This window comes from Lonsdalea quercina subsp. quercina (assembly GCF_000688695.1).
Lineage (GTDB): Bacteria > Pseudomonadota > Gammaproteobacteria > Enterobacterales > Enterobacteriaceae > Lonsdalea > Lonsdalea quercina_D.
In genome coordinates this window covers 57672-106154 of sequence record NZ_JIBQ01000008.1, presented here as the reverse complement: position 1 = coordinate 106154, position 48483 = coordinate 57672, and the positions used below count along the sequence as shown (strand labels likewise).

The window sequence follows — 48483 nt, the reverse complement described above, 5'->3', positions numbered from 1 at the left end:
CCAAAAGCCAAAAGCCAAAAGCCAAAAGCCAAAAGCCAAAAGCCAAAAGCCAAAAGCCAAAAGCCAAAAGCCAAAAGCCAAAAGCCAAAAGCCAAAAGCCCTATGGCGCAGCGGGCGAACTTTCTATGGGCGAACGCACCTCACGTTCGATAATAATAGCGGTTCGTTCAGTTACTTCAGGCGAGAAGCTGATATACCGCTGAGGGTGTGATGGCGGGCACCACACGCGCTGTAACGGCCACGTTGAGTGGCCGTTTTCACGAGGCTATTTCGATTTTGGACGGATTGGCCTTAGTGACCCGCGCCAGTTTCAATCGGCAGGTCGTCTCGGCCGCCCCATTCGCCCCAGGAGCCGTCGTACAGTTTGACTTGAGGGGCATTCAGCACATACAGCGCTAACACAATCACGGCTGCCGTCACGCCGGAGCCGCAGCTTGCGACGAGGGGACGTTGGATATCAATCCCCTTCTGTTTGAACACGGCGGCCAGCTCCTCCGGCGTTTTCAGCGCGCCGTTTGCCACCAGCTCATTCCACGGCACGTTAAAACTGCCGGGAATATGCCCGCGGCGCAGTCCCGGACGGGGCTCATCGACATCGCCAGCAAAGCGCGGTGCTGGACGAGCATCGACAATCTGCGCGGAATGATCATGGGTGATCGCCAGCACGACCTCGGCCTGACAGATCACGCTGGCATCTAGCCGAGTGGTAAATGTCCGGGTTGGATGGGCGATGTTTCCCTGCTCTAACGGCAGTTGCTGCTGTTTCCATCCGGCCAGGCCGCCAGCCAAGATTGAAACCTTGGTCACGCCGAACGTTCTTAGCATCCACCAGGCGCGAGGCGCTGAAAACAAGTTGCCCTCATCGTATATGACGCAGTGTTGGCTTTCGCTGACGCCCAGATCTCCCATCGCCTGAGCGAAGGATGTGCTGTCCGGCATCATATGCGGCAGAGGCGAAGTCGCATCCGACAGCGTTTCGATATCGAAAAAAGCCGCCCCTGGCAGGTGTGCGGCCTCATATTCGGCCTGGATATCCCGCGTGGTATCGCCAGGCGGAAGCATCCGCGCATCAAGCAGTGTGATATCAGCGTCGTTGAGATGCGAATTGAGCCAGGTGGCGGTGACAAAGATGTCGGAGCCGGAAACAGACATGAGACCTCCCGTGCGGGCTGTCGATGCAGCCCGAGATAAGATGAGGATTGAATTGTCAGCGATTTTTCAGCATCGGACAAGCGCAAACCTGTTGCTAACGCCGGTTTCGGCGCGCTCTGTTTCAGGAATGCGAACGTTACCGGAGCACACTAATGAAACAGATGAAACGCGGTGGTTTGTTTGCTATCCGCTCCGCAGGTCGGGCAGAGAGTGAGTGTCAGACAAGGATTCAGCGTTATAATGATAGGAAAAGGACGATAAGATAACGTTATTTTAAAAAAATGTTATTTGACCGTAGGCAAGATGGAGGCGCAACCCTATAATCTGCGCCACTTTACGGTGCCGGGATCATCATTTTAACCGGCAGTTATCAGACAGTTATCAAATGAGGTCACTATGACGGTAGAACGTACTTTTTCTATCATTAAGCCCAATGCGGTTGCCAAGAATGTCATTGGCGCTATCTACAACCGCTTTGAAAGCGCAGGCTTCAAAATTGTTGCTGCCAAAATGCTTCATCTGACTCGCGAACAGGCCGAAGGCTTTTATGCTGAGCACAAGGGCAAACCTTTCTTTGACGGTCTGGTGACATTCATGACTTCCGGTCCCATTGTGGTTCAGGTTTTGGAAGGTGAAAATGCCGTGCAGCGACACCGTGACCTGATGGGGGCGACGAATCCTGAGAATGCGCTGGCGGGCACGCTGCGCGCTGACTACGCAGACAGCCTGACTGAAAATGCGGTGCATGGTTCGGACTCTCCGGCGTCCGCCGAACGTGAAATCGCCTATTTCTTCAGTGCGGATGAGGTGCACGCACGCACCCGCTAAGCAAAGACAAAGAATTAAAAGCGGAGTGGCGCTGGCACCTCCGTATTAAACTTTGTACAATGCCGCGCCCCGGAGCGAGCAGGCGCTCGGCCGGGGCGTTTCTTTATCCTTTATCACTTCTTTCGAGCCATAACGTGTAACAACGAGGCCATGAGTCAATATGTCTGAGCAAACCGTATCCCCGATCGCCACCGAGTCTGACGCTATCGCCGTTAAGCCGACGGGCACTGAAAAAATCAACCTGCTGGATCTTAACCGTCAGCAAATGCGCGCCTTTTTTGCCTCAATGGGAGAAAAGCCGTTCCGTGCCGATCAGGTCATGAAGTGGATCTATCACTACTGCTGTGATGATTTCAACGAGATGACCGACATCAACAAGGTGTTACGCACCAAATTGCAGGAGATCGCTGAAATTCGCGCCCCGGTTGTGGTGGATGAGCAGCGTTCCTCCGATGGTACGATCAAGTGGGCTATCCTGGTCGACGGCCAGCGCGTGGAAACGGTCTATATCCCGGAAGAAGAACGCGCGACGTTGTGCGTATCTTCTCAGGTCGGTTGTGCGTTGGAATGCAAGTTTTGCTCGACGGCGCAGCAAGGGTTCAACCGTAACCTGCGGGTTTCTGAAATCATCGGTCAGGTATGGCGCGCGGCGAAAATTATCGGCGCGGCCAAAGTCACCGGGCAGCGTCCTATCACTAACGTCGTGATGATGGGCATGGGCGAACCGTTGCTGAACCTGACCAACGTGGTGCCGGCGATGGAAATCATGCTGGACGATTTCGGTTTCGGTCTGTCAAAACGTCGCGTGACGCTGTCGACTTCCGGCGTCGTGCCCGCGCTGGATAAGCTGGGCGACATGATCGACGTCGCATTGGCGATCTCGCTGCACGCGCCGAACGATGAAATCCGTAACGAAATCATGCCGATTAACAAAAAATATAATATTGAGACCTTTTTGTCGGCAGTGCGGCGTTACCTGGATAAATCCAATGCCAATCAGGGACGTGTCACCATCGAATACGTCATGTTGGATCACATCAACGACGGAACGGAACACGCGCATGAGTTGGCGGAATGCCTGAAAAATACGCCGTGTAAGATCAACCTGATCCCGTGGAACCCGTTCCCCGGCGCGCCATATGGTCGCAGTTCCAACAGCCGCGTTGACCGCTTCTCCAAGGTACTGATGGAATATGGTTTCACCACCATTGTTCGTAAAACGCGTGGTGACGACATCGACGCGGCCTGTGGGCAGTTGGCCGGGGAAGTCGTTGACCGTACCAAGCGGACGATGAAGAAAAAAATGGTCAAGGATTCGATAGCCGTTAAAAGTGTATGATCGTGGTCAGCCCGAGAGGGGCGGACTGATGATAAATACATTTCAGAGGCTTATCATACTATGCTGAGGTAACGGCGGGCTCGTGTGCTGAGGCCGCCTGCCTTCGGCGAAAGACAATGGCTAAGGATAGTCAGAGATGAATGCACGTCGGCAGGGAAGGTGGCGGCGCGGTTTGGCCGTGGTATGCATGATGATAAGCGGGTGCGTGAACACCGCGGAAACCGTCTCACTCTCGCCCCAGGCGCAGACGCGTTTGCAACTGGGGTTGGCGTACCTTGAGCGCGGGCAGTTAGACGTCGCCCACAGCAACCTGCTCAGCGCCTTGAAGGCGTCCCCAAATGACTATCGCACTCAGCTGGGGATGGCGCTGTACGAACAGCAGATCGGCGAAAATGCGGCGGCTGTAAAACGTTATCACCAGTTGTTGCGACAGAGCCCCTCGAACGGGAACGTATTGAATAATTACGGTGCGTTTCTGTGTGGTTTAGGGCAGTATGTAACGGCGCAACAACAGTTTAGCCGCGCAGCGCAGCTCGCGGATTATCCGCAGGTTGCCGATGCTCTGGAAAATGCCGGTTATTGTTTTTTAGACGCCGGACAGCCTGATGAGGCGAAGCAACGGCTTAGTCGGGCCCTGAATTATGATCCGCGCAAAGGCCAACGCTTACTCGCGGAAGCTGAGCATCGTATGCATGCCGGCCATCCGGAACAAACGCGGATGCTCTTGAATATTTATCAGCCGAAATTTCCGGCGAGTGCCGAAAGTTTATGGCTACAGATTCGTTTCGCCGCGCTGGCGGGGGATACCGATGACGCGATGCGTTACGGTGCGATGCTGGCGCGAAGTTTTCCACAATCTAAACAGTACCAGCAGTTCTTAGCTAATGAATACTGAAGCCAATCAAGATAAAACAGCATCACCCATAGCCACTCCTGGGGAACGACTGCGTCAGGCGCGTGAAAGCTTGGGGTTGTCGCAGCAAGTCGTCGCAGAAAGGTTGTGCCTGAAAGTCTCCACTGTTCGTGAGATTGAAGAAGACAACACGCCTGCCGGCCTTGCTCCGACATTCCTGCGTGGATATATCCGTTCTTATGCCAAGCTGGTGCACCTGCCCGAAGACGAGCTGCTGCCGATGCTGGAAAAACACGTGGTGCCGAGCCGTACCTCTAACGTTTCCCCTATGCAGCACCTCGCGCTGGGCAAAAGCCGCAAGAAGCGCGACGGCTGGCTGATGACCTTCACCTGGTTGATTTTGCTAGGCGTTTTGGGGTTGACGGTCGCTTGGTGGTGGCAAAATCATCAGGCGCAGCAGCAGGAAATCAATTCCATGGTCGATCATGCGAACGCTACGCAGACTTCGCAGGATGGACAGCCGCTGGATTTGGGCAATGGCGAACCGGACCCGGTCGTCCCGGACGATAGCGCCACCAGTGGCGCCGCTACCGAAGTGACGCCGCCTGCCGACGCCTCTTCGGCAACCACCTCTACGCCGACGACGAATTCGCCTGCGCCGGTCGCTCCCGTCACGCCAGCTCCTGCGCCGACGGCGTCTCCGACTCAACCTTCTCCAGCGCCATCCTCCGCGGCTCCGACTGTTGAGACTCCGGCGCCTTCCGTGCCTGCATCGAATGTATTAGCGATGTCGTTCTCTGCGGACTGCTGGCTGGAAGTGGTGGACAGTACCGGCAAAAAACTGTTCAGCGGTATGCAACGCAACGGCGGTTCGCTGAATCTGAGCGGACAACCTCCTTATCGACTCAAAATCGGCGCCCCTGCTGCTGTACAGATTCAGTATCAGGGCAAACCGGTTGATTTGAGTCAGTACGTCAGAAGCAATCAGGTTGCACGTTTAACGCTGGCCGGCCAGTAATTTTCCGGCCGGTAGCGGCATTTTGGAGGTGAAGTTGTGAATAACCCCGCACCCATAACCCGTCGCAAATCAAAGCGCATTTACGTTGGTAAGGTGCCCGTCGGTGACGGCGCGCCGATAGCGGTGCAGTCGATGACGAACACCCGCACAACGAATGTTGAAGCGACGGTGAATCAAATCAAAGCGTTGGAACGTGTAGGCGTCGATATCGTTCGCGTCTCCGTCCCCACGATGGATGCCGCTGAGGCATTCAAGCTGATCAAGCAACAGGTGAATGTGCCGCTGGTTGCGGATATCCATTTTGACTATCGCATCGCGTTGAAAGTCGCCGAATACGGCGTGGATTGCCTGCGCATTAACCCCGGCAACATCGGCAACGAAGAGCGTATCCGCGCTGTCGTTGACTGCGCGCGGGACAACAACATCCCGATCCGTATCGGCGTCAACGCCGGCTCATTGGAAAAGGATCTGCAGGAAAAGTACGGCGAGCCTACGCCTGAAGCGCTGCTCGAATCCGCCATGCGCCACGTCGATATTCTGGACAGACTCAACTTCGACCAGTTCAAAGTCAGTGTGAAGGCGTCGGACGTCTTCCTGGCTGTTCAGTCCTACCGTCTGCTGGCGTCCCGCATCGATCAGCCGCTGCATCTTGGTATCACGGAAGCGGGCGGCGCGCGGAGCGGGGCGGTAAAATCCGCCATCGGTCTGGGGCTGCTGCTCTCCGAAGGGATTGGCGACACGCTGCGTATCTCGCTGGCGGCCGACCCGGTGGAAGAAGTGAAAGTCGGTTTCGATATTCTGAAGTCACTGCGCATTCGTGCGCGCGGCATCAACTTTATCGCCTGCCCGACCTGCTCGCGTCAGGAGTTCGACGTGATTGGCACCGTTAACGCGTTGGAGCAGCGACTGGAAGATATCATTACGCCGATGGACGTATCGATTATCGGTTGTGTGGTCAACGGACCGGGCGAAGCGCTGGTGTCGACGCTGGGCGTGACCGGCGGCAACAAGAAAAGCGGCTTTTATGAAGACGGCGTTCGCCAGCGTGAACGTTTTGACAATGAACAGATGATCGACCAACTAGAGTCCAAAATCCGCGCCAAAGCGGCGATGCTGAACGAAAGTAACCGCATCACCATCAACGTGGTCGATAAGTAACGGCGGCGGCATCGCATGAGATGCCGCCCTGTCGACAGCTTCCCAACCCGACGGCGACGGCCGCGCATTGATGCCGCAGTGCCGCTCCCTCTATAATCGGGCCTATTTTCGAGAAAACGGATTAGAGAACTGACGTGGCAAAAAATATCCAAGCCATCCGAGGCATGAACGACTACCTGCCAGCCGATACGGCTTTATGGCACCGCATTGAAGCCAGCCTGAAACAGATCCTTGCCAGCTATGGCTATGGCGAAATTCGTACGCCTATCGTTGAGCAGACCTCTCTGTTCAAGCGCGCTATCGGTGAAGTGACCGACGTCGTAGAAAAAGAGATGTACACGTTTGAGGACCGCAACGGCGACAGCCTGACGCTGCGTCCCGAGAACACCGCGAGCTGCGTCCGCGCAGGCATCGAGCACGGTATCCTCTATAACCAGGAACAGCGCCTGTGGTATACGGGCCCGATGTTCCGTCACGAACGTCCACAGAAAGGTCGCTACCGTCAGTTCCACCAGCTCGGTTGTGAAGTCTTCGGCCTGAAAGGCCCGGATATCGATGCCGAAATGATCATGATGACGGCGCGCTGGTGGCGCGAACTCGGCATCGCCGAACACGTCTCGCTGGAACTGAACTCTATCGGTTCGCTGGAAGCGCGCGCGCGTTACCGCGAGGCGCTGATTGCGTTTCTGGAACAGCATCAGGATGTCTTGGACGAAGACTGCAAACGTCGTATGTACACCAACCCGTTGCGCGTTCTGGATTCCAAAAATCGCGATGTGCAGACGCTGTTGAACGACGCGCCGGTCCTGACCGATTACCTCGACGATGAGTCGCGCGAGCATTTTGACGGCCTGTGTGAACTTTTAACGCAGGCAAGCATCCCATATAAGGTTAATCCGCGCTTGGTCCGTGGGCTGGATTATTACAACCGCACCGTCTTCGAATGGGTGACGACCAGCCTCGGTTCACAGGGTACTGTGTGCGGCGGTGGACGCTACGACGGCATGGTGGAACAGCTGGGCGGTTCTAGTACGCCTGCGGTCGGTTTCGCAATGGGCTTAGAGCGTCTGGTGCTGCTGGTTCAAACGGTCAATCCGGAGTTTAAAGCGCTGCCGGGCGTGGACGTTTACGTCATTTCTTCCGGCGCGGGAACCCAAAGCGCGGCTATGCTGCTGGCGGAATCGCTGCGTGATGAGATGCCCGGATTGAAGCTGATGACCAACTTTGGCGGCGGCAATTTTAAAAAGCAGTTTGCCCGTGCGGATAAAAGCGGGGCGCGAGTCGCTCTGGTGCTGGGCGAAAATGAAGTCGCGGCAGGACAGGCAGTAGTAAAAAACCTGTCCAGCGGCGAACAAGAAACTCTGGCGCAGGCTGACGTTGCAGCCCGGCTGACGACGCTACTGGATTGAGGAGAAAGACACCGTGGAAGTCTATACTACAGAAAATGAACAGGTTGATGCGCTGCGACGTTTCCTGAGAGAAAACGGTAAAGCGTTGGCTGTCGGTGTAGTCCTGGGGATCGGGGCGCTGGTCGGCTGGCGTTTCTGGCAAAGCCATCAGGACAATAGCGCGATGGAGACATCGTCGGCCTATCAGCAGGCCAGCGAAACGCTGACGGCAGGTAAGGGCACCACGGCGGTGGAAGCGTTTGCTGCCGGCAACAAAAACAACTACGGCGCGCTTGCTTCTATGGAGCTGGCGGCTCACTACGCTGAACTGAAAGATTTCGCTAAAGCAGAGCAGCAGCTGACTCAGGCGCTGTCTCAGAGCAACAACGCCGATCTGCAAACGCTGATCAACCTGCGCCTGGCGCGGGTCCAGCTTGAACAGAAAAAAGCGGATGACGCGCTGAAAACGCTGGATGCCATCAAGACGGAAGGCTGGGCCGCGATGGTTGCAGACGTTCGCGGCGACGTGCTGGTCAGCAAAGGTGATAACCAGGGCGCGCGCAGTGCGTACGAAAAAGGCATTGAGTCTCAGCCTCCTCAGGGGCTGCAGGCCCTGTTACGAATGAAACTGAACAACCTGTCCAGCTAAGAGGAATTCCATGCAATTGCGTAAAACACTTTTGGTAGGACTGGTTTCAACCGCCCTGCTGAGCGGCTGTTCGCTATTCGACCGTGAAGAGGACGTCGTTAAAATGTCCCCTCTGCCGCAGGTAGAGAATCAGTTCACGCCGACGAAAGTCTGGAGTCGTTCAATCGGTAGCGGTATCGGTGATTTCTATTCCAATTTGCGTCCGGCCTGGCAGGACAGCCGTGTGTATGCGGCCGACCGTCGCGGTACGGTTAAAGCGCTGGACTTGAGCAACGGCGAAGAAAAATGGAAGACGGACCTGTCTGAGAAGACGGGCCTGTTGTCGGCGAATCGTCCGGCGCTGCTGTCCGGCGGCGTCTCGGTTGCCGGTAATCACGTCTACGTCGGCAGCGAAAGAGCGAAGATGTTCGCGTTAAATGCCGATGACGGTTCACAGGTCTGGGAAACGCCGGTCGCAGGCGAAGTCACTTCCCATCCGGTTGTCAGCGATGGTGTAGTGCTGGTGCACACCAGCAATGGTATGCTGCAGGCGCTGAACGAATCTGACGGTGCCGTTAAGTGGACGGCAAACTTGGATATGCCGTCATTGTCGGTACGCGGTGAGTCTGCTCCTGCGACTGCCTTTGGCGCAGCCATCGTTGGCGGCGACAACGGGCGAGTGAGCGCCGTGCTGATCAATCAGGGCCAACTGATTTGGCAGCAGCGCATTTCCCAGCCGAGCGGCGCCACCGAAATCGATCGTCTGAACGACGTCGATACCACGCCGGTGATCGTTGGCGAAGTGGTCTATGCGCTGGGTTACCACGGTAACCTGACGGCGCTGGACCTGCGCTCCGGTCAGATTTTGTGGAAACGCGAGCTGGGCTCGGTGAATGACTTTATCGTTGACGGCGACCGCATCTATCTGGTCGATCAGGATGACCGTATCGTGGCCTTGAGTACCAACGGCGGCGTGAGCATCTGGCGTCAGAGCGAATTGTTGCACCGTAATCTGACGGCGCCGGCGCTGTACAATGGTTATCTGGTGGTTGCGGATGCAGAAGGGTACATGCATTGGGTCAACACGACCGATGGCCGTTTCGTGTCTCAGCAGAAAGTGGATAGCTCCGGATTCCTGAGCAATCCCGTGGTAGCCAGCGATAAGCTGCTGATCCAGGCTAAAGGCGGAGAGGTTTACGCCTTTACGCGCTAGTACACGTGTTTTACTCCGGGCGAAGGCACCAGAAGGCCTTCGACCTGTCGAACGGCTCCTGACGATATCAGGAGCCGTTTCGTCTTTTATGATCAGCCAGCTAAGCTTGCTGTAACGAATTGAAATATAAGCAATGAGGTTGTAACAATGATACCTGTCGTCGCGCTGGTCGGGCGCCCGAATGTGGGGAAATCCACGCTGTTTAACCGCTTGACGCGTACTCGTGACGCATTGGTGGCGGATTTCCCTGGGCTGACGCGTGACCGCAAGTATGGTCGTGCCGAGGTGGAAGGAAACGAGTTCATTATCATCGATACGGGCGGTATTGATGGCAGCGAAGAGGGTGTGGAAACACGTATGGCGGACCAGTCCCTGCTGGCGATTGAAGAAGCGGATATCGTTCTGTTCATGGTTGACGCCCGTGATGGGTTGATGCCGGCGGATCTGGGCATCGCTCAGCATCTGCGCAACCGTCAAAAGTCCACCTTCCTGGTCGCCAACAAAATCGACGGTATCGACGTGGATACCGGTACGGCGGACTTCTATTCGCTGGGCCTCGGTGAAGTCTACCCGATTGCGGCATCGCATGGCCGCGGCGTGACCAGCTTGCTGGAAAAAGTGCTGCTCCCGTTCGCGGAAGATCGGGATGAAGAGCCGCAGGAACTGACGGAAGAAGAAGCCAATGCCGCTTATTGGGCGGAGCAGCTGGCCATCGAAACGGAGGCCGAAGAGGACGCCGAAGCCGAAGATAACTTCGATCCGGAGTCTTTGCCGATCAAACTGGCTATCGTCGGTCGCCCTAACGTCGGTAAGTCGACGTTGACCAACCGTATCCTGGGTGAAGACCGGGTCGTGGTTTACGACATGCCGGGTACGACGCGCGACAGTATCTACATTCCGATGGAACGTGACGAGCGCGAATATATTCTGATCGATACCGCGGGGGTGCGTAAGCGCGGCAAGATCACGGAAACCGTCGAAAAATTCTCCGTCATCAAAACGTTGCAGGCGATTGAAGACGCCAATGTGGTGCTGCTGGTGATCGACGCTCGCGAAGGGATCTCCGACCAGGATCTGTCACTGTTGGGCTTTATCCTGAACAGCGGTCGTTCGTTGGTGATCGTAGTCAACAAGTGGGATGGTCTTTCCCAGGATGTGAGAGAGCAGGTGAAGGAGACGCTGGATCTGCGTCTGGGCTTCATTGATTTCGCCCGTATCCACTTTATTTCCGCGCTGCACGGCAGCGGCGTAGGGAACCTGTTCGAGTCGATAACGGAAGCGTATTCTTGCTCCACTCGCCGTGTCAGCACCGCGCTTCTGACGCGCATCATGCGTATGGCCGTTGATGACCACCAGCCGCCGCTGGTGCGTGGACGCCGCGTGAAGCTGAAATATGCGCACGCCGGTGGCTACAACCCGCCTATCGTCGTGATCCACGGCAACCAAGTTAAAGACCTGCCGGACTCTTATAAACGCTACCTGATGAACTACTATCGTCGTTCATTGGAAGTGATGGGAACGCCGATTCGTATTCAGTTCAAAGAAGGGGAAAACCCGTTTGCGAACAAACGCAATACGCTGACGCCAAACCAGCTACGTAAACGTAAGCGTTTGATGCAGCACATCAAGAAAGGCAAATAAGCCAACTTGAACCGGTAACTCCGACCTGCGGGGCAGAATATTTTCTGCCCCGTTTTTATTACGGGACGGCCAGACGGAGGAGAGGGAACAACACGATGGTAAAGGAAAGCGGAATGACCTTTTTGTGTCCACAGTGCCAGCAGGAAATGAGAGAGCGCAGCGATGAGCGCTTTCGCTGTGCCGAGTGTCAACAGGATTATCGGCGTGAGCCGCTGTGTCCGGATTGTGGGAAGCCGCTACAGGTGCTCAAAGCCTGCGGCGCGGTCGATTATTTTTGTCCGCAGGAGAAGGCGTTGATTTCAAAAAAACGTGTGACGTTTCGCTATCAACCGGTTCTGCCTGATGCGATCCCCTGATATCGACGGTTTGAATTGTCGCCGCTGGTATCAGGGCGCTGGCTGTGCATTCTGCCATAGAGCGTCCAGTTCCGGGGCCGCCCGTTCGGGAACCAGCCACACCTGAGGAGGCGCGCCGCCGCTGTCTGAATCGCCATGAAAAATGTGAATCCGGTAGTAAAATTGATCGCCCCGGCCGGGGGGATCGGCCGGATCGTCGGTCTGCGTGGGCGGCAGCACGCTGCGCAGAACCGCGCAGATCTTTTTTCGCTCTTCTGCAGGCAGCTTAGCTAATACCACCCATCTTGGCCCGGATAATTTTGGTATCCAGGCGAGGCCGCCTTCCCGCGCCAGTTCGATAATGGCGTCGTCACTCAAGTGGGGTTGTGCGTTCATACTCATTCGCGATCCCCGTGTCCACGCCCACCCGATGCCAGGCATGCAGCACGGTATCGGCTACCGCCGTACTGAAGCGCTGTTCTGCATGATTCACCGTGTATTGAGCGAACAGTGAAAAGTCGGCGTTTTGCGGCAGAGATTTATCGCACAAAACGTCGTACCAGATGACGCCCGCTTTCTCCCACGAATACCCGCCCAAATCGGTCGCCGCCAGATAAAAGGCGCGGCTCGGTATTCCGGAATTGAGGTGTACGCCGCCGTTATCTTCACGAGTATTGATGTAATCACGCATGTGGGCTGGCTGCGGGTCTGTACCGAGCAGCGGGTCGTCATAGGCCGTTCCCGGCCGGGCCAGGGATCTTAACCCCTTGCCGTCTATCTCCTCAGTCAGCAGGCCAGCGCCGACAATCCAGTCAGCCTCCTGCGCCGTTTGCTTGAGATAGAACTGTTTCACCATAGCGCCGAAAACGTCGGACAGCGATTCGTTCAGCGCGCCGGACTGGCGGGTATAGAGAAGATTCGCCTCGCTCTCTGTGACGCCGTGGGCCAGCTCGTGGGCGATGATATCGATGGCGGTGGTGAAGCGGTTGAAGATCTTGCCATCGCCGTCGCCAAAGACCATTTGCTGTCCGTTCCAGAAGGCGTTCTGATAATTCTGACCGTAGTGGACGGAGCCCAGCAGCGGCAGCCCAGCGTTGTCCAAAGAGTTACGGCCGAAAACCTGCCAGAAGAAATCATAGGTGGCGCCCAGATACTCATAGGCCTCGTCCGTGGCGATATCGCCCGTGGCGGCCTGGCCCTCTTCGCGAACGAGCGTTCCCGGCAGCGTTTGCTGATTTTGAGCATCATAAATATGGCGGTGGACCTGTCCTCCGGGGAGCGTGTCGTGCTCGGGGGGACGCGTTTGGGCGGAGACCATCAGCGACTGTACGTGCATTAGCGTCTGCTGAGCGAGCCGTCGCTCTTCGTCAGAACCGTTGCTGACGATACGATGAAGGATATACGGGGGTACTATGCTATGAATCGCTTTCATACATCATCTCCACATGGATGCATATCTCTCGGTATGAGCGGACGTCCATAACGTAGATAACCAGTAAAGGAGCGATAAGTATAGTTCAGGAAATCATTTTCAGACGAAGCCCAAGATCAGGCTTTGTCGGCTGAATGAATGGCGGTGACCTGGCTTTCGACCCACCCATCTTGCAGCCGCGTGCTGAGGGTGTCTCCGGCGGCGATCTGGCCCGCCTTTTTCAAGACTTCGCCCGATGAGGTCGTGGTGACGCTATAGCCTCGGCCCAATGTGGCCAGCGGACTGACGGCTTGCAGGTGAGAGCAGGCCTCGCCGAAGCGCTGTTTGTTCTGACCGATCTGTTTGTCGAGCGCGTGTTGCAGCCGATAGTTTAACTGCTGAATGTGTTGCTGGGCTCGGTGGATCCTCGGCTGCGGCGGCTGTTGCAGCAACCGTTGCTGGAGGTGCTCTTGCCTGCGCAGGCTTTGGCGCAATCTGAGTTGTACGGCATCGTCCAGTCGCTGACGCAACCGGATAAGCCGATTTTGCTGGCGCGCCAGCCTCAGCTGAGGGTGCTGCTGTTGCAGGCGGTGGTGTAGACGCGTGAACAGACTCTGGCGCTGCGCCAGATAGTAATCCATCGCCATTTCCAGCCGTTGGCGCTGGGTTGTCACCTGACGCAACAGCTCCAGCTGATTGCGGCTGACCAGTTCTGCGGCGGCAGAGGGCGTCGGGGCGCGTAAATCCGCGACGAAATCAGCGATGGTGACATCTGTTTCATGACCGACGGCGCTGACGATGGGAATACGGCTGGCGAAAATCGCTCTGGCGACGCGTTCGTCGTTGAAGCTCCACAGATCTTCCAGCGAACCGCCGCCGCGGCCGACGATCAGGACATCGCACTCATCGCGCAGGTTAGCCAGTTCGATGGCGCGGATGATTTGCGGCGGGGCATCGGCTCCCTGAACGGCAGTCGGGTAGATGATGACCGGCAGCGACGGATCGCGTCGTTGCAGCACCTGCAAAATGTCATGTAATGCGGCGCCGCTCGCGGATGTGATCACCCCTACGCGTTTGGCCGGTTTCGGCAGCGGCTGCTTGAACTGCTGGTCAAACAATCCTTCGCCGGACAGGCGCTGCTTTAACTGTTCAAACTGCTGCTGCAACAGACCGTCGCCAGCAGGCTGCATGCTATCCGCCAGCAGTTGATAGTCGCCTCGCGGTTCATACAGCGTAATCATGGCGCGGATGAGCACCTGCTGGCCGTTCTGCGGTCGGAACGTCACGCGACGGTTGCTGCCACGGAACATGGCGCAGCGCACCTGGGCGCGCTCGTCTTTCAGGGTGAAGTACCAGTGGCCGGATGACGGCTGGGAAAAGTTGGAGATTTCTCCGCTGAGCCAGATATGGCCCATCTCGCCTTCCAGCAGTTGTTTAACCGTCTGATTGAGACGGCTGACGGTAAAAATGGCGCTAGAAGGAGTCTGTGGCATGTGAGAAAGATTAAGTTTCAAAGCAGTGGGTTAATCTTTCCATACTACCGGGCAAAGGGCAGTACGCAAGGCTTTTTATAAAAAACGCTGGAGGCAATCCTATATGCTCTGTATAATGCCGCGGCAATATTTTATCTAATCTTCCAACCATCCTCGGTGAGATATTGCCCATGTTACGTATCGCAAAAGAAGCATTGACGTTTGATGATGTCCTGCTCGTTCCCGCACATTCTACCGTACTTCCCAACACGGCCGATCTCGGCACTCAACTGACCAAAAACATTCGCCTGAACATTCCTATGCTGTCTGCCGCCATGGATACGGTCACCGAATCTGCTCTGGCGATCGCGCTGGCTCAGGAAGGCGGTTTGGGCTTCATTCACAAGAACATGACCATTGAGCGTCAGGCGGAAGAAGTCGGCCGTGTGAAGCGTCACGAAAGCGGTGTGGTGGTTGAACCGCAGACCGTCACCCCGGCGACGACCCTGCAACAGGTGAAAGACCTGACCGCACGTAACGGCTTCGCCGGTTATCCGGTGGTGACGGAAGGCAACGAGCTGGTCGGCATCATCACCGGCCGCGACGTGCGTTTCGTGACCGATATGAACAAGCCGGTCAGCGCCGTGATGACGCCGAAAGAGCGTCTGGTCACGGTGAGCGAGAGCGAAGCGCGCGAACGCGAGGTCGTGCTGCACAAGCTGCATGAACGCCGCATCGAGAAGGCGCTGGTCGTCGACGATCAGTTCCGCCTGAAGGGCATGATCACCGTAAAAGATTTCCAGAAAGCCGAACGTAAACCGAACGCCTGTAAAGACGAACGCGGTCGTCTGCGTGTCGGCGCGGCCGTTGGCGCGGGCGAAGGCAACGAAGAGCGTATCGACGCGCTGGTCGCCGCAGGCGTCGACGTTCTGCTGATCGACTCCTCCCATGGTCATTCCGAAGGCGTATTGCAGCGCATTCGTGACACGCGAGCTAAATATCCCGATCTGCCGATCATCGGCGGCAACGTGGCGACCGGCGCGGGCGCGCGGGCGCTGGCGGAAGCGGGCGTTAACGCAGTGAAAGTGGGTATCGGCCCTGGCTCCATCTGTACGACGCGTATCGTGACCGGCGTAGGCGTACCGCAGATTACGGCGATTTCCGACGCGGTGGCCGCACTGGAAGGCACGGGTATTCCGGTGATTGCCGACGGCGGTATCCGCTTCTCCGGCGACATCGCCAAAGCTATTGCCGCTGGCGCGGCTTGCGTGATGGTCGGCTCCATGCTGGCGGGTACGGAAGAATCTCCGGGCGAAATCGAACTCTATCAGGGACGCTCGTTCAAATCTTACCGCGGCATGGGTTCGCTGGGCGCGATGTCCAAAGGCTCCTCCGACCGTTATTTCCAGTCTGACAACGCGGCCGACAAACTGGTGCCGGAAGGTATCGAAGGCCGTGTCGCCTATAAAGGCTACCTCAAGGCGATTGTCCATCAGCAGATGGGCGGCCTGCGTTCCTGCATGGGGCTGACCGGTTGTCCGACTATCGACGCGCTGCGCACCAAGGCTGAGTTTGTCCGCATCAGCGGCGCCGGTATTCAGGAAAGTCACGTTCACGACGTTACCATTACCAAAGAGTCGCCTAACTACCGTTTGGGTTAAGCGCTTTGGTTGGCTGATTTAACGAACAGAACCCGGTAATATTTATCGGGTTCTATTTTTCATTCGCTTCTATCCGTATTGGAATACGCCTCTCATGACAGAAAACATTCATCAACACCGCATTCTTATTCTGGATTTCGGTTCGCAATATACGCAACTCGTCGCTCGCCGCGTACGTGAGCTGGGCGTGTACTGTGAGCTTTGGGCATGGGATGTCACCGAAGCGCAGATTCGTGAATTCAATCCGAACGGTATTATTCTCTCCGGCGGCCCGGAAAGCACCACGGAGTTCAACAGCCCACGCGCCCCTGAGTATGTATTCCAGGCGGGTGTTCCTGTGTTGGGCGTTTGCTACGGCATGCAAACCATGGCGATGCAGCTGGGCGGAAAAGTGGAAGGCTCCAATCAGCGTGAGTTCGGCTATGCGCAGGTGGAAGTAAAATCTGCCAGCGCGCTGGTTCGCGATATTCAGGATGCCGCCAGCGCCGCAGGCGAACCGTTGCTGGATGTGTGGATGAGCCACGGCGATAAAGTGACCGCGATCCCGCAAGGTTTTGAGACCGTAGCCAGTACCGATACCTGTCCGTTTGCCATTATGGCGAATGAAGAAAAACGTTTTTACGGCGTACAGTTCCACCCGGAAGTGACCCACACTCGCCAGGGCCAGCGCATGCTGGAACGTTTCGTCCTCGATATCTGTCGCTGTGAAGCGCTGTGGACGCCGGCGAAAATCATCGATGATGCCGTCTCCCGCATTCGTGAGCAGGTCGGTGAAGACAAAGTCATCCTGGGTCTGTCCGGCGGCGTGGACTCCTCGGTAACCGCGATGCTGCTGCACCGCGCCATCGGCGACCGTTTGACCTGCGTCTTTGTGGACAACGGCTTGCTGCGACTGAACGAAGCCGATCAGGTGCTGGAAATGTTCGGCGACCATTTCGGTCTGAACATTGTTCATGTTCCGGCTGAAGAGCGCTTCCTGAGCGCGCTGGCGGGCATTGACGAGCCGGAAGCCAAGCGTAAAACCATCGGTCGTGTGTTTGTGGAAGTATTCGATGAAGAAGCTTGCAAGCTGACGGACGTCAAATGGCTGGCGCAGGGCACCATCTACCCGGATGTGATCGAATCTGCCGCCTCTGCCACCGGTAAAGCGCACGTCATCAAATCCCACCACAACGTGGGCGGCCTGCCGAAAGAGATGAAGCTTGGCCTTGTCGAGCCGCTGAAAGAGCTGTTCAAAGACGAAGTGCGTAGAATTGGTCTGGAACTGGGCTTACCGCATGACATGCTGTTCCGTCATCCGTTCCCGGGACCGGGTCTGGGCGTGCGTGTACTGGGCGAAGTGAAAAAAGAGTACTGCGATCTGCTGCGTCGCGCCGACGCCATCTTCATCGAAGAGCTGCACAAGGCCGATCTGTATCAGAAGGTCAGTCAGGCCTTCACCGTGTTCCTGCCGGTGCGCTCCGTAGGCGTGATGGGCGATGGCCGTAAGTACGACTGGGTCGTCTCTCTGCGTGCGGTGGAAACCGTGGACTTCATGACCGCGCACTGGGCGCATCTGCCGTACGAGTTCCTGGGCCGCGTATCCAACCGCATTATCAACGAAGTGGATGGCATCTCCCGCGTCGTTTACGACGTCTCCGGCAAACCGCCCGCGACGATTGAGTGGGAATAAGTTTTTAACATCCACTGAGTTCCACTAACGTCTAAAATCGCCAGTAAAATCATAGGATTTACTGGCGATTTTTTCTTTTGTGAGCCATGGCAATCCATCTGAATCCATTCTCTGATACCGTCATTTTTGACGGTAGCATTTTTCGTCTGCTGTGCTAAGTTGAAAAAATACCGTCGTGGGTGACGGTATTTTGACAATAGCATGAGGAGGCGGTGATGTTGACGGATACCCGGTTGAAATCGCTGAAACCTAAAGAACGGCTTTACAAGGTTGCCGATCGCGACGGGATGTATGTGGCGGTGTTGCCTTCGGGAACCGTTTCGTTCCGCTACGATTATCGTATCAACGACAGACGGGAAACGCTGGCGATAGGCAAATATGGCCCGATCACGCTGTCAGAGGCCAGAGAACGGTTAAGGGAAGCCAAGCGGCTGATCGAACAGGGCATTTCTCCGGCTATTGAAAAACAACGACAGAAACAGCAGGCCAAATCCACTTATTTCGGCGACTGGCTGACGCGCTGGTTTGACGATGCCAACTACAAAGACAGTACGCGCCGCATGATACAGGGCATTATCAAACGCGACGTTGCGCCGAAGTTCGGCAAAAAGCTGTTAAGCGAAATCACGCCCGATATACTGCGCAACCACTGCGATAAGGTGAAAAGCCGTGGCGCGGCGGCATCGGCGGTGAAAACGCGCGATATTATCGGCTGCGTATTTACCTACGCCAAAGCGCGCGGCGTGAAATGTGACAATCCGGCGGAGCACGTGCCGCCGTCCACTATCGCCACCTTTGTTCCAAGGGATAGGGCGCTATCCAAAAAAGAGATTGGCCTGTTTTTTAATACGTTAAAAAACGCGCAAACTTCTCATGCGCTAAAAGTCGCGCTCAAGATCATTATGCTGACGCTGGTCAGAAAAAACTCCGTTGTTAATGCCACATGGGATGAGATTGATTTTGTGAATGCCGAATGGACCATACCGGCGGAGAAAATGAAAGCCAGCCGCCGTGGCGCGGGGCGTCCGCATGTGGTCTATCTCTCCCAGCAGGCGTTGGATCTGTTTACATATTCTGGCAGCGGGATCGCCGTTTGTACTGCCGAGTTTCGGCCAGTCTCAACATGGTACTATCGCGTTAAGTTCGCTCAACCGCGCAGCGAATCACGCGATCCAACTGGCACAAAAGCAGGGTCTACCGTTAGGGGATTTCACCATCCACGATATGCGCCGCACCGCCTCCACACATCTGCATGAAGCTGGGTATAGCTCGGACTGGATAGAAAAAGCCCTTGCCCACGAACAGCGCGGCGTTCGGGCGGTTTACAACAAAGAGGAATACTCCGAACAACGCCGGAAGATGTTGCAGGATTGGGCGGATATGGTTGATGGGTGGGTTGGGGAGTTTATCTAGTAATTTATGGGGTCAGTCTAATCTATGTATCTATGGCACGTAGTCGGTTATGTGGTGGATTTGACCCTATATATCCAGACGTTTTTACTCTCTTACGGTTGCGATAACTTCCTGCGTATATATTCCCGTGGTGAGCGATATCCCAGTGCACTATGCGGATGATGTTCGTTGTAATGACTGAACGCCTCCGCCAGATTCATCACCGCTGCCTGGCTGTCCGGTTTCGGCATGATGCTGATGTAGTCCCGTTTTATCGTCTTCACGAAGCTTTCTGCTATGCCGTTGCTTTCCGGGCTTCTCACTGCTGTCGTGCAAGGCTCCAGTCCCAGCAACCGGGCGAACGCCCGCGTTTCATGAGCCCTCTAGGCTGAACCGTTATCCGTCAGCCACTCCAGCGACTCTGTTGGCAACTGCCTTCCGAAGCGTTTTTCCACCGCACCCAGCATGACATCCTGCACCGTTTCTTTGTCATAGCCTCCGGTGCTCGCTGCCCAGTCAATGATCTCCCTGTCGCAGCAGTCCTGCGCGAAGGTCACCCGCAGCTTTTCGCCATTATCACAGCGGAACTCAAAGCCATCTGAGCACCAGCGCCGGTTACTTTCCGTTACTGCTACGCGCCCCTTATGGGCCCGCTTACGGCAAGGAGCAGCGGGTTTACGTTCAAGAAGCAGATTATGCGTTCTCATAATGCGATACACCCGCTTCGCATTAACCACAGGCAGGCTGTCCCGCTCTGACTCCCGTCGCAGCAGCGCCCACACACGGCGATAACCATACGTCGGCAGGTCAGCCACCGCCATGTTTATCCGGGACAATACGGTGGTATCGTCAGAACGGGGCTGCCGTCTGCGATCCTGCCAGTCAGATGGCCGGTGAACCCTGATGCTCAACTGCGCACGCGACACGCCAAGACTTCTGCAAACGTCGGTTATTCGTCGTCCCCGGGCAACAAGGGCGCATGCGCAATCCATTTTTTTGCCCGACCGAACTCCACGGCCTCTTTGAGTATCTCGGCTTCCATCGTCTTTTTGCCCAGAAGGCGCTGGAGCTCGCGAATTTGCTTATTGGCGGCCGCGAGCTCGGAGGCCGGCACCACTTCCTCGCCCGATGCAACTGCCGTCAGCGAGCCGTCTTCATATTGCTTGCGCCATTTGAATATCTGGTTTGCATTGATGCCATGTAGGCGCGCGACATGAGACACGGTCATACCGGGTTCCATAGTCTGCTGAATAATGGCAATTTTTTCCTGCGGTGTACGACGCCGACGCCGCTCAGGTCCTGATAACACTTCAACCATCTTATTATTCTGACTGGTGTTAAACATAGTTCTAAGACTACCTCTTATTTTAAGAGAGACGAAGTGTCTGGTGATCTATGGGGCTAATCTATGTGGTAAAATCAGCCACTTATTATACGGTCCAACTGAGCTGAATCTGTATGGAGGGATCCTATGCATTGGCGTGGAATAATGGGCTTTGACCGTGAGTTTTGCTGTAACATAGCGAAATCCCCGATGGGGAGAATGGCTGATTTACCCCCAACGTTAAGATGCGAATCATTCATGGTGCATTGTTTCAGCTTTGTAATGAAGTTACCTTCCGGTGTCTCGATAAATGAAGATTACTCTATGTATTGATTATGACAATCTAAGCCCACTCCAAAAGTCTGCGGGAGTTTTGGATGTGGTTCAAAAAATCTTAATCCAAGCTTCAGAAATGTTCTTGCAAGATATGGGGGGATGTGAGGTTAGATTGTATGGTGGTTGGTATGAAGGTGATGCCCTTAGTGTGCTTTCCCAAAGGGTTTCAGTGCGTATTCAAAGTGAGTTTCCTACTGTCATACGCGTACCAAGGAATAGCGGCCAAGTTGTGAGGATTAGGACAACAGCAGAACTTGCTGTTTCCTTGCTGGAAGAGCCCGGTCACCAGTTGTTTAATACATACCGCCGTAAGGGACGCCCCAGCAACATACGTGTTGAAACCCCTGCGTCAGTCGGATGCAGTTCGACTACCTGCCCGTTACCGCTGGCAAAGAAACTTTTACAGAAAGGACGTTGCCCTACTCAAGGTTGTGTTACAGAGGGGAAATCTCTTGTCTACAGGCATGAGCAGAAGCTGGTTGATACAATGCTCACTTGCGATCTTATATATCTTGCCGGTCAAGAATGTGATTTTCTTTTTATAGTTAGCGCAGATGATGATTTTTTACCGCCTATCAGAACATTGATGCTGAGAGGTACAAAGATTATCCGAGTCCATCCGCAAATGAGCAATGCTCTGGTGCCTATTAAGGTAGGTGCTGCAACGCTTATTGAATTAGGAATATAATAATGCAAATCGATACGTTTAAATCTATTATTTCAACTTTTGCAGATCCTGGTTCAGAAATAATTTTTGATAGTCAAAGAATGATGTTTTCCATTAATGGGGATGTTGTTGATGCTGGGATTACTGCTAAATATGGGGACATCTACGTCGATGAGGGGGCTGGTGATATCCCTGCAAGCAGATGGATTGTAGAACGATTAGCTAAATTACATCTGTTGAGTTCCCGTATTTTGGAACAAATACCTGCGCCTCCTAACTTCGTATCCCCCGCCGCAGATTTTCTTCCCACTATTGAGACAAACCCAAACGAGCAAGTCTCATCTGTATCAGACGCTCTTGATGAAATGCTGAAAAATTTGGATTCGCAAAGTCCGCTTGAAACCTCTGTTTTGTACATTACAAGCGATGCAGGAGAGGGAAAAACATCTCTCATCAATGCTGCAGCTAGAAAACAGGCGCTCAGGTTTACTGAAGGTTCTTCGGATTGGCTTTTGGTCCCAATTATCTTAGGGGGAAGGCATTTCCTACGCTTCGATGATATTACTGTAGGAGCATTGCAAAATAAGTACCGCTTTCCATTCCTTTACTATAATTCATTTCTTGCTCTTGTTCGAATGGGAGTAATCATACCGGCGTTCGATGGATTCGAGGAAATGTTTGTCGAGAATAGTTCTGGCGAAGCCTTATCCGCTATGGGGATATTGGTTGGTTCACTAAACTCAACAGGTACGGTAGTAGTTGCTGCACGCAAGGCATATTTCGAGTTTGAAAACCTGCGATCACAAGAGAAGCTTTACGATACTATTAGTAATTATTCCGTTGGTTTTTCAAAGCTTGAGTTGAACCGCTGGGAAGAAACCCAGTTTCTACAGTATTGTAAAAATCGAAATCTAGATCATGCTGAAGATATTTATCAGAGGGTGGCCGAACGTCTAGGAAAGGATCACTCCTTATTGACGCGGCCCGTTTTGGTAAGACGATTGGTTGATATTGCACAGCAAAGTTCTTCGCTTGAAAAATTTATAGAGAAAATCCATTCTTCTGGTTCTGACTTTTTCTCAGTCTTTGTGCGTAGCATAATCGAGAGAGAGGCTAATGAGAAATGGATTGATCGGTCCGGTGACATAGGAGCTACGCTCATCACAGTCGATGAGCACTGTGAGTTGTTGGCTCTAATAGCAATCAACATGTGGGAAAGTCGTATTGAATATCTGAAGCAGGATCATCTAGATGTAGTCGCTGAGTATTTTTGTGAGTCGAAACGCTTGTCTGCGCAACAGTCACAGCAGGTGCGAGATAGAATAAGTGGGCATGCGCTTTTAATTGCTTCATCAGATATCAACTTTGCTGTAGAATTCGATCATGACGAATTCCGTCAGTACTTCTTAGGGGATGGGTTGGCTAATGTTGTACTTCCTCTTAATAAAAGTGCGGCTTCCGAAACGTTAAGTATTTTGCGTCGCGGCATTTTGCCGGATAACTCGCAACTGGAATTCATTCGAGCAGCAAGACGACAATCAATTGAAAAAGTTATTGAAATTAGTAGATTTATTTCATCAATAAGTAAGTTGGATGGGCAAGCATCCTATACTAAAGAGAATTGTGGAAACCTTACGTTGAAACTACTCAGTGAGATTGATTCGAATGGACTTGAGTTGGTTGATATGGTTTTCGGCATTGATGCGATCCGTGACTGCAAGCTAAAAAATATTTCTTTCAAGAATTGTTATTTTTCTCAAAGTAGTTATGAGACTACGGAGATTAAATCCTGCCAGTTTGATGAATGTAACTTTGGACAGTTGAGAGTTTATCCCTCAACTAAGATTGACGGAAATTCCTTTATCCATTGCACATTTGATTCAATTAGAGTTGAAGATACGGGGCTTGAGATCTGGGAGCCGGGTGCTATTAAGACCTATCTAGATAAACAGAATTCGACATCCAGTAATGGAGAGTTTGTTGAGTCAATCGATGTCGAGATGATGTCAATGGATAATGAGCTTGTGAATGTTGAAAAATTGCTTCGCTATTTTATGCGGAGTACTCACATCAGCGAGTCTGTTATAAAGATAAAATTGGGCGATCGAGGGCAGACTTTCATCGATTCAACTCTGCCAGACTTAATCGAGACTCATGTTATCGAAGAAATTGAGAACCGAGGTTCAGGACAGCAGCGCCGCTTTAAACTTGGACGTCCTCTACAAGCTCTCAACACCCACCTTGCTAGCGCTCAAGGATCATATGAAAGATTCATCGCTGGATTTAAATAATACGAGGCGGGCTGGATACTAGGTCCGATCCGCTATGTCCTCTTGTTGCTGATGAATACATTACTGACATCACGGTTTATCAACGGGGAGCAGGTCAGTATCGGTGTAATCGACCACATAACCCCCCCCGAAAAATAAGGGGGGTGCTGGGTAATTAATGATCGAGTGGATGTGATTCATAAGGCCTGCTAAGGCAGATAGTAATTCGAAAACACCAGCTTCCAGATAAAGGCTGGTGTTTTTTATAGACTACTAATTCTGAAACTAGTTAATTGATAGATAGATTCTAAATTCAGTTCGCCTAATGTAATAAATGTTTATATATCAATACTGATTGAGAAGAGATTTATTTTGCTTAAAAGAGCAATGTTTCCCATAAGTCCCTTATATTTTGCTACATAGCGGCGGGAGATTTTTTTATATTCTTTACCCTCTTTGAGGGCGAAAAGCGTAGTTAGTCCTAAGAAGAACCATGCAATAGGCTGTGGGTGTTCGAGCGTTAAAATCGCTATTGATGCGGGAATTGATGTGTTAAATGATAATTCGTTGATTTTATTGAAATAATTATTAGCTATTGCGTCTTCCCTGCTACTATAAATCATCATAAGCACTCCTGAATATTAACAGGTTTAATTACGATTTTTAGGTTTACTGAAATTTGAACAATACAGCCAATTCAATCCCCAACCCATCAGCAATAACCCCAATCACTTCCAGCGTTGGGTTTCTAACGCCTCGCTCAATGCCACTAATATAGGTGCGATCCAATCCGCACTTATCGGCGAAAGCCTCTTGGGAGAGTCCGGCCTGTAAGCGAAGTGTTTTTACGCGTTGTCCAAAACGGACGGTGATGTTTTTTACATTTTCCATGCAGATAAGCATTATCTCTCGTTGCTTATCAGACCACGGACGATGAGTCACATATGAGAGGTTTTGTCGATTTAATCGGCAAGATTGGAATGTCAGGCTGGATCGTGAAATGCAAACAGCGTGGTTAGATCGGTATGTAACCCAATTGCGATGATGTTGAGCACTTCCAGAGTTGGGTTTCTGATCCCACGTTCAATGCCGCTGATATAGGTACGATCCAGCCCGCACTTTTCCGCAAAGGCTTCCTGAGACAGGCCAGCCTGCAATCTGAGCGCCTTAGCGCGTTGTCCTAACAGGACTTTGATCGAATCGGATGTTTTCATGTGACAAGCATTCGATTTTGATGCTTATCAGTCCACGGACTATTAGTCACAATCGTTAGTTTTTGTGCTACCATGTGACTAATAGTCAACAATGCAGGAGGACATATGGAACAACATGACTGGCATCCGGCGGATATCATTGCGAGTTTAAGAAAGCAGGGAACAACACTGGCGGCGATTTCCAGAGAAGCGGGGCTGGCGTCGTCCACGCTGGCAAATGCGTTGACGCGTCACTGGCCGAAAGGCGAGCGTCTGATCGCCGAGGCGCTAAATAAACTCCCCGAAGAGATCTGGCCGTCGCGCTATCAAAACACCGGGCGCGGACGGGGTAGGGTAGGGGAGTCAGAGTGAAGGCACACCCGGCGTAAATTCACAAAATGTTACATTTTGCGCTAGTGGATTTCGGCGCTCCCTAATGGATTTCTATGGAATGGAAATCCGTTAGGGAGCCAACAAGCGTAGCGCGTTAGCCGCTTGATGCGGGAAAGCTGGCGCAGTAAGTTATAGGTGTTTTATCGCTGCGGTAAGCAGCATCCCACGTTGCCACGACCTTCAAGGCAACGCACAGGCCAAACCTGTGAGGTCGACACCCAGCCCGCCATCGCTGCCATTCTGCGGGTGCTCGCTTCGGCGACGGCAGTTACCGTATCTAGAGCCTCAGAGCTGCATCCTGTCCGTGAAGCCACTGCTTCGTTGCTATCTGTTTACGCGCTGATGCGTATTCACATTTATGTCGCCAGTGACTGGCGCAACCGTCCGCGGCCTTTTGCTGCCTCAGCGAATGCTTCCATGAGGCAACGGCGTCACTTCATACGGCGCAAAGCCGTTGCAAGTGACGCCGCGAACAATCTCTGCGCCAGCCCTTACGCCACAACGCTTTCCGGCGTGCCCTGTCATCTGACGCACATTTTCTGCGTCAATTCTCATCAACCCACTTATCAGAGGAGGACTGAACCGATACCTGAGGCAGGCTTTCAGCCGGAGGGGATTACCCTGCTGATGCAGGCGGCTGCACCGAGTGCATAACCGATATCTCCGTCATACCTCAACCGCTGCCGCTCCGGCGCGCAGGTATTGTTCAGTACGGAACGGGATACCGTGTCGTGAAGCGCCGTGCGCCGGAGAACAGGGGTATACGCCATTTTACAATTGAGTCATAAGATGCAGCCGAATATGTGGAGAAATTTTATGTTCGATGGCGAGCTTCTTCATAAGTAGCTATTGTTGATATTGATATGGTTTTACGCAGATTTGACTCCGCAATTTCTGTTACAACAACAAGGGGCGTATGAGTGTCAGATAAACGTGTTCCTAAATCGCCTGCTGAATATCTTATTGATCAGATTGAAAAAGCTCGTCCAGTAGCAAAATTATTGGGAGTATTCGATAAGAATGCTAAAGCGCAGTTTCAGGAGGTAGAAAGACAATTAGAAAACATAAAAAACATGATGATCAATAGGGATCTGTTTGCGCAAATTTATAGTCCGCTTGGATGGGTAAATTATGATCGTTTCTCGACAGATTTTGTCGCAAAAGTTCTTGATATGAACCTTGATGATGGGGAAATCGAACTGACAAGCTATCACCTAAATCCAGATAACTTGCGTTTTTTGGGTTACCGGTTTTGTACGCGTCATTTTAATCCATGGGAAGCAATGTATGAACGGGCTGTAGAGCGAGCGGGAGCAGAGGATTATTTATCGGCTATCCCACTTGTGTTGAGCATTATTGATGGGATATGCACCACATCAACGGGTAAACATCCGTTTTCTGGTGGTGCTGATACACCTGTTTTTGATAGCCAAACATCAGGCCCCGGAGGTCTATCTGAAGGGCTTGCAATTCTTGGTTCAACTCGACGAAAACTGGATACGGAACTTATCTGTATGCCATTCAGGCATGGTATTGTGCATGGATTAAACCCTAACTACGGCAGTCCCATAGTAGCAGGGAAGGCATTTAATCTCTTATGGGCGACGGTTGATTATTTTGATCGGCGTCGTGATGAAGCACAAAGATTAGAAAAAGCTACCGAGGAACAAAAACCTGTTGATCTGCGTGAGCTTGGGAAAAGCATGCGACGAAATGCAGAAATTAAGGATGCATTAAATAGCTGGAAAGCCAGGCCTGTCGTTTCGAATATTGTCTTGGCCGCGTCCGATGATATTGCAAACCTACCATCAGGTAGTCCAGAGGCTTTTGCCGCTGAATATCTTTCATGGTTGATGACGAAGAATTATGGCGAATTAGCCAAGGGTACAGTCGATTACCCCAATCGTCCTATTGGTTTTCGTGCTGGTCGATTACGCAATGAATTGAAAGATATTTCGTTAACACATTGGTTCATTATTGGTGTTGAAGATACTTCATCCGCTATCAGCCAGGTGACTGTAAAGTTGGCAGGAGCAATAGACGATCAAGTGTGGAATACCGAGTGTCTAATGAGGCTTATTTTCGCTGACGAAAGCTATGAGCTTGTTCCTCGTGGGCTATCCGGTGGTGTTTGGTCTGTGATGCCGAATTTCCTGTCTGAACTTTGGCTATTATCTACAAGAATGAAACAAAATAAAACTTAACCGAAAGGTTATGAATTTAGGATATCTGTATTGAAGTGATATTTTTATTTATTTGTTTTAAATAGGATTTCTTATAACGGTAAAGATGAAGATATTTGTCTGCTTATAAATTATTTGTAATTACAATACATTGACGTATTACGCCATTTTCGAGTGGGATCCATTGAGTTACGCTAACGTCTAAAATCACAGAATTTGCTGGCAATTTTCGTGTGGACTAACCCCACATCAGTCACATAGCACCTTGGTATAAATTACAAACATAGTATTCCACTACAATTCACCGTGGCTTATGGGGTAGCGAGTGGGTGGAAAGGTTCTTTTTCCAAATATTTACCCCCAATTCATGCCGCGATTTACCCAATGGAATATCTGCCTTGTGGCTAGAAATTTATTATCCTTCACACCAATTATCCTTTATTTAAAACTATCGTCACTTCCAACAGCCACAAAACCGTACTCTTCCCAATAATAAAACCCTAGCTTTATTACTCGCCTTGGTATTATTTTAAAAATAATTCAAGGAGAGCGTGTTGTGTAATTTCCCACACAACATCCTTTTGTTTCATGCGTTATTTGCAGTGATAACCTTATTAGGCCGCGATTAAGCTTAGCGGAAATGAATATCAAGACATCATTTAATAATGAGGAATATCACCATGAACAATACAACAGAACTGACCACGGCGAATGAAAATGCGGATGATACGGCGGTAAAGGTTTATCACTGGCTGGCCGGTTTACCGGCGCGTGCAAATAAAAAACTCATCTCCGGCGCATTCGGCGGTTACACCCACATTACCGGCGAGGATGCGTTCTCAATGCGCCAGGCGGAGGCGATTCACACCGCCACGGGGCAGTACCCCGCTATTTACGGCGCGGACTACGCCCGCGGTTGGGATATTACCGAACCGGGCGAGGAAGCGAATTTAATCGACTACGGCTGTAACGCCGAGTTGATAACACATTGGGAGAAAGGCGGATTAGTCGCCATTAGCCATCACCTGCCGAACCCCATTTATGCGGGGAATAATCCGGGAACAGGGCAGGGCGCGCTGAAGCAGCCGATCAGCAATGAACAATATTCGCGAATTCTCGCGTTGGGTTCCGATGAACGCCAGCGCTGGCTGGCAATGCTGGATAAGATCGCCGAGGGGCTGATGGAGTTAAACCGTCGCGGTATCACGGTGTTTTATCGGCCTTTGCATGAAATGAATGGGGAGTGGTTTTGGTGGGGCGCGTCCGGCTATGAAAATAGCGATACCGTACGCATGGAGCTGTATAAAATGCTCTATCAGGACATGTTCAATTATTTCACCTATCAAAAAGGGCTGAATAATCTGCTGTGGGTTTATTCGCCGGATGCTCTGCGCGGCTATAAATCGGACTATTATCCCGGTCATCCCTATGTGGATATCACCGGGTTGGATATGTATCTGGATAATCCGCAGACGCTGTGCGGTTATCAGGAGATGCTGGATCTCAATAAACCCTTCGCCTTTCCGGAAATAGGCCCGCGAACCATTGACGGACAATTAGATTACGGCAACGTGATTGACGTGATGCTCTCCGCTTTCCCTCAGGCGACATTTTTCATGCCGTGGAATAGTGTGTGGAGCCCGCTGGAAAATGTTCATCCTGAAAACGCGTATAACCATCCTTACGTGATGAATCGGGGCGATGTCTGGAATGGCAATGTGCTTAGTCAGACGTGATGAGCAGACAGTCCGTGAGAAATCTCGTGGGTGGAGGATTTTTCAGCAATGCGGCAGGCCATGCAACGCCGCAACGCAGCGAGTTTGATCTATTCCACTCACCCATGCTTTTCCTTCGTTAAATGGAGTGATTCGCCCTCGGGTAGGGGGCGATCAGCCAGAAACCGTTTCCCACCAAGGCTCGAATACCGTTTCACTCTCGTCCAGCCACAGCGGTTGACCGATGAGCGGCGTCAACAGCCGCCAATCATGATTTTTGCTGGCTTTGACGATACGGATAAACGGATCGTTCCAGTCATGCTGCGCCAAGGCGAATTTGCCGATATGCCCGGGCAGCAGGGCGCGTGTCCGCAGGTCCGTTGCCGCCTGAGCCGCTTCCTCCGGCCGCATGTGAACGTGCGACCAGCGTTCATCATATTGGCCGCTGTCGAGTGCGACGAAATCAAAACCGTCGAACAGTTCGCCGATCTTTTTGAAATGCGCGCCGTACCCCGAGTCTCCGCTAAAGTACAGGCGTCGCTCAGCCGTTTGCAGGGCGAAAGACACCCACAACGTCTGGTTCTTTTTGAATAATCGACCGGAAAAGTGGCGCGCGGGTAAAACCGAAATGTCGATGCCATCCCCAAGATTCAGTTCGGAAAACCAGTCGGCTTCATGAACGCTTTCGTGAGCGAATCCCCACGCGCGAAAATATTGGCCCACGCCAAGCCCGCAGACCACCTGTTTTACTTTGGGTTTGAGCGCAATCAGGGTGGCGTAGTCCAGATGATCCCAGTGATCGTGCGTCATCAGTAAATAATCGATGTTGGGCATATCGGCTGGCGTGTGGGGATTGGTGCCCTGAAATGCGCGATTGCCGAAGGGGACCGGCGCGGCGTTTTGGCTGAGCACGGGGTCGACCAGCAGGCGTTTTCCCGCCAGCTGCACAAAAAAAGAGGAGNGGCCGAGCCAGATAACGACGTCCCGGTCAGCAGGCAGCGCCAACAGCGAGGTGTTGACCGTGGGGAGCGCCTGTTTGGGGCGACGGCGCGGGTTGCCGTGGAGCAAAAATTCCAGCATCAATTTGGCAAAGCTCCCGCTCCCGGTCAGCACGGGAGTCGGCTCGACGTTGTGAAATTGGCCTTGCCGGTAATGGTCCGAGTCTTTGGCCTTAACCTCAGGAACGCTGATTTCGACAAACTCGGGCCGATGAAGGTAAACGAGGGGAATGACAATGAATACCACTATTATCGCTAATAAACTCAATAACATGCTTCTACCCGTACCTGAACGCAAAGAGTGGAAAGAGAGGATATTGTCTTATTCAGTGTACTGCATTGTGTCGTGTTCTGCCGTGGCGAACCGGCGCGCGCTCCTCCTCACAGATCAGGCTTTTGGGAGTGACGTCGTGATTTTCCAGAAGGCGCGGCGCAAAGCCCTCCGCTCCTGATGAAATCATTCCTTGATGACCTGCCGCTCGGAGCGGCAGGGAAGGGAGGAGAAAAACCGCCAGCGCGAGAGACGCGTCTGGCGGTAAAGAACGTGTGTGAATTGACGTGATAAAACGGGGTGTTTCGACCGTCAGGATGAGCTTTCAGCCGGACCGAACACTGAGAACTCCGGCAGTTTGACCTGCTGGTAAGGTTCCCAGCCGCCGCCCAAGGCTTTATACAGCGCGACCAGATCCAGATTACATTGCACGCGCGCCATAATGGCCTGTTGTTTGGCCTGTGCGAGCTGCCGCTGTGCGTCCAGCGCCTCGATAAACGACGTCAGGCCTTTACTGTATCCGTCACTCGCCAGATCGAACGCGTTTTGCTGCGATTCGACGGTGCGTTCGAGTTCTTCAACCTGCTGCTGATCGGTCCGGTAGCTGATCAGCGCGTTTTCGACGTCCTGCAAGGCGGTGAGAACCGTCTGACGATAGCCCAATGCCGCGCTGGCCTGTTCCGCACGGGCCAGCTTGACCCCGGAGACCAGACGGCCGCCCTGGAAGATGGGAATGGAAACCGACGGGCCGAAGCGGTAGAAGTGGCTGCTCCAGTTATCCATATAACTAAAATCGGTATTGCGCATGCCGAGCTGCCCGGTCAGCGACAGATCGGGGAACAGCTGTGCGACAGAGACGCCGATGTTGGCGGTGGCGGCGTGCAGTTGCGCTTCCGCCTGACGAACATCCGGGCGGCGTCTGGCCAGTGTCGACGGTACGCCGACCGGCACGGCTTTAGGCAACGTCGGCATGGCTTTCGCAGCCGCCAGTTCATTATCCAGCGCGCCCGGCACTTGCCCGGTCAGCACGGCTAGCCCGTTCATCGCCTGTCGCACTTGCGCCTGATACTGCGGCAGTTGCGCTCGCAGCGAACTTAGCTGGGCTTGCGCGTTCTCCACGTTCATCTGCGGCGAGAGGCCGTTGCGCTGCTGGCTCTGGGTCAGCGTCAGCGTCTGTTGCGCAATCTCAATCTGGCTCTCCAGCGTCTGATAGGCGGCCTGCGCGCCACGCAGCTGCAAATAGGTTCTCGCCACTTCGGCTTCCAGCGACACCAGCGCATCATTGCGACTCTCTATCGACTGCTGCTGCTGAGCGTCGGCGGCTTCCNCCTGACGACGCACTTTGCCCCACAAGTCCAGCTCCCAGGACGCGTCAAAACTGCCCTGATACAGTCCGACGGACTGGGTCAGACTATCGAGCGAAGAGGTCAGATTGGGATCGACCTGATCCACCTGACCGTACACGTCATGAGACTCCATCAGGCCCTTAAGACCCAATTGCTGCCGCTGCGCTGAAGCGCTGGCATTGACCGATGGCAGCCAGGCTCCGCGAGCCTGATTCAGCTGCTGGCGCGATCCGGCGATGCGCAACACCGCCTGTTGCAAGGTGAGGTTGCCGGCGATCGACCGGCCGATCAGGCTGTCCAGCTGTGGGTCGTTAAACGTTTTCCACCAGCTGGGGTTGATCTCCGCGGCCAGCGTGGGTGATGTGCCGTCAGATGCCATGTCCTTGAACGCGCCCGGCGTGGCAGGGGTCGGCGCCTGATAATCGGGCCCGACGGTACAGGCCGACAGCGCCAGCACAACCGCTATCACCGTAGCGGTGGGGGAATACGAGTAGGGTAAAGAAACCTTCATGTTAATGTGCTCCAGCACTGCCTTTGCTCTTGATGGGAGAAAGCAGCAAACAAAGAGGAATGAGAAGCAGAGCGATAACGCTGAGGCCCGTGAAAACGTCGATATAGGCAAGGATACGCGCCTGGGCAATCATCTCTTTATACAGTTGACCGGTTGCGATGGACATCGGATCGCCCGCCATCGTGGAGAAGTTCTTAATCGCGTGGGTCAAACGCTCCAACGCCAGATTGAACGGCTCGTTGAGCGGGGTCATGTTATGAACCATGCTGGCGCTATGCGCCTGCTGCCGCTCGGTAATCATCGCGGTGGACAGCGAAATGCCGATCGACCCCGCCACGTTGCGGCACATGGTGAACAGGGCGGAGGCATCCGCGTTCAGCCGTTGCGGAATCGACACAAAGGCGATGGTGGTCAGCGGCACAAACAGGAAACCGAGTCCGATGGTCTGAGTGCTACGCATCAGTATCAGCGTATAAAAATCCACGTTTGGCGCCAGCGTTGACGAATACAGGAATGAGGCGGCCAGCGAGGTGAACCCGAACGCAATCATCCAGCGCGTCTGCACCAGCGGCATCAGTTTCAGCGCGATCGGGATCGTGAGCACCACCAGAATCGCCCCCGGCGAGAGGATCATGCCCGACCAGGTCGCGGTGTAGCCCAAATCCTGCTGCGCCAGCTGCGGGATGACCACCGCACTGGCGTACATCACCAGCGCCATGCCAGCCATGAGAAGACAAGACACCGCGAAGTTGCGATCTTTCAGGCAGTGGAGATCGACCACCGGCTTTTTGGCGTACAGCAGCCAGTAGACCGCGCCCACCAAACCAATCGCCGTCAATATGGCAAAGGTAATAATGAAATTGGAGTGGAACCAGTCGTCGTCCTCGCCGCGGTCGAGCATGACCTGCAGACACCCCAGCCCCAGCGTAAGCAGGCTGATGCCGATGTAGTCGATGCTGAGTGTGCCTTTCGCTGATTTTCGCTCCCACGGCGGATCTTCCAGCAGATGGTAGATGGCGAGCACGCTCAAAATGCCGATGGGGATGTTGATGAAGAACACCCAGCGCCAGCTGTAGTTATCGGTGATCCATCCGCCGAGCGTCGGCCCGATGACGGGGGCGACGATCACCGCGATCGCGGACAGGCCGAAAGCTTTACCGCGATCCTCCGGCTTGAAGTAATCCAGCAGCACCGACTGTTGTACGGGCTGAAGACCGCCGCCAAAGAAGCCCTGCAAGATACGGAACAGGATGATCTGCCACAGCTCCGTGGCGACGCCGCACAGTAAAGAGCAGATGGTGAACATCACAATACAGAGTAGAAAGAAGAGCTTACGGCCGAAGACTCGGCTCAGGAAGGCCGAGATGGGCAGCACGATGCCGTTAGCCACCAGATAAGACGTCAGCACCCATGTCGACTCGTCATAGCTGGAGGACAGCGAGCCCGCCATATGCGGAAGCGCGACGTTGACGATCGTGGTGTCCAGGATCTCCATGAACACCGCCAGCGTGACCGTAATGGCGACCAGCCAGGGATTCCCGGCCGGCTGCCAAGTCTGGTTCTGGCTCATTCCACCGTCACCTTGGGCTCAACCGACAGGCCCAGCGGCAGCGGTCTTTCCGGATCCAGACCTTTATCGATGACGATTTTCACCGGGACGCGCTGCACGATTTTCACATAGTTGCCGGTCGCGTTTTCCGCTGGAAACGCGGAGAAGCGCGAGCCCGAGCCCATCTGTACGCTATCGACGTGGCCTTCGAGCTTCATGTTGGGCCACGCATCCACGGTGATATTCACTTTATTGCCCGGCCGCATCCGCTCCAGCTGGGACTCCTTGAAGTTGGCGGTAATCCAGGTATTCGGCGATACCAGCGAGAACAGGGCCGTGCCCGGCTGCACCAGACTGCCCACCTGCACGTTGCGGCGAGTGATGAAGCCATCGTACGGGGCGCGGACTTCGGTGTAGGAGAGGTTCAGGTTGGCGGTATTGAGCTGGGCTTGGGCCTGCTCAACCTGCCGTTGACGCGCTTCGACGTTGGTGGCCTGCTGGCGGATTTGCAACGCGACCTGAGAGGCGACTTCGACCTGCGCCTTGGCGCTTTCCCATTCCGCGCGGGCGCTTCTTAGCTGCGCGCCTGCCGCATCAATGTTGCGCTGCGAAGTGGCTCGCGGGNCGACGCCCCGCTGACGTTTGTCATCTTCCTGCGCATTAACGTAGTTGGCCTGCGCTTTCGCCAGCGTCGCCAGCGCCTGATCTTTCTGCGCGGGATACTGAACTTTCGCCAGATCCAACGCGGCCTGCGCCTGATGCAGCTGCGCCATCGCCAGTCCCAGCTGGGCCTGAGCCTGATCGCGCTGCGCGGTATTATCGCGAGGATCGATGACGACCAGTATGTCGCCCTGTTTAACGCGCTGGTTATCTTTCACGTGCAGCTGAGTCACGTAGCCCGAGGCTTTAGGGGCGATGGTGACCGCATCGGAGTCGGTAAAGGCATCATCGGTGGTTTCAACATTGCGGCTGGTCAGCCAGAAAAACAGGCCGACGATCAGCATGACCACGACGACGATGGCCAGAATAATCAGCGGCTTCTTGCCGGGCGTTTTGCGTTCCGTGGGAGCGCTGTCTGAGTTGTGATTCTGTGGGTTGTCGTCCTGATGACGCGGGTCATTCTCAGACGGAGAAATAGATTGATTAGCCATAGTTCTCATCGATAAACGACGGACTCAAACCAAGTCCGCGAAATGAATACTGCCATTATGAGACGGACGTTAAATCCGGCACTCCCAAATACAGGCGATTGCGGATGGAGGTGATTGGCGTAACTCGCGTTGCTGTTTCCCTTTCCCTCTACGCTTTTTTCGACCTTATGACTAACGCGTCTGTCAATCAAGGTAGGGTTAAGTCAATTCGTGGAAAAAAAATGCAGGAATAAGCGTCAAAATATGCGTCCATTCCGCAACCGAGCCTCGGTGTTTTGGGCGAGGAGTCAGTGCGCTTTTCGCGCAGAAAAAATCGCTACATTGCTTCTAATTAGCCGGAATATCGTCATATTTCATCGTTCGCTCGCCGTATCGGTTTTGTCATCAAATCGGCATCGACGGGGCTTTTTATCCGGGCTGAACAGGTGATTTTTGGGAAGAATACGTGACATGATTTGTAACGATATTTTCAGTGAGTTTCTTTTTGTCGCCTGCTAAGTGCTTGAAAGCTTATATTTTCACTCCCGACAGACAGGGTGTGATGTGTCAGTGACGTGACAAAATTAAGACCTGTTTTGACTCCTCGGTTTTAACCCTGAGTGAGCGAGACCTCTTGTAACGCGGCGCTATAAGGGGCGAATTAAAGTAGAAAGCGTCGGCCCATTTCCGACGCGATTATAGGCTGGCCTGTGAGCTGCCCATCCACGCTATTATTTTCCTCCCACGTCCCGTAATTAAATGACATTTTCTCTCCGTTTCTTTATCGAAATGGGGAAGCCGAATGCCCAGTCTGGATTCAGGTCGCTTAATTGAATGATGTTATGTGATGAGAATCACAATGTTAAAACAAAGTTACTGAATTGAAGTGTGATGGTGGTCACGTAAGAGGGGCTGTCAAACGCCAAATTTTAACAATGTAACTGACTTTCAGATCTGATTTGTGATGAAGATCGCGTGAAATCCTACCTGAGGTGGGGTAACTGAGTGATCTCAGTCACAAATTCCCCTCGGGGTACTGGGGGCGAAAACGGCGTGATAGAGTCGATTTGTCTAGAGAACGACCGATGGTTTTTGGCGAAACCATCTCACTATTACGACGCGCACCGTCCCTGAGCGCGTACCACCGAGGGGAGTGAGTTTTATGCTATCACCAACTATTAAGGTCAAGATACAGAATTTTGGCCGCTTCCTCAGCAACATGGTGATGCCCAATATCGGCGCATTCATCGCCTGGGGTTTAATCACCGCGCTGTTTATTCCTACCGGCTGGCTGCCGAATGAGACGCTGGCCAAACTGGTCGAGCCCATGATTACCTACCTGCTGCCGCTGCTGATTGGTTATACCGGTGGCCGGTTGGTCGGCGGCGAACGCGGCGGGGTCGTGGGCGCTATCACCACAATGGGCGTCATCGTCGGCGCAGACATGCCAATGTTTATGGGGGCGATGATGGCCGGGCCGCTGGGCGGCTGGGCTATCAAGCGTTTTGACCGCTGGGTTGACGGTAAAATCAAAAGCGGCTTCGAAATGCTGGTCAACAACTTCTCTGCCGGGATTATCGGGATGCTGCTGGCGGGGCTGGCCTTTATGGCCATTGGACCGCTGGTCTCATCGTTGTCCAAGGTGCTGGCGACCGGGGTAAACCTGCTGGTGCAGGACAACCTGCTACCGCTGACCTCCATTTTCGTTGAACCGGCGAAAGTGCTGTTCCTCAACAACGCCATCAACCACGGAATTTTCTCCCCGCTGGGGATCCAGCAGGCGACGGAAACCGGCAAGTCGGTGGTCTTCCTGATCGAAGCCAATCCCGGCCCGGGACTCGGCCTGCTGCTGGCCTACATGTTCTTCGGCAAGGGCAGTGCGAAACAGTCCGCGCCGGGCGCCGCCATCATCCATTTCTTCGGCGGTATCCACGAAATCTACTTTCCGTACGTCCTGATGAATCCACGCCTGATGCTGGCGGTGATCCTCGGCGGTATGACAGGCGTCTTTACGCTGACGCTGTTCAACGCGGGGCTGGTCTCTCCGGCGTCTCCAGGGTCGATCTTCGCGGTATTGCTGATGACGCCGAAGTCGTCGCTAATCGGCGTGGTGCTCTCTATCCTGATGTCGGGTTTGGTCTCTTTCTTGGTCTCTGCGGTGATGCTGAAACGCGTGCCGGTAGGGGATGAAGAAGACAACGGCCTGGCGGACGCGACCCGTCGTATGCAGAGCTTGAAACAGAAAGCGAAAGGTGGCAAAGCGCCGGGCGCGGCTCAGCCACAGCCGGTGATGCGCGCTACGCTGGATGCCTCGCAGGATCTGAGTTTGGTGCGGAAGATCATTGTGGCCTGTGATGCCGGTATGGGGTCGAGTGCGATGGGCGCGGGCGTGCTGCGCAAGAAGATAAAGGATGCTGGACTGACGCATATTTCGGTCACGAATATGGCGATCAACAGCCTGCCGGAAGAGGTCGATCTGGTCATTACCCACCAGGATCTTACCGAACGAGCGTTGCAGCACGCGCCGCACGCGATCCACCTTTCTTTAAGTAACTTCCTCGACAGCGGCTTGTACAACGAGCTGACGACCCGGCTGCTGGCGGCGTACCGTCCGGTAGCGGCGAACGATAACCGACTGATTAATCAAACCATTGTCGCGGCCAATGATGACTGGTTCGATCCCGCCGAACACGAAGCCAATCTGTTCGAACTGGGTGAGAACAACATCTTCCTCAATCTACAGGCCGACAGTAAAGAGCAGGCTATCCGCTTTGCGGGCGAACAGCTGGTCGCGGGCGGATACGTGGAGCCGGCCTACGTAGAGGCCATGCTGGAGCGCGAAGCCATGACGTCCACCTATCTGGGGGAATCTATCGCTGTTCCGCACGGCACGGTTGAAGCCAAAGATCGCGTGCTGCGCACCGGCGTGGTGATTTGCCAATATCCGCAAGGCGTCAGATTCGGCTCCGAGCCGGACGATGTCGCGCGGCTGGTGATTGGGATCGCCGCCCGCAATAACGAACATGTTCAGGTGATTGCGCGTTTGACGAATGCCCTGAATGACGACGGCATCATCGAGCGGCTGGTGGAAACCCGCAGCGTGCAAGAGATGCTGGTGCTGCTCTCCGGCGAACGCGTGGCGTAAGGCCAGGCGGACCGGCGGTCGACCGGTCCGTACGTTCAGCTCAACGATTTTGACAAGATATCGAGGTCGACAATGAAAGCGATTCATTTCGGTGCAGGCAATATTGGTCGTGGCTTCATCGGCAAATTACTGGCGGACGCCAAGTCCGAACTTATTTTTGCCGACGTCAATCAGCCACTGGTGGATCAACTGGCTCATCAGCAGCACTATGAGGTTCACGTTGTTGGGGAAGCGTCGCGCGTTGAACGAGTTAACCGCGTCAGCGCGGTGCATAGCGGCAGCCCCGATGCCATTAATGAAATCGCCCGCGCGGATATCATCACCACCGCCGTCGGGCCGCAGGTCCTGAGTAAAATTGCCGGAACGTTGGCCCAGGGATTGATAGCGCGGCATGAGCGCGGTAACCGGCAGCCCCTAAATATCATCGCCTGCGAAAATATGGTGCGCGGCACCAGCCAGCTTCGTCAGCATGTTATGGCGGCATTGCCCGACGCGTTGCATGCATGGGTCGACGAGCATGTGGGATTTGTGGATTCGGCCGTGGACCGCATTGTGCCGCCCAGCGCAGCGGCGAACGACGATTCGCTGGAGGTGACGGTCGAGACGTTTAGCGAATGGATCGTCGACAGCACGCAGTTCAAGGGCGATCTGCCGGTCATCGCCGGGATGGAGCCCACCGCCAACCTGATGGCCTATGTCGAGCGCAAGTTGTTTACGCTCAATACCGGCCACGCCATTACCGCGTATCTTGGGTGTCTGGCGGGCTACCGGACGATCCGCGAAGCGATACTCGATGATGCGGTGCGCGCGGTGGTCAAAGGCGCAATGCAGGAAAGCGGCGCGGTGCTGATCAAACGCTACGGTTTCGATCCGGCGCAGCATGCGGCATACATCGACAAGATCCTCAGCCGTTTCGAAAATCCGTATCTGCACGACGATGTTGAACGCGTGGGCCGACAGCCGCTGCGCAAGCTGGGCGACGGCGACCGGTTAATCAGGCCGTTGCGCGGTACGTTAGAATACGGCCTGCCGCACCGTAATCTGCTGATTGGCATCGCCGCAGCGCTGAAATACCGTAGCGATGAAGATGTGCAGGCGCGTGAAATGGCGGCGCTGATTGATGCGCACGGCGTCGAAAATGCGCTGATCCAGATTGCCGGATTGGAAGATCGTCCCGAGGTTGTCACGCAGGTGGCAGCGCTATATCACTCTCTGTAACGCAAGGTGAAAAACGATACTAATGCCAGAACAGCGTTATTCTCCCGCAGGAAAGCCCCGGGTCGCGGCATCCGAGCCGCGCCCGACGCAGAAAAACGTGCCGCAGCCCAAGACGGGGATGGAAGACGAACAGGCGTTCGAAAATCACATTCTGGAACGCCTGAACGCCAGACCGACCGTCCCGGGGTTTATCCAGGCGGCGGTCGAACTTCTGGCCGATGCGATTGACCATCTGGTCCTGCAGGCGTTCCGAAAGGATGATTATGCCGTCAAATATGCCGTGGAGCCGCTGCTGGAGGGCAGCGGCCCGTTGTCTGCGCTGCCGGTTCGCCTCAAACTGATCTATGCGCTGGGCGTGATCAGCCGAGACGAGTACGAAGACGTTGAACTGCTGTTGGCGTTAAACAATGAACTGGAGCATGGTGGACAGCGCTACCGGTTTACCGATGATGAAATTCTGGGACCGGTCAGCATGCTGCACGGTATGACGCCGCTGCCGCCTCAGTTCAACTCGCATTTGCCGGAAGATGGGGTGGACACCTCGCTGCTGGAGATGCAAAAACAGCGCTATCAGCAGCGTATCCAGTCCTCGCTGGTGTTGTGCATAACGGAGCTGGTCTCGCGCTTGTACCACAAGACCGCGTTCTGATCGGCATCATGCCTGTAATGGGACGGGCAAAGCGCTCGACGCCGTGAGGTTCGTACGGCGTCGGCCGTATATTCACTAGACAATTAAAGTGTATCCCTATGCGCCCTCGCTTCCTGCTGTAATTCCTCTCATTTTTGCCTTTGAATCCCCGCTCACATCCGTCATCGTCGACGCGCGATGGTTGGCGGCCGTTGACCTTTGCGCCGTCAGGCCGAATAATCATGAACGTTGACTCGGGGTGCCGTTCCTGCAAAGAAACGGCTGAGAAAGACCCGTACCACCTGAACTGGATAATGCCAGCGTAGGGAAGTCATGGAGTCTCACCGGCTCCCGCCTTCTTGATCGCCGGTTGGGAGACTTATGAATACTCGACCTGTGCCGTTTCCGTCCGCGCTTGCGGCGGATTCTCTGAAACACTTTCACCGCCGTTCCCCTTTGATTCACTGTCTAACTAATGATGTCGTGCAGAGCTTCACCGCTAATGTGCTGCTGGCGCTGGGCGCGTCGCCCGCGATGGTGGTGGAGCGCAGCGAAGCCGCGCAGTTCAGCGGGTGGGCGGATGCGTTGCTGATCAATGTCGGTACGCTGGAGCCGGTCCGGGCAGACGCCATGCGGTTTGCCGTGGCGAGCGCCAATCGGGCCGAACGCCCTTGGGTGCTGGACCCGGTTGCCGTCGGGGCGCTGACTTTTCGTAGCGACTTCGCCCGTGAACTTCTTGCGCTGCGGCCTGCCGCCGTACGCGGCAACGCTTCAGAAATTCTGGCGCTGTCCGGCGCCGCCTCGCAGGGCCGGGGGGTAGATAGCGGCAACACCTCGCTGGCCGCGCTGCCTGCAGCGCGGGAGCTTGCCCGGCGCTGGTCCGTTTGCGTGGCCGTGACCGGCGAGGTGGACTACGTCACCGACGGCGAGCGTGACTGGGCGGTGGCGGGCGGGGACCCGCTGATGACCCGCGTTGTCGGGACCGGCTGCGCGTTGTCGGCGGTGGTGGCGGGATTTTGCGCGTTGCCGGGCGATCGCCTGCAGCATATCGCCGCCGCCTGCGCGGTCATGTCCGAATGCGGACAGCGGGCCGCCGAAGGCGCGACCGGCCCCGGCAGTTTTGTGCCGCGGTTTCTCGACCAGCTGTTTATGACGGCGGAGGCGACCGCGAAATGAAACGTATCAACGCATTGACGATTGCCGGCACCGATCCGAGCGGCGGCGCGGGCATTCAGGCCGACCTGAAAACCTTCTCGGCATTGGAAGCCTACGGCACCAGCGTGATCACGGCGTTGGTGGCGCAAAATACCTGTGGCGTGCAGTCGGTCTACCATATTGAGCCCGCCTTCGTGGCCGCTCAGCTTGACTCGGTGCTCGGCGATGTGCGGATTGATAGCGCCAAGATCGGCATGCTGGCCGAGGCGGATATCGTCGAGGCCGTCGCCGAACGTCTGCGCCGCTATCCGGTGCCGTTCATCGTGCTCGACACGGTGATGCTGGCGAAAAGCGGCGATCCGCTGCTGCAACCGTCGGCGGTACAGTCGCTGCGTCAGCGGCTGCTGCCGCAGGTCTCGATCATCACGCCGAATTTGCCGGAAGCGGCGGCGCTGCTGGCGTGTCCGATCGCTGGGAATGAAAGCGAGATGCGGGAGCAAGGCGAAGCGCTGCTCGCGTTGGGCTGTCAGGCGGTGCTGATGAAAGGTGGTCATCTTTCCGACCACGAAAGTCCGGACTGGCTGTTCACCGTTGGAGCATCACCGCAGCGTTTTTCGGCGCAGAGAGTCAATACCCGCCATACTCATGGTACGGGCTGCACGCTGTCGGCGGCGTTGGCGGCATTGCGTCCCCGTTGTGACGACTGGTCGGCCTGCGTGGCCGCCGCCAAAGCCTACCTGCAAGGGGCCTTACAACAGGCGGATACGCTGGAAGTCGGTCAAGGCATCGGGCCGGTGCATCATTTCCACCGCTGGTGGTGATGTCTATCTCTGCGGAAGATGAAATTTACATGGACAGTCTCAGAGGCTACCGGTAATTTTGTGACCGGCGTCAGGTTTTTCCGGCCGATTCACGACGTCCGTGGGGACGTCGCACACAGCAATAGCAGTTCGCCGCCGGCGTAGATGCAGAAAAATGAAGGATGGTTAGGAGTCATGTACATGGCAGGTTCAACGCGTTCGATCATGATCGCCAAAGGGTTACAAACAATACTTAACATAGGTTTATTGGCTCTCGCTATTATTCTGGTGGTGTTTTTGGGCAAAGAGACGCTGCACCTGGCGAAGGCATTGATGGTGAGCAGTGAGAAGGATTCCACCTATCTATTGATTGAAAGTCTGGTCGTGTATTTTCTGTATTTCGAATTTATTGCGCTAATCGTGAAGTATTTTGAGACGGGCTATCATTTTCCGCTGCGTTACTTCGTCTATATCGGGATCACCGCCATCGTGCGGCTGATTATCGTCGACCACAAAAACCCCACCTACACCCTGATCTACGCGGGCGCGATATTGATCCTGGTGGTGACCCTGTATCTGGCGAACAGTCAGCGCCTAAGACGCGAATAGCGGTGTCCCGACCCCAGTCGATTACTCGCGCAGCAGCGGGCAAGGGCTGGGGAAGCGGCAACGCAGCGCTGCAGGCACAACCTCGATTCGGAAGTGTTTATCGGTCAGCGGCTCGCCATCCAGGTTAAACGTCATCTCATTCGGCGCGGTAATTTCCAGCCACGGCAGGGCGGTCGTGATCATGTTGGGATTGTCGCCGCCGGAAATCAGCGCCTGCATCATATTCGGCAACAGCTCTTTCGCCGACAGCACGCGCAACTGCAACAGCCCGTCATTCAGTACCGCGTCCGGGCACAGTTGCTGTCCGCCTCCCGCCTGACGACCATTGCCGATGGCGATGACCAGCGTATCGCCCTCCCAGTCAAAATCCGGACCTTTAACCTGACAGCGTTCGGCCTTCAGCGTGTCGATGCGCAGCAGTGCGTTCAGCACGTAGGCCGCGCCGCCCAGCGCAGATTTCATGGCCGCCGGCGTTTCAGTGGTGATGCGGGTGGCGAAACCGCCCGTCGCCATATTGATAAAGTAGTGCCGGTCATTGACCTGAGCCAGATCGATAGCGGTCGCGCGACCTAAAATCGCCAGCCGCAGCGCCTGATGCAGGTCGGTCGGAATCCGGCAGCTGGTGGCGAGATCGTTGGCCGTGCCCAGCGGCACAATCCCCAGGCAGGGGCGATGTTCCGCTTCCTGATGCGCCAGCGCCACCGCGACTTCGTTGATGGTGCCGTCGCCGCCTGCGGCGATCACGTTGTCCGCTTCCAGCGCTATCGCCTCCTGAATATAGCGCAACGCGTCGCCGTGCTCCCACGTGACGCGCACGTGCAAAGGATAGCCTTCTTCGCGCAGGGCTTTCACCGCCTGACGCAGTTCGTCGTTTTGGCTGCTTTTGCCGTTCAAAATGATGAGAGATTGTGGTTTTTGCGCCATGACGACGTACTCCCTGAAAAGACCTTGATGAAACCGAAAATGAGGCGAAGCACGCAGATCGCCCCCGAAAATAGTGTAGTCAGCGTAGCAGAAAAGCGTGACGCGCGGACAGTGGATACGTGGCGGGGGTGACCAGGAAAAGAAAAAGCCAGCTCAAGGGAGATTGAGCTGGCGAAAGAGGTGGTTCCTGGTAGTGTTACTACGCTTATTTTTCGTTCTGTGTTTTCTCAGCGGTTGAATAATAACCGACCGCGTTCGCCATTGATGTGATCCATTTCTAAAAAACGTCAGAACAGCGTTCTGCCCTGACGGTCGGCACATTATTTGGCGTGAGGATTACGGGTGTTGGTCCCCGGCAGATTACGCAGCAGTAACGCATATTCCAACGAAATGTCTTCCGGGACCGGCAGGTAGACGATATGGCCGTTGCCCGGCGCGACGTCGGTATCCTGACCTTTAGCGTTCTGCATCCCTTCAATCGTGAACTGCACGTTGCCGCCCGGCGTCATCATTTCTACGCTATCGCCGCAGGAGAACTTGTTTTTCACCGCGACTTCCGCCAGACCGTTACGGCGTTCGCCGGTGAACTCGCCGACGAACTGCTGGCGGTCAGACACCGAATAGCCGTAGTCGTAGTTCTGGTAGTCTTCGTGGACGTGACGGCGCAGGAAACCTTCGGTATAGCCGCGATGAGCCAGCCCTTCCAGCGTCTGCAACAGCGATGGGTCGAAAGGTTTTCCCGCCACGGCGTCGTCGATGGCGCGACGGTACACCTGCGCGGTGCGGGCGCAGTAGTAGAAGGATTTGGTACGACCTTCGATTTTCAGCGAATGCACCTGCATCTGCGTCAGGCGTTCAACGTGTTGGATCGCCCGTAGATCGCGGGAGTTCATGATATAAGTGCCGTGTTCATCTTCGAACGCGCTCATATATTCGCCGGGGCGCTGGCTCTCTTCCAGCATAAAGACCTTGTCGGTCGGCTCGCCGATGCCCAGCGTGGGTTCGACGTTGGCGACCTGAATCGGCTCATGCATGTGGACAATGTTGCCCACATCGTCTTCTTTACCTTCCTGCACTTTGTATTCCCAACGGCAGGCGTTGGTGCACGTGCCCTGATTGGGGTCGCGTTTGTTGATGTAGCCGGAGAGCAGGCAGCGGCCGGAATAGGCCATGCACAGCGCGCCGTGAACGAAAATTTCCAGCTCCATCTCCGGCACCTGCGCGCGGATCTCTTCAATTTCCTGCAGAGACAATTCGCGGGACAAAATCACGCGGCTCAGCCCCATCTGTTGCCAGAATTTTACGGTTGCCCAGTTGACCGCGTTGGCCTGCACCGACAGGTGGATCTGCATCTGCGGGAAGTTTTCACGCACCAGCATGATCAGACCCGGATCGGACATGATTAGCGCATCCGGCTGCATGTCGATCACCGGCTGGAGGTCACGCAGGAAGGTTTTGATTTTGGCGTTGTGCGGCGCGATGTTAACGACGACGTAGAACTTTTTGCCCAGCGAATGCGCTTCGTTGATCGCCTCGGCCAGCGTCTGATGATTGAATTCGTTATTGCGCACGCGCAGGCTGTAGCGGGGCTGGCCGGCATAAATCGCGTCAGCGCCATAAGCGAAGGCGTAACGCATATTTTTCAGCGTACCGGCCGGAGACAGTAGTTCCGGTTTAAACATGGGTTTCTCTCAAGTCTGATCTCAGGTCAGGCTGCCCCCGGGCGGGAGCAGTAAGGCGGCAGATTCTAGCGCTTATGCGGGGAAAAATCAGTATTCGGCTTACAAAAAGTATGCCTATTTCGTTTCGCCACGGAGGGTGTGGCGATTGTGCGGTCGATCGAGATCGATTTCCGGTCCCTGCGGCACGATGCCGGTAGGATTGAGCCAGCGAATGCCGTAATAACCGGTCTTGATGTGGTCGATGTTGACCGTTTCACGAATACCGGGCTGCTGATAGAGATCGCGCAGGTAGTGAGAGAGGTGAGGGTAGTCCTCGATACGGCGAATATTGCATTTGAAAGCGCCGTGATAGGCCACGTCGAAACGCACCAACGTGACGAACAGCCGCCAGTCGGCTTCCGTCACCGTGTCTCCTGTCAGGTAACGGTGATTGGCCAGATGCGCATCTACCGTATCCAACGAGGTGAACAGCGCTGTGACCGCCTGCGTATAGTGTTCCTGCGTGCGGGAGAAGCCGGTCTTGTAGACGCCGTTGTTGATCGTCTCGTAAATCAGCGTGTTCCAGCGGTCGATCTCAGGGCGCAGCGCGGTGGGATAGAAGTCCTCAACGTTGCCGGTGAGCGTATTGAAGGCGTTGTTAAAGAGACGAATAATGTCGGCGGATTCGTTGTTGACGATACGCCCTTCCCGGCGATCCCATAGGACCGGCACCGACACCTTGCCGGTGTAGTGTGCGTCGCTCGCGGTATACAGCTCATGTAAGTAGCGCACGGCCGGCAGATGCGGACCCGCCTCCTGCGGCGTACTGAACGCCCAGCCCTGTTCGCCGATATGCGGTTCGGCCACGGAGAGCGAAATCACCGGCTCCAGTGCTTTCAGCTTGCGGAAGATCAGCGTTCTTGACGCCCACGGGCAGAAATAAGAAACGAACAGCTGGTAGCGCCCGGCTTCGGGCGCAATCGTTGTTTCCCTGAAACGGGTGGCCTGGCGGTGAAACGCGCCGTTTTTGGTCTCTTCCGCCGCCACGTCGCCGACCACCCATCGACCTTCCACTAAACCCGACATCGCTGACTCCTTTACCGTTTGATAACCAGAACATTCAGGCTAACAACCTGAGCCAGAGTGGCTATCGTAAATTTTTCACCGACTCGGACAGTTTCTTTGAACCCCCGTCAGGGCGACTCCGGCAGCGTTACCGGGCGGCGCGAGCGTCGCTGGGACAGTCGGTCAAAGAACAGATAAACCACCGGCGTGGTATAGAGCGTTAGCAGCTGACTCATGACCAGCCCGCCGACGATGGTGATCCCCAGCGGCTGACGCAGCTCCGCGCCGTCGCCGCTGCTTAACACCAGCGGCAGCGCCCCCAGCAGGGCGGCCAGCGTCGTCATCAAAATCGGGCGGAAGCGCAGCTGGCAGGCCTGAAATATCGCTTCGCGCGCGCTGAGATTCTGTGTGCGTTGCGCCACCAGCGCGAAGTCCACCATCATGATGGCGTTCTTCTTCACGATGCCGATGAGCAGCATGATGCCGATGAGCGCGACCAAGCTGAACGGCTTATCAAACAGCTTCAGCGCCAGCAACGCGCCCACCCCCGCCGACGGCAGGGTGGAGATGATGGTCAGCGGGTGTACGTAGCTTTCGTACAGCATCCCCAGCACGATATACACCGTGACGATGGCGGCGATGATCAGCGCCACCTGGGACGATTGCGACTGCTGGAACGCCAGCGCGGTGCCGGCGAACTGGCCGCGGACGTTGGAAGGCACGCCGAGCGCGGTCATAGCGCGCTCAATGGCGAAGGTGGCATCGGACAAGCTGGCGTTCGGCGGCAGGTTGAAGGAGATCGTCGCCGCGGCGGACAGCCCCTGATGGTTGACCGACAGCGGCGCGTTGGCGGGTAGCCAGCGGGCGAAATAGGACAGGGGAATGGCTTTACCCTCGCTATTGATGACGAACATTTTGTTCAGCGCGCTGGCGTCCTGCGCATAGACCGGATCGACCACCATCNCCACCTTGTACTGGTTCAACGGCTGGTAGATGGTAGAGATCTGCCGCTGCCCGAAGGCATTGTTGAGCAAGGCATTGATATCCGACACGCTGATGCCAAGCTGCGCCAGGGTATCGCGGTCATAGGTCAGCGCCAGCTCGGCGCCCTTGTCCTGCTGGTCGGAACTGACGTCCGCCAGCTCCGGCAGATCGGCCAAGGCCGTGCGGATTTTCGGCTCCCACTGGCGCAGCGCGCTCAAATCATCCGACAACAGGGNGTACTGATAGCTGGCATTCGCCTCGCGGCCGCCCATCCGCACATCCTGCACCGCCATCAGGAACAGGCTGGCGCCAGGCTCCTGCGCCAGTTTAGATCTCAGCCTTGCGATAATCTGCTGCGAGCTGGCGCCGCGTTCCGCCAGCGGCTTCAGACTGATGAACATCGACCCGCTATTGGTACGGTTACCACCGGTAAAGCCGGTCACGTTATCCACGGCGGGATCGCTGCTGACGGTTTTCATCAGGGCCTGCATCTTGGTTTTCATCGCCTGGAATGAAATGCTCTGGTCGCCCTGCACGAAGCCCATAATCCGCCCGGTATCCTGCTCCGGGAACAGGGTTTTCGGCATGTCGATATAGAGCCAGACGCTCAGGCCGATCGTGCCGAACAGGATCAGCACGACCCAGCGCGCGCGCGCCAATACCCAGTTCAGCGAAAGCGCATACCGCTCCTGCAAGGCCAGGAGTATCCGATTGAATCCCCGGCGGCGCGGCTGGCTGCGGGGGGCGTGCGGACGCAGCAGCCGCGCGCACATCATCGGCGTCAGGGTGAGTGAAACCACCAGCGAAATCATTATCGCCACGCACAGGGTGACGGCGAATTCACGAAACAGTCGCCCCGACAGCCCGTCCATCAGCAACAGGGGAATGAAAACGGCGATCAGCGACACGCTCATGGAGACGACGGTGAAGCCCACTTCGCGCACGCCCTGTATGGCCGCCTGCATCGGTTTGATGCCGGCTTCGATGTGCCGGGCGGTGTTTTCCAGCACCACAATGGCGTCATCCACCACGAAGCCGGTGGCGATCGTCAGTGCCATCAACGACAGATTATTCAGACTGAAACCGCACAGATACATGGCGGCGAACGTGCCGATCAGCGAGATAGGCACCGCCGCCGCCGGGATCAGCGTGGCGCGCCCCGAGCGCAGGAACAGGTACACCACCAGAATCACCAGCGCGACGGCGATGACCAGCGCCCGCTCCACCTCCGCCAGCGATGCGCGGAT

39 protein-coding genes, 2 pseudogenes and 1 riboswitch (1 of these 42 cut by a window edge) are annotated in these 48483 nt (G+C 54.9%); of the genes and pseudogenes, 25 read left to right on the top strand and 16 right to left on the bottom strand.

Translation table 11 applies throughout. From position 1 onward, the window contains the following. A partial coding sequence (locus SB13_RS17875) for a hypothetical protein (RefSeq protein ID WP_200873534.1) occupies positions 1 to 203 on the top strand: 203 nt, incomplete at its 5' end. Between the two features lie 88 nt (positions 204 to 291). On the opposite strand, the gene sseA is transcribed toward SB13_RS17875, so the two are convergent. Further along, complete coding sequence (sseA, locus tag SB13_RS09325; RefSeq protein ID WP_026740094.1) at positions 292 to 1152, bottom strand: 3-mercaptopyruvate sulfurtransferase; 861 nt, start codon at positions 1150 to 1152, stop codon at positions 292 to 294. 396 nt (positions 1153 to 1548) lie between these two features. Here sseA and ndk point away from each other — a divergent pair, with 396 nt between their 5' ends. The 10 genes from ndk to SB13_RS09275 all read left to right on the top strand — a co-directional run bounded on the left by ndk (position 1549) and on the right by SB13_RS09275 (position 11574). Next, entirely contained in the window at positions 1549 to 1980 is a 432-nt protein-coding gene (ndk, locus tag SB13_RS09320) for a nucleoside-diphosphate kinase (RefSeq protein WP_026740093.1), read from the top strand. Positions 1981 to 2140: 160 nt separating this feature from the next. Next, positions 2141 to 3319, top strand: coding sequence for a dual-specificity RNA methyltransferase RlmN (gene rlmN / locus SB13_RS09315; RefSeq protein WP_026740092.1), 1179 nt, complete (start codon positions 2141 to 2143; stop codon positions 3317 to 3319). Positions 3320 to 3455: 136 nt separating this feature from the next. After that, a complete protein-coding gene (pilW, locus tag SB13_RS09310; RefSeq protein ID WP_027063861.1) occupies positions 3456 to 4214 on the top strand; it encodes a type IV pilus biogenesis/stability protein PilW in 759 nt (252 codons plus the stop codon). Then, entirely contained in the window at positions 4204 to 5190 is a 987-nt protein-coding gene (rodZ, locus tag SB13_RS09305; protein WP_026740090.1) for a cytoskeleton protein RodZ, read from the top strand. Before pilW ends, rodZ begins: the two co-directional genes overlap by 11 nt. Positions 5191 to 5226: 36 nt before the next feature. Beyond that, a complete protein-coding gene (gene ispG, locus SB13_RS09300; protein WP_026740089.1) occupies positions 5227 to 6348 on the top strand; it encodes a flavodoxin-dependent (E)-4-hydroxy-3-methylbut-2-enyl-diphosphate synthase in 1122 nt (373 codons plus the stop codon). Positions 6349 to 6482: 134 nt separating this feature from the next. Further along, positions 6483 to 7757 carry a histidine--tRNA ligase gene (hisS, locus tag SB13_RS09295; RefSeq protein WP_026740088.1) on the top strand — a complete coding sequence of 425 codons (1275 nt, stop codon included), beginning with the start codon at positions 6483 to 6485 and terminating at the stop codon, positions 7755 to 7757. A gap of 13 nt (positions 7758 to 7770) precedes the next feature. After that, the gene (locus tag SB13_RS09290; RefSeq protein ID WP_026740087.1) at positions 7771 to 8385 is read left to right on the top strand and encodes a YfgM family protein; all 615 of its coding nucleotides are present in this window, start codon (positions 7771 to 7773) and stop codon (positions 8383 to 8385) included. 10 nt (positions 8386 to 8395) lie between these two features. Continuing rightward, entirely contained in the window at positions 8396 to 9577 is a 1182-nt protein-coding gene (bamB, locus tag SB13_RS09285; RefSeq protein ID WP_026740086.1) for an outer membrane protein assembly factor BamB, read from the top strand. A gap of 147 nt (positions 9578 to 9724) precedes the next feature. Then, the gene (gene der, locus SB13_RS09280) at positions 9725 to 11218 is read left to right on the top strand and encodes a ribosome biogenesis GTPase Der (RefSeq protein WP_026740085.1); all 1494 of its coding nucleotides are present in this window, start codon (positions 9725 to 9727) and stop codon (positions 11216 to 11218) included. A 113-nt stretch (positions 11219 to 11331) separates the two neighbouring features. Beyond that, entirely contained in the window at positions 11332 to 11574 is a 243-nt protein-coding gene (locus SB13_RS09275; RefSeq protein ID WP_026740084.1) for a zinc ribbon domain-containing protein, read from the top strand. Between the two features lie 30 nt (positions 11575 to 11604). On the opposite strand, the gene SB13_RS09270 is transcribed toward SB13_RS09275, so the two are convergent. The 3 genes from SB13_RS09270 to xseA form a co-directional block, all read right to left on the bottom strand. Continuing rightward, positions 11605 to 11955: a protealysin inhibitor emfourin gene (locus tag SB13_RS09270; protein ID WP_026740083.1), complete on the bottom strand. Its 351-nt coding sequence runs from the start codon at positions 11953 to 11955 to the stop codon at positions 11605 to 11607. Continuing rightward, entirely contained in the window at positions 11924 to 12985 is a 1062-nt protein-coding gene (locus SB13_RS09265) for a M4 family metallopeptidase (protein WP_026740082.1), read from the bottom strand. The genes SB13_RS09270 and SB13_RS09265 overlap by 32 nt, the downstream gene beginning before the upstream one ends. Before the next feature lie 116 nt (positions 12986 to 13101). Then, positions 13102 to 14457, bottom strand: coding sequence for an exodeoxyribonuclease VII large subunit (xseA, locus tag SB13_RS09260; protein ID WP_026740081.1), 1356 nt, complete (start codon positions 14455 to 14457; stop codon positions 13102 to 13104). Positions 14458 to 14627: 170 nt separating this feature from the next. Between xseA and guaB the strand changes: the two genes are divergently transcribed. The 3 genes and pseudogenes from guaB (at position 14628) to SB13_RS09245 (ending at position 19182) form a co-directional block, all read left to right on the top strand. Then, positions 14628 to 16097, top strand: coding sequence for an IMP dehydrogenase (gene guaB, locus SB13_RS09255; RefSeq protein ID WP_026740080.1), 1470 nt, complete (start codon positions 14628 to 14630; stop codon positions 16095 to 16097). Positions 16098 to 16191: 94 nt separating this feature from the next. After that, positions 16192 to 17769, top strand: a complete 1578-nt coding sequence (gene guaA / locus SB13_RS09250; protein ID WP_026740079.1) for a glutamine-hydrolyzing GMP synthase — start codon at positions 16192 to 16194, stop codon at positions 17767 to 17769. A gap of 215 nt (positions 17770 to 17984) precedes the next feature. Beyond that, positions 17985 to 19182 (top strand): annotated as a pseudogene (locus SB13_RS09245) (tyrosine-type recombinase/integrase). A gap of 92 nt (positions 19183 to 19274) precedes the next feature. Here SB13_RS09245 and SB13_RS17610 read toward each other — a convergent pair. Next, positions 19275 to 20479, bottom strand: a pseudogene (locus SB13_RS17610) (IS3 family transposase). Between the two features lie 316 nt (positions 20480 to 20795). Between SB13_RS17610 and SB13_RS09230 the strand changes: the two are divergent. Together SB13_RS09230 and SB13_RS09225 are read left to right on the top strand one after the other, a co-directional pair. Continuing rightward, positions 20796 to 21509 carry a PIN domain-containing protein gene (locus tag SB13_RS09230; RefSeq protein ID WP_026740077.1) on the top strand — a complete coding sequence of 238 codons (714 nt, stop codon included), beginning with the start codon at positions 20796 to 20798 and terminating at the stop codon, positions 21507 to 21509. A gap of 2 nt (positions 21510 to 21511) precedes the next feature. Further along, positions 21512 to 23779 (top strand): NACHT domain-containing protein, encoded by a 2268-nt coding sequence (locus SB13_RS09225; RefSeq protein ID WP_026740076.1) that lies wholly within the window; start codon positions 21512 to 21514, stop codon positions 23777 to 23779. A 317-nt stretch (positions 23780 to 24096) separates the two neighbouring features. On the opposite strand, the gene SB13_RS09220 is transcribed toward SB13_RS09225, so the two are convergent. The 3 genes from SB13_RS09220 to SB13_RS09210 form a co-directional block, all read right to left on the bottom strand. After that, positions 24097 to 24384: a hypothetical protein gene (locus tag SB13_RS09220; RefSeq protein WP_026740075.1), complete on the bottom strand. Its 288-nt coding sequence runs from the start codon at positions 24382 to 24384 to the stop codon at positions 24097 to 24099. Positions 24385 to 24427: 43 nt separating this feature from the next. Then, positions 24428 to 24649, bottom strand: a complete 222-nt coding sequence (locus SB13_RS09215; protein ID WP_026740074.1) for a helix-turn-helix domain-containing protein — start codon at positions 24647 to 24649, stop codon at positions 24428 to 24430. A 92-nt stretch (positions 24650 to 24741) separates the two neighbouring features. Then, positions 24742 to 24972 (bottom strand): helix-turn-helix domain-containing protein, encoded by a 231-nt coding sequence (locus tag SB13_RS09210; protein ID WP_026740073.1) that lies wholly within the window; start codon positions 24970 to 24972, stop codon positions 24742 to 24744. A 105-nt stretch (positions 24973 to 25077) separates the two neighbouring features. Between SB13_RS09210 and SB13_RS09205 the strand changes: the two genes are divergently transcribed. The 3 genes from SB13_RS09205 to SB13_RS09195 all read left to right on the top strand — a co-directional run bounded on the left by SB13_RS09205 (position 25078) and on the right by SB13_RS09195 (position 29263). Beyond that, positions 25078 to 25323, top strand: coding sequence for a helix-turn-helix domain-containing protein (locus tag SB13_RS09205; protein WP_026740072.1), 246 nt, complete (start codon positions 25078 to 25080; stop codon positions 25321 to 25323). 941 nt (positions 25324 to 26264) lie between these two features. Beyond that, positions 26265 to 27548, top strand: coding sequence for a hypothetical protein (locus SB13_RS09200; RefSeq protein ID WP_051616410.1), 1284 nt, complete (start codon positions 26265 to 26267; stop codon positions 27546 to 27548). Positions 27549 to 28207: 659 nt separating this feature from the next. After that, positions 28208 to 29263, top strand: coding sequence for a glycosyl hydrolase (locus SB13_RS09195; RefSeq protein ID WP_152545795.1), 1056 nt, complete (start codon positions 28208 to 28210; stop codon positions 29261 to 29263). A gap of 153 nt (positions 29264 to 29416) precedes the next feature. Here SB13_RS09195 and SB13_RS09190 read toward each other — a convergent pair whose 3' ends face one another. The 4 genes from SB13_RS09190 to SB13_RS09170 all read right to left on the bottom strand — a co-directional run bounded on the left by SB13_RS09190 (position 29417) and on the right by SB13_RS09170 (position 35068). Then, positions 29417 to 30322, bottom strand: coding sequence for an MBL fold metallo-hydrolase (locus SB13_RS09190; protein WP_463605553.1), 906 nt, complete (start codon positions 30320 to 30322; stop codon positions 29417 to 29419). Positions 30323 to 30823: 501 nt separating this feature from the next. Next, the gene (locus tag SB13_RS09180; RefSeq protein WP_026740067.1) at positions 30824 to 32368 is read right to left on the bottom strand and encodes an efflux transporter outer membrane subunit; all 1545 of its coding nucleotides are present in this window, start codon (positions 32366 to 32368) and stop codon (positions 30824 to 30826) included. Position 32369: 1 nt separating this feature from the next. Next, positions 32370 to 33938, bottom strand: a complete 1569-nt coding sequence (locus tag SB13_RS09175; protein WP_026740066.1) for a DHA2 family efflux MFS transporter permease subunit — start codon at positions 33936 to 33938, stop codon at positions 32370 to 32372. Continuing rightward, positions 33935 to 35068, bottom strand: a complete 1134-nt coding sequence (locus SB13_RS09170; RefSeq protein ID WP_051619090.1) for an HlyD family secretion protein — start codon at positions 35066 to 35068, stop codon at positions 33935 to 33937. The genes SB13_RS09175 and SB13_RS09170 overlap by 4 nt, the downstream gene beginning before the upstream one ends. Positions 35069 to 36209: 1141 nt before the next feature. Here SB13_RS09170 and SB13_RS17605 point away from each other — a divergent pair. The 6 genes from SB13_RS17605 to psiE all read left to right on the top strand — a co-directional run bounded on the left by SB13_RS17605 (position 36210) and on the right by psiE (position 42602). After that, complete coding sequence (locus SB13_RS17605; RefSeq protein WP_026740064.1) at positions 36210 to 38192, top strand: PTS mannitol transporter subunit IICBA; 1983 nt, start codon at positions 36210 to 36212, stop codon at positions 38190 to 38192. Between the two features lie 72 nt (positions 38193 to 38264). Then, complete coding sequence (locus SB13_RS17600; protein ID WP_026740063.1) at positions 38265 to 39410, top strand: mannitol-1-phosphate 5-dehydrogenase; 1146 nt, start codon at positions 38265 to 38267, stop codon at positions 39408 to 39410. A gap of 118 nt (positions 39411 to 39528) precedes the next feature. Beyond that, on the top strand, positions 39529 to 40059 hold the full coding sequence (locus SB13_RS09155; protein WP_036150209.1) for an MltR family transcriptional regulator: 531 nt from the start codon (positions 39529 to 39531) through the stop codon (positions 40057 to 40059). Between the two features lie 224 nt (positions 40060 to 40283). Next, positions 40284 to 40384: riboswitch (TPP riboswitch) on the top strand. Between the two features lie 35 nt (positions 40385 to 40419). Next, entirely contained in the window at positions 40420 to 41214 is a 795-nt protein-coding gene (thiM, locus tag SB13_RS09150) for a hydroxyethylthiazole kinase (protein ID WP_026740061.1), read from the top strand. Beyond that, positions 41211 to 42014 carry a bifunctional hydroxymethylpyrimidine kinase/phosphomethylpyrimidine kinase gene (gene thiD / locus SB13_RS09145; protein WP_026740060.1) on the top strand — a complete coding sequence of 268 codons (804 nt, stop codon included), beginning with the start codon at positions 41211 to 41213 and terminating at the stop codon, positions 42012 to 42014. The genes thiM and thiD overlap by 4 nt, the downstream gene beginning before the upstream one ends. A 180-nt stretch (positions 42015 to 42194) precedes the next feature. Continuing rightward, positions 42195 to 42602 carry a phosphate-starvation-inducible protein PsiE gene (psiE, locus tag SB13_RS09140; RefSeq protein WP_026740059.1) on the top strand — a complete coding sequence of 136 codons (408 nt, stop codon included), beginning with the start codon at positions 42195 to 42197 and terminating at the stop codon, positions 42600 to 42602. Between the two features lie 21 nt (positions 42603 to 42623). Here psiE and yegS read toward each other — a convergent pair whose 3' ends face one another. The 4 genes from yegS to mdtC all read right to left on the bottom strand — a co-directional run. Then, entirely contained in the window at positions 42624 to 43526 is a 903-nt protein-coding gene (yegS, locus tag SB13_RS09135; RefSeq protein ID WP_026740058.1) for a lipid kinase YegS, read from the bottom strand. A 320-nt stretch (positions 43527 to 43846) separates the two neighbouring features. Then, on the bottom strand, positions 43847 to 45208 hold the full coding sequence (trhP, locus tag SB13_RS09130) for a prephenate-dependent tRNA uridine(34) hydroxylase TrhP (protein ID WP_026740057.1): 1362 nt from the start codon (positions 45206 to 45208) through the stop codon (positions 43847 to 43849). A gap of 114 nt (positions 45209 to 45322) precedes the next feature. Then, entirely contained in the window at positions 45323 to 46273 is a 951-nt protein-coding gene (locus SB13_RS09125) for a glutathione S-transferase family protein (protein WP_026740056.1), read from the bottom strand. A 107-nt stretch (positions 46274 to 46380) separates the two neighbouring features. Beyond that, on the bottom strand, positions 46381 to 48483 hold the 3' portion of the coding sequence (mdtC, locus tag SB13_RS09120) for a multidrug efflux RND transporter permease subunit MdtC (protein WP_026740055.1). Its footprint extends 978 nt past the window's final position; the window shows 2103 of its 3081 coding nt (coding positions 979-3081); the start codon falls outside the window, past its right edge — the gene reads right to left on this strand; its stop codon occupies positions 46381 to 46383.

Coding starts and splice junctions, on each gene's coding strand:
- ndk (WP_026740093.1), top strand. CDS start 1,549: ATGACGGTAGAACGTACTTTTTCTATCATTAAGCCCAATGCGGTTGCC.
- der (WP_026740085.1), top strand. CDS start 9,725: ATGATACCTGTCGTCGCGCTGGTCGGGCGCCCGAATGTGGGGAAATCC.
- SB13_RS09175 (WP_026740066.1), bottom strand. CDS start 33,938: ATGAGCCAGAACCAGACTTGGCAGCCGGCCGGGAATCCCTGGCTGGTC.
- SB13_RS09215 (WP_026740074.1), bottom strand. CDS start 24,649: ATGGAAAATGTAAAAAACATCACCGTCCGTTTTGGACAACGCGTAAAA.
- sseA (WP_026740094.1), bottom strand. CDS start 1,152: ATGTCTGTTTCCGGCTCCGACATCTTTGTCACCGCCACCTGGCTCAAT.
- yegS (WP_026740058.1), bottom strand. CDS start 43,526: ATGGCGCAAAAACCACAATCTCTCATCATTTTGAACGGCAAAAGCAGC.
- SB13_RS09210 (WP_026740073.1), bottom strand. CDS start 24,972: ATGAAAACATCCGATTCGATCAAAGTCCTGTTAGGACAACGCGCTAAG.
- SB13_RS09225 (WP_026740076.1), top strand. CDS start 21,512: ATGCAAATCGATACGTTTAAATCTATTATTTCAACTTTTGCAGATCCT.
- SB13_RS09195 (WP_152545795.1), top strand. CDS start 28,208: ATGAACAATACAACAGAACTGACCACGGCGAATGAAAATGCGGATGAT.
- xseA (WP_026740081.1), bottom strand. CDS start 14,457: ATGCCACAGACTCCTTCTAGCGCCATTTTTACCGTCAGCCGTCTCAAT.
- SB13_RS09270 (WP_026740083.1), bottom strand. CDS start 11,955: ATGAGTATGAACGCACAACCCCACTTGAGTGACGACGCCATTATCGAA.
- SB13_RS17605 (WP_026740064.1), top strand. CDS start 36,210: ATGCTATCACCAACTATTAAGGTCAAGATACAGAATTTTGGCCGCTTC.
- SB13_RS09275 (WP_026740084.1), top strand. CDS start 11,332: ATGACCTTTTTGTGTCCACAGTGCCAGCAGGAAATGAGAGAGCGCAGC.
- psiE (WP_026740059.1), top strand. CDS start 42,195: ATGGCAGGTTCAACGCGTTCGATCATGATCGCCAAAGGGTTACAAACA.
- thiD (WP_026740060.1), top strand. CDS start 41,211: ATGAAACGTATCAACGCATTGACGATTGCCGGCACCGATCCGAGCGGC.
- SB13_RS09265 (WP_026740082.1), bottom strand. CDS start 12,985: ATGAAAGCGATTCATAGCATAGTACCCCCGTATATCCTTCATCGTATC.
- thiM (WP_026740061.1), top strand. CDS start 40,420: ATGAATACTCGACCTGTGCCGTTTCCGTCCGCGCTTGCGGCGGATTCT.
- rodZ (WP_026740090.1), top strand. CDS start 4,204: ATGAATACTGAAGCCAATCAAGATAAAACAGCATCACCCATAGCCACT.
- guaA (WP_026740079.1), top strand. CDS start 16,192: ATGACAGAAAACATTCATCAACACCGCATTCTTATTCTGGATTTCGGT.
- SB13_RS09155 (WP_036150209.1), top strand. CDS start 39,529: ATGGAAGACGAACAGGCGTTCGAAAATCACATTCTGGAACGCCTGAAC.
- SB13_RS17600 (WP_026740063.1), top strand. CDS start 38,265: ATGAAAGCGATTCATTTCGGTGCAGGCAATATTGGTCGTGGCTTCATC.
- SB13_RS09205 (WP_026740072.1), top strand. CDS start 25,078: ATGGAACAACATGACTGGCATCCGGCGGATATCATTGCGAGTTTAAGA.
- SB13_RS09220 (WP_026740075.1), bottom strand. CDS start 24,384: ATGATGATTTATAGTAGCAGGGAAGACGCAATAGCTAATAATTATTTC.
- bamB (WP_026740086.1), top strand. CDS start 8,396: ATGCAATTGCGTAAAACACTTTTGGTAGGACTGGTTTCAACCGCCCTG.
- trhP (WP_026740057.1), bottom strand. CDS start 45,208: ATGTTTAAACCGGAACTACTGTCTCCGGCCGGTACGCTGAAAAATATG.
- rlmN (WP_026740092.1), top strand. CDS start 2,141: ATGTCTGAGCAAACCGTATCCCCGATCGCCACCGAGTCTGACGCTATC.
- SB13_RS09125 (WP_026740056.1), bottom strand. CDS start 46,273: ATGTCGGGTTTAGTGGAAGGTCGATGGGTGGTCGGCGACGTGGCGGCG.
- guaB (WP_026740080.1), top strand. CDS start 14,628: ATGTTACGTATCGCAAAAGAAGCATTGACGTTTGATGATGTCCTGCTC.
- pilW (WP_027063861.1), top strand. CDS start 3,456: ATGAATGCACGTCGGCAGGGAAGGTGGCGGCGCGGTTTGGCCGTGGTA.
- SB13_RS09230 (WP_026740077.1), top strand. CDS start 20,796: ATGAAGATTACTCTATGTATTGATTATGACAATCTAAGCCCACTCCAA.